This window comes from Actinophytocola sp., from assembly GCF_049647105.1.
Classification (GTDB): domain Bacteria; phylum Actinomycetota; class Actinomycetes; order Mycobacteriales; family Pseudonocardiaceae; genus Actinophytocola.
Map to the genome: position 1 here is coordinate 1 of NZ_JBARWZ010000231.1, position 45,339 is coordinate 45,339.

The following is a 45,339-nucleotide window of genomic DNA, read 5'->3' on the forward strand; positions in this document are numbered from 1 at the left end:
CGTCCAGGCGGATACGGCACGATTCTCGACGGCCCCGCCGCCCGCTGGCCGCGTTGCCGAAAGGCCCAAGTACAACCCGGTACGAGGACCTTTCGGCGCCTTGCCAGCGAACACCGGGATCCGCCGACAACCACACCAATCCACCTGGACGAGGCACTAGCAGAACCGATGGACGCGGCGGATGAGCCTCCGGTTCCCCACACCCTGGCACGACAGGAACCGTCCGGCGACCGAAACGCTCAGGCGGGCGTCGTGGCCGCCGTCGCCGGGCGTCTGATCGCCCGGTACAGGTCGCGCATGAGCACGACCTCCGCACCGTAGTGGATGATCTCGCGGTTCATGTGGAGGATGAGGGTGGTGAAGGCGTCCTCGTCCTCGGGCTGGTGGGTACGGACGCCGCGGCGCCAGTGTTCGTAGTGGGTGGCCAGGGCGCGGAGTGCCTCGGCGGCGGTGCGGGGCCAGCGGACCGTCTCGACGGTCAGCGAACCGTCACCGAACAGGGCACTGGCCCTGATACCCAGGGTCTGTACGCCCATGTGCGCCAACCGCCACGCGATCGTCGTGACCGGGGGCGGCGTCGGGGACGGCCACTCCCAGTCCATCGACCACGTGTCGTCCTCACGCTTGCGCACGGACCAGCAACCTGGGACGGGCTCCCAGAAGTACTCCTCGTCCGTGAGCCCGCGCAGGCGCGGCCACAGGTTGTGATCCCAGTAGAACTCCAGCTGCGCCAACAGCTCATCACGGCAAGTCACGGCGCAGACGGTAGTGCCACGACGAGCTCAGCTCCACCCTCGGGCCGGTTCACGAGTGTGAGTTCGGCCGACAGGACGCGTGCCGGTGCCAACGCGATGGTCGATCCGGGGCCGCGTCCGCGCCAGGTAGGTGGCGCGGCGGCCGCCGCGGAACGCGTCACGCGGCGCCGGTGAGCAACGCCATGAGCCGGTTCAGCGGGGCGGAACCACTCGGTTCCTGACCAGAAATGGCCGTGACCAGCTGCACCACGCCATCGTCGAAGTCGAGGCAGGTGCGCAGGATCGAGGTGACGTGTGCCCTGCGGTTGGCAAAGTATCGGACCGAGCCCGCGAACGGCAGCTGTTCGACGACAAGAGATCGCGTGTGCTCGCCCCGCATGCAGGGAACGGCCTCGATCGCGTCGACCACCTCGTAGAACTCCGGCGACGCGGGCCGCACCACCGGGGTGAGGACCACCGGTTCCTCACGCGCGGGTGCCGGGACCGGGGGCCGCCGCTCGATGTCGCCCGGCACGGCGCGGCCGCCGTCGGGCAGCCGGATCCAGCCGTACCCGTTGGTCTCCTTGACATCCACCGTGACCTGCTCGTACTCCTCCGGCACGTATTCGGGGTGGTGCCGGATGACCTCGTCGTAGAACCAGGTCGAGGCGACGATGGCGAGCACGCCGGTCGAGTCGCGCAGCGCGTCCTTGAGCTGTGGCGAGTCGAGCAGCCGGAAGGCGTGAATGATGGCCTGCCCGGTCACGCCCCGCTCGTCGCGGGTGATCTCCCCCGCGTGCAGCACCAACCGCAGACGAATCCGTTCTTCCGGTCGATGCGTGGCATTGTGGCTTTGAAGTGCGGAAACCAGTGCCACCGGCAGTTTCTCCGCGAACGCGCTCTTGCCGACCGACGCAGGAGCGAGCGCCAGGATGCCGTCCCCTGCGCCTTCCTGATAACAGTCCGCCCACGGAATACCGGACTGGAGAAATGCCTGTTCAACGGACGAGTACATGCCCTCACGAAGGGCCACATGGTTCGCGCGGGTACGGGACATCCCACCGAAACCGGCGATGTCCACGGCACAGATCGTCTTGTGCTCGTCGACCATGCTCTCACCCCCACGACTCATCTCCGCTCAGGATGCCTAGACCATTTCACCCGGGCAAGCCACGATGAGGCCGGGACCACCGCGGATGTGTCCATGTTTTGTCCAGCGCGCACCGGGTTCAGCGGGCGCCGTGGGAGAAGGACGCGGCTTCCTTGCCCCGCAACGGCTTCTCCTGCCGCTCGAGCTGCGCCACGACGCCGCGCAGGTCGTCGATGAACAGGTCGGCCAGGTCGTGGGTCATGCCGTTGCGGACCACGACCCGCAGCACCGACAGATCGGTGCGGTTCTCCGGGAAGGTGTACGCGGGCACCAGCCAGCCCGCCTCGCGCAGGTGCGCCGACACGTCGAACACCGAGTAGCCGGTGACGTCGCCGGTCACGGTGAACGCGAAGACGGGCAGTTCGTCGCCGCGGGTCAGCAGGCGGAACGGGCCGATGTCCGCGATGCGGTCCGCCAGGCCGGTGGCGACGTCGCGGCAGTACTGCTGCACGCGCCGGAAACCGTCGAAGCCGAGTCGCAGGAAGTTGTAGTACTGCGCGACCACCTGCGCGCCGGGCCGCGAGAAGTTCAACGCGAAGGTCGGCATCTCGCCGCCGAGGTAGTTCACGCGGAAGACCAGGTCGGCGGGCAGCGCATCGGCGTCCCGCCACACGATCCAGCCGACGCCAGGGTAGACGAGGCCGTACTTGTGGCCGGAGGTGTTGATCGACGCGACGCGGGACAGGCGGAAGTCCCACCTCAGGTCCGGGTCGCAGAACGGCGCGACCATCGCGCCGGACGCGCCGTCCACGTGCACCGGGACGTCCGGATGGTGCTCGTCTAGCGCCGCGCAGATGTCCGCGACCGGTTCGTAGCTGCCGTCGAACGTCGAGCCGAGCACGGCGACCACGCCGATGGTGTTCTCGTCGCAGTGCGCGACCGTGGTGGCCGCGTCCAGGTGGAACCGGTCGCCGTCCATCGGCACGACGCGGGGCTCGACGTCCCAGTAGTTCGCGAACTTCTCCCAGCAGATCTGCACGTTCGCGCCCATGACGATGTTCGGCCGGTCCTCGGGCGCGCCCGCCGCGCGTCTGCGGTGCTGCCAGCGGCGTTTCATGGCGAGCCCCGCGAGCATGCACGCCTCGCTCGAACCCGTGGTGCTGCAGCCGATCACGGTGAGCGGGTCTGGCGCGTGCCACAGTTCGGCGAGCATGCGCACGCACCGCTCCTCCAGCGCGGCGGTGCGCGGGTACTCGTCCTTGTCGATCATGTTCTTGTCGAAGCACTCTGCCATCAGCCGCGAGGCCACCGGCTCCATCCAGGTGGTGACGAACGTGGCCAGGTTCAGGCGCGCGTTCCCGTCGAGCATGAGCTCGTCGTGCACGATCTGGTACGCCACGTCGGGCGCCAGCGACCCGGCGGGCATCGAGTCGCGGGGTATCAGATCCGGCTCGGCCACGAAGACGGGGTTCACCGCGAGGAAGTCGCGGGCCGAGTCGCGGTTCGCGCCGGAGTTCGCCAAGGTCATGCCATCACGGTAGGTCCGGGGCGGTCCCGGCGCACCCGGTCGGCCCGGGACAGTGCCAGGAAGGGGTGCGCCGGGGCACCCCCAGGGCCCCGGCGCACCGGGGACGATGATCGAGCACGCGGCTAAGTTGTGACTACATTCTGGTCAGACTTCTGGTCAGGACCCATCCACGCGCGGGCGCGCCTGCCGGGAATTCCGGCCCGACCCACGACCGCGGCGCTTGCGTCATGCCCACGGGCGTGCCTTCCTCAACCGCCGCCAGTACGCCGGGTACACCTCCCGCACCCGTGCGCACCGGGCCCGCTCCTGCTCCAGCAGCAGCCCGTAGGTGAACCCGTTCTCGCTCGCCAGGTGGGCCTGCATGCCCAGGTCACGCAGTACGGGCTGGGTGACCACCCCGTCCTGGTGCTCGCCGAGCAGCTTCGTCAGTGCCTTCGCCCGCTTCCGCGCCTCCTTCGCCGCCTTGCCGACGGCGGGTTCGGCGGTCTCGAGCGAGTACCGGTACTGCTTGGCCGCCTTCCGCGCCCGGTGCAGGGTGTCGTCCGACAGGCGGCGCTTCGTCTTCCGGTACGCCCGCCGCAGGTGTTTCGGCAGCTCCTTCGCCGAGGGCCGGGACGCACGCGGCCCCAGGTCGGGGTCCGCCAGCAGCCGGGCCAGGTCGTCGAGCACCCGGCGGTACCGCTTGTCGGCCAGCGTGGCGGTCACGGTCTCGCGGGCCGCGGCGGCGGCGGGTGAGTAGTGCCGGGTCAGCCGCGCGGACACCGGCCCGACGACCAGCTCCGACGGCAGCGCCGCCACGGCCGTGACCAGGTGCTTCTCCTGCACCTCCAGGTCCCGGGCGTCGGCCAGCCGCCGGCCCAGCCACCGCAGGTCGGCACGCAGGCGCTCGGTCCCGGGCAGCAGCCGCCGGTACACCAGCAGCGCGGCCCGGAGCCGCCGTGCCGCCACCCGCAGCTGGTGCACGGCGTCCGGCGCGTCCCTGCGCACCAGCAGGTCCTGCGTCACGAGCGCGTCGAACCGCGTCTGGACGTACGCGAGCAGGGCCGCTCCCGCGGTGCCCGTGGCATCCGGCACCGGCGCGGCGGGCGGCGGCACGACCCGCGCCAGCTTGGAGCTGTGGCCCGCCCGCCGGATGCCTGCCTTGCGCAGCACCTTCTCCGCGCCGGCCAGCACCCCGTTCGCGCCCCTCCCGGCCAGCTCGACCTCCAGCTCCCGCCACTCGTCCACATTGGACGACCCGTCGAGCCGGGTCGCGGTCACCTGGTCGTCGGTCACCTCGGCGACCGGTGCCCCGTCGGCCCCCAGCAGGTCCCACACCCGGCGGGACGTCTTGAGCTGGGCGATCGGCCGGAGCGCGGCGCCGCGAGTCATGGCGAACGTCAGGTCGGCCAGCTCGTCCGGCGGCGCGTTGGTCGCGTCCTCGGGGCGTGCGTCGAGCGGCAGCCGCAGCTCGGTGCGCGAGTCCTCGCCTGCTGGCACCTTGAGGTGCCAGCCTGCGTCGTCACCACCCGTCCGCCTGCGCAACGTCGCGCCGTACCTGCCGAGCCGCTGGTCGGCGGTGTCGTAGTACACGGCAGACAGCTGCTCCGTGCGTGGCCCGTGCACCGTCGTGACGCCCGGGATGTCCGACCACGCGGGCAGCTTGGTGTCCGCGGCGGCCTCGTACTTGCGTTCGGTCTCGACATGGGAGGTGACAGCCATGCCTCCATGATTACCCAATCAGGACACGAACACTCGGTCCCAGGTGCGGAGGTACACTTCCGCGCCCCGGCTCATGTCCGCGACGATCGCCTGCCCGTCCGGCCCGGCGACGATGCGGAGGTCCTCCAGCCAGTCCGGCACCAGGCCGTAGTGGGCGAGCCCGTCGGTGTTCACGTCGAACACCCGTTCCCCCGTCCGCTGCCGGTCCACAGTGGATCCACCGTCGAACGTGGTGAACGGGTACTGGACCGCCGACCCCGGCCTCGGCGGCGGCTGGTGGCCGAACCCGCCGGTGTCGAAGCCCGCGCCGAAGCCGAAGTCGCTGCCCGCACCCGCCGCGGCCTTCATCGACCGCCACTCGCCGACGAACCGCTCGGTGCCCCAGCCGTACGGGACCGCCATGCCGCCCAGCGCGTAGATCCGCGGGTAGTAGCTCGGGTCCACCCACGAGTGGCTCGACACGGCGCCCGAGTAGTCCCGCGACTCCAGCACGTCCAGCGCCTGGCCGGTCGCCTTCGCGCTCATGTGGTCGAGGTCGATGAGCATCCCCCGGTCCATCATGCCCTGCATCGCGTACGCGCCGAGGTCGGTGAGCCCGTTGACGTTGCAGTGCGGCGCGCTCGGGTACACCGGCAGCGTCACACCGGGCGGCAGCAGCGCGTCCAGCGGCCCGGAGAGCAGGTCGCTCTGGAACTGGATGGTGTTGTCGTGTGCCGAGGTCGGGCACGGCTCGACCTCCCAGAACCGGCCGGTCGAGGCGAAGTTCGCGGCGTTGATGATCGTGCCCGCGACGCCTTCGTCGAACCGCACGCCGCACAGCGCGTTGTCGAACTTGTGGCACACGAACATCCGGCGCACGCCGAGGTCGTACAGCTCGTCGAGCCCCGCGTCGATGTCGGCGCGGTCGCAGAGCGGCGTCCCGTTGCTTACCCCGCACCCGAACGGCTGAGACACCTCCACGCCCAGCACCACCGCGAGCTTGCCCTGTTCGATCACTGCCCGCGCCTGCGCGGGATCCCGCACGATCCGGAACCAGCCCTGGCCGGGTCCGCCGTGCTGGGTGTCGATGAAGTCCTCCAGCTCGTGGATCCGTTGTGCCTGCAGGCGGATCGACGCCATGTCGTCACACGGGTTGGACTTGATCGGGTAGATCTGGCACAGCGCCTCGTTGTTCACGAACAGGTTCGTGTAGACGCGCAGCCCGCCGCGCCACGCGCGCTCCAGCCAGCGGTAGTACATGGCCTCGTGCGTCCACGAGTTGTGCTTGGGCCAGTCGGCGAACGTCGGCCAGCCCTTGGTGTCGTGTGTGAAGGACGGGTAGCCGCCGCCTGCCAGGTTCTCCCACCACGCACCGAGGCCGTTCGGTTCGTGGTCGGGGCAGTCGACGAGCGCCGAGGTGATGCCGTACTGACTGAACGGCGCGCCGCAGTGGATGTCGCCGCCGATGAACTCGTACGCGGTCAGGTGGCTGTGCAGGTCGGCGAGCCCTCGGACCTCGCCGTCGACGGTGCCGGTGAACGGCTCGCCGGTGACGTTCAGCTCCGCCTCTGGCGCGGTCGCGCAGCCGGTCGCGGTCACGAGCGTGAACGGGGTCGCGGTGGCCCGCAGCGCGAGCGTCTTCAGCAGCGGCTCCACGGCGAGCTGCCGGTTCGCGGCGACGGCCGTGACCGTGACCTGGTCACCGGACGCGGTCAGCCGCCAGTTCGTGTCGGCGCTCGCGGCCCGTGCGGACAGCACGCCGAGCGTGCCGAGCCCCTGGCCGAGGAAGTCGTTCGCGGTGCCGTACATCAGGTAGGTCGCGGCGCCGGTCTCCTGCAGGCGGAACGGCTGCGACGCGGCACCGCCGGTGGCCTGGTAGCCACCCAGCGCGTTGCGCACCACGAACTTCCCGCTCGGCGCCTTGAGCGCGACGCACGCGCCGTCGAGCGCGGCGACGTCCGGTGGCGCGGCCTGCGCGGCTGGCACCGGCATCCCGAGCGTGGCGGCGGTGAGCACGGCGGCAAGTGATCCGAACAGGCGGCGACGGCGCATGGCGACCTCCGTTGGTACGGCCGCCTCAAGAACTACCCGCGAGTAAGGTACAGGTCAATCCGCCGAACGACGGGCAGTCGCTACACCCGCCACGATCGTCCTGCGGTTCACGAAGTCCTCCGGCGCCAGCTCCGCGAGCCGGGCACGGACGCTCGTCACGAACTCCGCACGCGCCGTCGGCGCGAGTCCTGCGAGGCGGCGCGCGGTGTGCCCGAGCGCGACGTGGTGCTCCACGAACCGTTCCCCGGTCGGCCGGTACTCCCACTCGACCGGCCCCATCGACACGTCCGTGAACCCGGCGCCGGTGACCAGATCCGTGAGCTTCTCCGGGGTGTCGGCCACGTCGTGGTTGCTGACCAGCGGCAGGTCCGGCGGCGCGCCGTACCGGTCAAGCTCGTCGTGCCACACGTCGATGGCCTTCACCGGGTAGTCCGGGCCCCAGGTCGCGAGGCCGAGCACGCCGCCATCCGCGAGCACCCGCCGCGCCTCCCGCAGCCCGGCGAGCGGGTCGGGCAGGTGGAACAGCATGAACGCGGCCACGGCGACGTCGAACGTGCCGTCCAGGAACGGGAGACGGGCCGCGTCCATCAGCACGCGGGGGAACTCGGCGGACGCCTTCGCGATCATGCCGGGCGCCCGGTCGGCACCGACCACGAGCGCGTCCGGCGCCGCGTCACGCAGTGCGGGCAGGAGCGTGCCGACGCCGGTGCCGACGTCCAGGACGCGGCGCGCGGGCGCGAGCGGCAGCCGGGCCAGCAGCCCGCGGCTGACCGGGTGGAGGACACCGGCCCAGATGCGCTCGTAGGCGTCGGCGGCGCTGGAGTAGTGCGTGGCGAGGGTGCGGACGGCGTCGGTCACCCGACCCACGGTAGCCACCGCTCGCCCGCGTTTCAGGACATCCTGTCGCGTCCGTCGTAGTCCGCGAGCATGCCGGATCTCGACAGGGGTCAGCGGGCTTTCCGCGCGGCCGGGTTCGCGACGACGACGCTGTCCTCGCCGATCTGCCGCACGTCCGGGTGCTCGGTCTCGTTGCACCAGTGGCCGCCCTCACCGAGGTAGCGGAAGCGCACCTGGGCACCGTCCGGCACGGTGACGGACACGGAGCGGGTGCCGTTGCTGCGCGGTCGCAGCTCGTGCGCACCGGGCCGCCACTCGTTGAAGTCGCCGACGACACTCACCCGGCCGTGCGGCATGTGCTGCCGCAGGACGAAGGTGACACGCACATTTCCCGCACGGTCACGGTCGATCTTCAGCATGACTCTCCACAGTCGGTCGCGCGGATGCGGGGACAGCATGGCCCGGTTCCGCGATGTTCGCCCAAAGGACAACGCTTCCGGGTGACGACACGGATCGACGGGCTGCCTAGCTTGGCCACATGGCTCGTTCTGGTCTCGCACTGGTGGCCGCCCTCGTCCTGGCCGGACTGTCCCCTGTGGCCGGCGCGGCCACCGGCGACGAGGAGTGGGCCGTGTGCGACCGGATCGTCTCGGCCCACCCGAACCCGCCGGAGGGCGCGGTCGTGGTGGCGCCGGTCGACAACGCGGTGCGGCGTGCCACCGCGGAACACCAGGGCGGCACGACGTTCTGGCTCGCCCCCGGCACGCACACGCTTGGCGAGCACGAGTTCGGCCAGGTGATACCGAAGGACGGCAACGTCTACCTCGGCGCGCCTGGCGCGATCCTCGACGGCCGCGAGCGCAACCGGTACGCGTTCACCGGCGACGCCCACGACGTCGTACTCCTCGGCCTCACCGTGCGGAACTTCGTGGCGCCACGCGACGAGGGCGTGGTCAACCACGACTCCGGCGACGCCTGGGTCATCGAGCACAACACGATCGAGAACAACGGCGGCGCGGCGCTCATGGCGGGAACCGGCCAGGTCGTGCGCGGAAACTGCCTGCGGGACAACGGCCAGTACGGCATCAACGCCTACAAGCGCGGCGGACTGGCCGACCTCCTGGTGGAGGGCAACGAGATCACGGGCAACAACACCGAGAACTGGGAGGCGCAGACCCCTGGCTGCGGCTGCACGGGCGGCGTGAAGTTCTGGGCGGTCGACGGCGCCGACATCCGGGACAACTGGGTGCACGACAACCGCGGCGCCGGCCTGTGGGCGGACACGAACAACAACGACTTCCTCATCGAGCACAACCTGATCGAGAACAACGACGGGGAGGCGCTGCTCTACGAGACGAGCTACAACGCGGTGATCCGCGACAACGTCTTCCTCGGCAACACGATCGTGCAAGGCCGGACCTTCGCCGACCGCGGCGACGACTTCCCGGTTGGCACGGTCTACGTCTCCGAGTCAGGCGGCGAGCCACGGGTGCCCGCCAGGACGGACAGGATCGAGATCCACGACAACACGTTCGAACACAACTGGTCCGGCATCACGTTGTGGGAGAACGCCGACCGCTTCTGCAACAGCCCGGCGAACACGTCCACTGGGCACTGCACCCTCCTCGTCGCCGAGGTGGAAACGTGTACCCAGCCCGCGATAGCGCAGCAGCCGCTTCGCGACGACTGCCGGTGGAAGACGCAACGCGTCGACATCCACCACAACCGTTTCCTCTTCGACCCGGCCACCCTCGGCTGCGACAAGCTGTGCGGCCGCATGGCGATCCTGTCGAACTGGGGCACCTACCCGTGGTGGTCCCCGTACATGGGCCCGGTCGTACAGCAGGCGATCACGTTCGAACAGCACAACACGTGGCGCGACAACGTCTACGTCGGCCCGTGGACGTTCACCCCGTTCGACCGGCCGCGGGCGCTGCCGCCTGCGGAGTGGCAGGGCGCACCATACGGGCAGGACGTGTGCAGCGCCTTCACCCTGCTGCCCACCACGTGCTGACCTGACCTCTGTTCACCTGGCGACCACCCGCACGGACTTCAGTTCGGCGTCCACCGGGTCCGGGAGCTGCATCCCAGCCGTGAGCCCGCTCCGCGCGTAGTCCAGCACCTCCCTGGTGAGGACCTCCCCCGGCAGCACCGCTGGCGCGCCGGGCGGATACGGCGTGATCATCTCCGCGCTGATCCGCCCCGGCGCGACCTCGACCCCGACCTGCTCGGTCGCACCGAAGAACGCGTCGCGCGGCAGCATCGCCGTCTCCAGCTCCAGCTCCGCCGGGGACGGCAGGTCGACGGGGGACGACGCGGGCAGGTCGGCGTGGCGCAGCGCGCTCACCGCCCGCACCAGCACCTCGGCGGTGTCCGCGTCGTCGGCGACGGTCAGCTGCGCCACCACCCGGCGGTGGTCGGACCACCCGACGGTCACGAGCTCGTGCGCACGGAGCCAGTCGGCCGCCTGGTAGCCGCTGATCCCCAGCCCGGACACGTCGAGCACGACCTTCAGCGGGTCGATCGACCTGGCGAGTCCCGGCCCGGTGAACTCCGACCCCATCACGGCCACACCGTCCACAGCGGACAACGCGGCCCTGGTGGAGTGCGCGAGCGTCAACGTGTCCCCCAGCAGCCGCTCGCCGTACTCCACCATCTGCCGCCGCCACCCGTCGAGCGTCGCGTAGACCAGTGAGGTGGGGCTGGTGGTGCCGAGCAGGTCCTCCCTCGCCTTCAGGACGGCCGGGTCGACCCGGTCCCCCCGCAGGTGGAACACCGAGCTCTGCTCGACCGCCGACCCGGACTTGTGCACGCTCGTGACACACAGGTCGGCCGACGCGTCCATGGCCCACGGCGGCAGCACGGGGTGGAACGGCAGGTGCGCACCCCACGCCTCGTCGACGATCAGCGGCTTGCCGAACTCGTGGCACACCCGCGCGATGGCCTCGATGTCCCCGCAGGTGCCGTAGTCGGTCGGGGTGACGAGCAGCATGCCCTTCGCGTCCGGCTCGTCGGCGAACCGCCGGGCCACCTCGTCCGCCGACGGCGGGTGCGACAGGTGCAGGTCCGGGTCCCAGCTGGGACGGACCCACACCGGCGCCACGCCGGAGATGATCAGCCCGGAGATCACCGACTTGTGCGACTGCCGTGCGACCAGCAGCTTCTCGCCCGGCCCCGCGACCGACAGCATCGCGCTCTTGATCGACAGCGAGCTGCCGCAGGTCGAGAAGAACGTGTGGTCGGCGTGTACCGCGTCGGCCATCAGCTCCTGGGCGTGTGCCAGCACCCCCTGCGACACGGTCCTGTCGTCGAGCCCGTTGATCGAGATGACGTCGCTTTCGAACACGTCCCGCCCGACGACGTCGAGCACGCGTGGGTCGACGCCACGGCCCTGCCGGTGGCCCGGCGGATTGAACGGGGTGTAGCCACGATCACGGAAGGCCTGGAGTGCCTCCAGGACAGGCGCACGACTGTGATCCATGATCCTGGTGTGCCCAGGCGGTGAAGGCGCGAAACGGCGAAGCGTCCACGCCGGCCCACTCGTTCTCGTACGCGAACGGTTCGGAGTCGATGTCCAGGCGCCACGCCTCGAAAAGGGCGATGAGCTGGGATTCTGTCGGCTCCACGAACCCGTACGTCGCCTTTTCGAGCATTACTGTTACCACCATTCACGTCACCCGGCCAGGATCCAGGTCGGCCACCACTCCGAAATGGTCGCTTGGCCGTACCCCGTCGACGGGGTCGTCAAACGTGCGCACACAATTCGTCACCCGCATGGCCGGTCCCGCGCGGCCACTGCGGACGAAGACGTAGTCGATCCGGCGGTCGAGATCGGTCCGGCACTGCTCGGCGATGACCGGGGCCGGCGGCTGGCGATCGAGCTGCCGGAGCCGTCCGGCTCACGCAGCGTGTGGTGGGTGACGTGGCAGGAGTCCCCGAGCACCTCGGTAACCTGGTCGTAGTCGCCGGTCGCGACCGCTTCCTGCAGCGTCACCACGTCCGGGTCGAGGCGCCGGAACCAGCTCGCGGCCGCCGGCAGGCGGCGTGGCCAGTCCAGGTGCTGGCCGAGCAGGTTCTGTGTGACGCGCGCATGTTTCGAGTCTGGCCGGGAGCCTCCCCGCTCGCGTGACGGTCGCATGGGACGGGCGCTGCCGGGTATGTCGTGTCTGTCGGGAAGGTGACGTTTGATGCGGGAGACGTTCCACAGCGAGCTCTCTGAGCTGCGCGGGCTGCTGGCCAGGATGTGCGAACGGGCGGCGACGGCGATGCGGCTCGCGACCGAGGCGATGCTCGATGCCGACCTCGACGTGGCCAAGCAGGTCCTGGCAGCGGACACCGAGCTCGACGACATGCGCGACCAGTGCGAGGAGATGGCGCAGCAGATGCTGGCGCTGCAGGCCCCGGTGGCGACTGACCTGCGGCTCGTGCTGTCCTCGATCTACTGCGCGGAGAAGATCGAGCGCATGGGCGACCTGGCGGAACACATCGCGAACGCCGCCTGCCGGGTCCACCCCGACCACGTGGTGCCTGCTCCGCTGCGAGAGGCGTTCGACCGCCTGGGCACCATCACCTCGGAGATGGCCACGCAGCTGGTCGCGCACGTGACGTCGCCGCGTGTCGGCGCGTTCGCCGAACTCGACGCCACCGACCACGAGGTGGATGACCTGCACGCGGAGGTACTCCGCACGATCACGACGAAGACGTGGTCCCACGGCATCCCGACGGCGACGACGCTGGCGCTGGTGGCCCGCTTCTACGAACGCTATGCGGACCAGGCAGTGTCGGTCGCGAAACGCATCGAGTTCGTGTGCACCGGCGAAACCCCGACCCTGTCGGCCCCGAACTGACCCGCACACTCGCGCGAGGTCACGGTGACCGGCCCGGCCGCCCCTCGGTGTTCAACCTGCGCGTGGCGTAGCCACCAGCGACACTCGACGGCAACCCGCATGACACGACACGCCGACACAACATATGGGTGCCGAATTCGACATCGGCCCTATGTATAGTGATCGCGAGCTGGTTCGACCACCGCGCCATGGTGGTCGTCGCAAGAGGGAACCCGGTGGGAGTCCGGGACTGCCCCGCAGCGGTGAACGGGAACGAACGCCGTCACGAAGCACTGGACGCGAGTCTGGGAAGCGACGGTCAGTAGGCGTCTGCCCGTGAGTCCGAAGACCTGCCCGCTCCCTGGCCGCGCCGCGGCCGGGTACATCCGCTTGCCCCGAGGGAGGGCGCGCGGGGACAACCCCACCGGTCGGGGTTCTTCTCGCGAGCCCGAAGAGCGAGGAGAACAGTTGACCACGATCCAGGACACCATGCGCGTCCGGAAACGCAGTGGGGAAACCGAACCCGTCGACGTCGACAAGATCATCCGTGCGGTCGCCCGTCGCGCCACCGGACTCCCGGCGGTGGAGCCGCGGCGGGTCGCCACCAAGACGATCAACGGGCTCTACGACGGCGCCACCACCGAAGAACTCGATCGCCTCTCCATACAGACCGCCGCCGAACTGGTCTCCGAGGAGCCGGAGTACTCCAAGCTCGCGGCCCGCCTGCTCGCCACCTACGTCGACAAGGAAGTCCGCGGCCACGGCATCCACTCGTTCAGCCAGTCGATCAGCACCGCCCACGCCCTTGGCCTGATCGGCGACCACACCGCCACGTTCGTCGCCACGCACGCGCGCAAGCTCGACGACGCCATCGACCACGACGCCGACCTGCGGTTCGAGTACTTCGGGCTGCGCACCGTCTACGACCGCTACCTGCTCCGCCACCCCAACAGCCGCACCACGCTCGAACGCCCGCAGTACTGGCTACTCCGCGTCGCGTGTGGACTCTCGCACACGCCTGCCGAGGCGATCCGGTTCTACCGGCTGATGTCGTCGCTGGCATACCTGCCCAGCTCACCGACCCTGTTCAACTCCGGCACCCGGCACACGCAGATGTCCTCCTGCTACCTGCTGGACTCGCCGCGCGACGAACTCGAGTCGATCTACGATCGCTACGGACAGGTCGCCCGCCTGTCGAAGTTCGCGGGCGGCATCGGCATCCAGTGGTCCCGCGTCCGGTCCCGGGGCGCGTTGATCCGGGGCACGAACGGCCACTCCAACGGCATCGTCCCGTGGCTGCGCACCCTGGACGCGTCGGTCGCCGCCGTCAACCAGGGCGGGCGGCGCAAGGGCGCGGCGTGTGTCTACCTCGAGACGTGGCACCCGGACATCGAGGAGTTCCTGGAGCTGCGCGACAACACGGGCGAGGACGCGCGCCGCACGCACAACCTCAACATCGCCAACTGGATCCCGGACGAGTTCATGCGCCGGGTCGAGGCCGACGCCGACTGGTCGCTGTTCGACCCTGACGAGCTGCCGGAGCTGCCCGACCTGTGGGGTGCGGCGTTCGACGATGCGTACCGGGCCGCCGAGCAGGCAGGCCGCGCGGTACGCACGGTCAAGGCCCGCGATCTGTACGCGAAGATGATCCGCACGCTCGCCCAGACCGGCAACGGCTGGATGACGTTCAAGGACACCGCGAACCGCACCTGCAACCAGACCGCGGAGCCGGGCAACGTCGTGCACCTGTCCAACCTGTGCACCGAGATCCTCGAGGTCACCTCCGACGAGGAGACCGCCGTCTGCAACCTGGGCTCTGTCAACCTCGGCGCGCACGTGACCAGCGACGACATCGACTGGACGCGGCTGCGGGAGACCGTGCGCACCGCGGTCACGTTCCTGGACCGCGTGATCGACATCAACTACTACCCCACCGAGCAGGCCGGCCGCGGCAACCCGCGCTGGCGCCCCGTCGGTCTCGGCGTGATGGGCCTGCAGGACGTGTTCTTCAAGCTGCGCCTGCCGTTCGACGGCGACGGGGCACGCGAGCTGTCGACGCGGCTCGCCGAGGAGGTCTACCTCACGGCGCTGGAGACGTCCGCCGACCTGGCCGCGTCCTCGGGTGCGCACCCGGCGTACGCGCAGACCCGCGCCGCCCGCGGTGACCTGCAACCCGACCTGTGGGGTGTCACGCCGAAGCAGTCCGACCGGTGGGCGACGCTGCGGGAGAAGGTCGCCGAACACGGTCTGCGTAACTCGCTGTTGATCGCGATCGCGCCGACGGCCACCATCGCCTCGATCGCGGGCTGCTTCGAGTGCATCGAGCCGCAGGTGTCCAACGTGTTCAAACGCGAGACGCTGTCCGGCGAGTTCCTGCAGGTCAACGGCTACCTGGTGGCGGAGCTGAAGAAGCACCGGCTCTGGACCGCGGCCACACGCGACCAGGTCAAGCGTGACGACGGCTCGGTCCAGGGCATCGCCGGACTGCCCTCGGACAGCAAGGAGCTGTTCCGCACGGCGTGGGAACTGCCGCAGCGCGGCCTGATCGACCTCGCCGCCGCACGCGGTCCCTACATCGACCAGAGCCAGTCGCTGAACCTGTTCGTTGCCTCGCCCACGATCGGGAAGCTGTCGTCGATGTACCGCTACGCGTGGACGAGCGGGCTGAAGACCACGTACTACCTGCGGTCGCGCCCCGCGACCCGCATCCAGCAGGCCACGGTGAGCACCGCGATCCGCGCCAGTGCCGACGACACCGCCGAGGCGGTCGCCTGCTCCCTGGAGAACCCCGAGTCATGTGAGGCATGCCAGTGACCACTCTCGAGAACACCGCCCGCAAGCAGGCACTGCTCGACCCGGGCATGGACCTGACCCTCCGCCCCATGCGCTACCCGCTGTTCTACGAACGCTTCCGCGACGCGATCAAGAACACCTGGACGGTCGAGGAAGTCGACCTGCACTCCGACCTCGCCGACCTGAACAAGCTCACCGACGCCGAACGGCACCTGGTCAACCGGCTGGTCGCGTTCTTCGCCACCGGCGACACCATCGTCGCGAACAACCTCGTGCTCAACCTGTACGAGCACGTCAACGCGCCAGAAGCCCGGCTCTACCTGTCGCGGCAGCTGTACGAGGAGGCCGTGCACGTCCAGTTCTACCTCACCCTTCTGGACACCTACCTCCCCGACGACAACGAACGCGTGGCCGCGTTCGCCGCGGTGGAGAACATCCCCTCCATCCGGGACAAGGCCAGGTTCTGCTTCAGGTGGATCGACTCGATCGAGCACCTGAACCGGCTCGAAACCCGGGACGACCGGCGCGCGTTCCTGCTGAACCTGATCTGTTTCGCGGCATGCATCGAAGGCCTGTTCTTCTACGGCGCCTTCGCCTACGTCTACTTCCTCCGATCCCGAGGCCTCCTCAACGGCCTCGCATCCGGCACCAACTGGGTGTTCCGCGACGAGTCCATGCACATGACCTTCGCGTTCGACGTCGTCGACACCGTCCGCCGCGAAGAGCCCGGCCTCTTCGACGACGAACTCCACACCCAGGTACGGCAAATGCTGCGCGAAGCCGTGGACGCGGAGGTCCAGTTCGCCGACGACCTGCTGGTCCAGGGCGTGGCAGGCCTGACGAAGGCCGACATGCGCACCTACCTCGAGCACGTCGCCGACCGGCGCCTCGCCGCGCTCGGCCTCGAACCCGAGTACGGCTCGAAGAACCCGTTCGCGTTCATGGAACTGCAGGACGTCCAGGAGCTGTCGAACTTCTTCGAGCGCCGCGTATCCGCGTATCAGGTGGCGGTGACGGGCACCGTCAACTTCGACGAGGACTTCTAGCACTATGGGCAGATGGCTCTGCTACTGCGTGATGTGACGATCGGGTTCACCGGGCGGCGCGCCGACGTGCGCGTGGAGGGGCGCCGCCTGGTGGCCGTAGAACCCGTCGGCTTACCCGCTGACGGCGCCGAGGTGGTCGATGGCCGGGGCGGCACGCTGCTGCCCGGCCTTGTCGACACGCACGTGCACCTGCTGCAGTGGGCCAGCTCCCGGCAACGGGTGCCGCTCGCCGGCGCCACCTCCGCGGCACACGCGGCCGACCTGATCGCGGCCGCGGGCACGGCACCCGGCGAGTTGCTGCAGGGCGCCGGTTTCCACGCCGCACTCTGGCCCGACCGTCCACACAAGACACTGCTGGACCGCGTGCTCCCTGACCAGCCGGTCGCACTGTTCAGCAACGACCTGCACACGCTGTGGCTCAGCTCCGCCGCCATGCGCATGGCGGACGTCGACCACCCGACGGGCGTGTTCATCGAGGACCAGTGCATGGCGCTCACCGCCACCCTGCCCGCACCATCGACGGACGTCACCGACCGCTGGGTGCTCGCCGCCACCGAGGCGGCCGCCGCACGCGGCATCACCACGATCGCCGACTACGAGTACACCGACACCGTCGCCGACTGGCTGCGCCGGGACACCCCGGCGACACGGATCCGTTGCGTCATCGCCAAGTTCCTGCTCGACGAGACCATCGAACGCGGCCTGAAGACGGGCGACCCGGTCGGCGACCTCCTCACCGTCGGCCCGCTGAAGATCTTCATGGACGGCTCACTCAACACCCGCACCGCCTTATGCCATGACCACTATCCCGACGGCACGTACCACGGCGAACTGCTCGAACCTCTCGACCAACTCCTTCCCGTTCTCCGCAAGGCCACCGGCAACGGCATCGGCCTTGCCCTGCACGCGATCGGCGACCGCGCCAACACCCTCGCGCTCGACGCGTTCGACCACCTCGGCGTCGGTGGCCGCATCGAGCACGCCCAACTCCTCGACCCGGCCGACGTGCCGAGGTTCGCCGCGCTGGGCGTGATCGCCGGTGTCCAGCCCGCACATCAGCCCGACGACCGCGACGCCGCCGACCGCCACTGGCCGGGCCGCACCGACCGCGCCTTCGCCTACGCGTCACTCCACCGCGCAGGTGCCACCCTCGAGTTCGGCTCCGACGCCCCGGTCTCGGCGCTCGACCCGTGGGAGGCCATCGCCGCCGCGGTCACCCGCACCGACGACGACCGGTCCGGCTGGCACCCCGAGCAGTGCCTGCCGATGGAGGTCGCGATCGCGGCGAGCACCGGCGGCCGTGGCACCACGGTCGCCGTTGGCGACCCGGCCGACCTGGTGCTGGCCGGCCGGGACCTCACCGGCCTACCCCCGAGCGAGCTCAGGGACCTCCCGATCCTGGCCACCGTCCTCGACGGCGGGTTCACGCACCGGACGTGACACCAGCACCAGCAGTCCGATAGCGAACAAGCCGACGATCCCCGCGATGGGCGGCAGCGCGCGGATGCCCACCGTGTTGATCACCAGCCCGCCGAACACCCCGGACAACCCGACGCCCAGATAGATCGCCGACGCGTTCAGCGACAGCACCAACCCGCTGTTCGCCGGTGCGAGCCCGATGAGGAAGTTCTGTGCGGGTGGGTTGTACGCCCACGTGACCATGCCCCACACGAACATCACCACCGCGGCCACTGGCACATTCGTCGCGGTGAACGGCAACGTCCCCAGCAGGACGATCGCCGCGCCGAGCGACACGAACAGCGGCACCATGCTGCCGAACCGGTCCGCGAGCCGACCGCCGAGCGAGTTGCCGACACACGCACCGAGGCCGTAACCCAGCAGCAGGAAGCTCACCGCACTGCCGCGCGCACCCGCGTTCGCCGCCAGGAACGGTGCCACGTAGGTGAACGCCGCCATCGCAGACAGCACACCGACCACGGTCACTCCGAGCATGAGCCGCACCCGAGGGTCACGTGCCACCGCGAACCGCTCCCGAAGCCCGACCGCGGATGGCGCCTCGACGGTCGGCACCCCGAGCCAGACGGCGACTGCCCCGATCACCGACACGACCGCGACAAGCGCGAAGACGCCGTGGTAGCCGAGCGGCCCACTCAGCAGGTTGCCCGCGGGCACCCCGATGATCAGCGCGAACGTGAGCCCACCGAACACCATCGCGACCGCGCGCCCCCGACGCTCAGGCGGGTTGAGCACGGTGGCGACCACGGTCGCCGCAGGCGTGTACACCGCCGCACCGAGCGCCGCGATGATGCGCGTGCCCAGCAGCAACTCGTACGTCGGCGCGACCACCGCGAGCGCGTTGCCCACCGCACTGACCACCAACGCGATCACGAGCAGCCTGCGCCGTTCCCACCGACCGGTGAACGCCGCCAGCAGTGGCGACGCTATTGCGTAGGCGATCGCGAACGCGGTGCCGAGCTGGCCCGCGGTCGCCACCGATACCTCCAGTTCATGACTGACCTCCGGTAGTACCCCCGAAACGATGTATCCGCTGGTGCCGACGGCGAAGGCGCCGAGCGCGAGCAGATAGGTACGTGGCGACATGCTTCTCCCCATGGTTCCCTATGTACGATGAACACCGTACTACGATCGTCATCGAACTACGATGGATCTCGTACTATGGAAACCATGATGGAGACGCTCGCCCACCCGCCGCGATCGGACATCCGGATCGAGTCGGTACTGCAAGCGCTCGCCGACCCGATCCGGCTGCGACTCGTGCGCGAACTCGCACGCATCGGCTGCGACGGCGTCGCCTGCGGTGCGATCGAGCTGCCGGTCACCAAGTCGACCCGCACCCACCACCTGCGGATCCTGCGCGAAGCGGGCGTGATCCAGGTGCGCCCGGTCGGCACCTCACGAATCACGACCCTGCGCCGCGACGACCTCGACGCCCTTTACCCCGGCATGCTCGACGGCATCCTCGCCGCGCCGCACTGACCTCAGATGGCGGCCGCGCCGGCCACGCATAACTCGAAGAACTCCGCTCGCCCCGCACCACAGGCGAAGCCGGGGAACCTGTCATCGATCATCGCTTCCACCCGCCTTTCACAGGTCGAACGAATGTTCTAAAACGAGACTACCAGGCCAGCTCACCGGCGCCCGGCGGCCCGCGAAAGCCAGGTCACGCCATCCCTGAGCGCCGGCTGCCGGTCGAGCGGGCGAAAGTCCGCTCGCCTCGGCAGACCACGCTGGCCGTCCCGGCTTTCCGACGAGAACGGCACCCCCGTCGCCATCGCGCGCAGCCCCACCGCGGCCGCCTCCCCCAGCAGGCCGACACCGATCGACAACGTCATCGGGCGCGCGTCGGCATGCACGCCCTCATGCGTGGCCAGGAACCCGAGACCTCCATTGACCACCAGCGACACCACCCACACCAGATACGTCCGCGCCGGATAGCGCTGCCACAGCGCACCGTCCTTGACCATCAGCAGCACGGTCGCGCCGCGCCACACCCCCAGTGCCAGCCCGACGAACGAGGCCCCTGCCAGCCACGCGATGTCGACCCCCGTCACGTCCGGCACCTTGGTCAGGCTGTAGTTGCCGACCACGAGCAAGACGACAGGAGCGCCGAACAGGTCCCGTACGTTCAACGGCTCACCGATCGTGCGTCGCACGATCGTGTACCCCACTGCCGCGACAACGAGCGCGACCACGATCCAGGTGTGCATGTCCCCTCCTATTTAGCACGACTGCGCCAAGTAAATTAGCAAGACTGTGCTATAAAGACAAGGTGCCGAAGATCGTGGACCCGGACGAACGCAGGCAGCTGGTCGCGGAAGCGATCTTCACCGTCGTGGTGCGGGACGGCCTCGCAGCCGCCTCACTGCGCAACATCGCCGGGGAGGCGGGTCTCGCCGTCGGCTCCGTGCGGCACTACTTCACGAACAGCGAAGAAATGATCGTCTTCGCCCTGCGCGCCCTGGTCGACCGGATCGGAGCGCGCATCCTCGCGCACGCGGAACTGGCCATCGCCGAGCCGGATCGCGGCAAACGACGCGCGCTCACCGCCGAACTGCTCGGCGAACTACTCCCCATCGACAAGACGAGGTACACGGAAAGCGCGGTCTGGCTGGCGTTCGCCTCAGAGGCCCGCACCTCCCCGAAGCTGCGGCCGCACGTCCGCGAGATGTACGACGGCACGCGCACGCTCGTCGGCAAGGTGCTCGCCAGGAGCCGGGAACTGGGTGGCCTCGCGGATCAGGTGGACATCGCGGTCGAGACCGAACGTCTCACCGCCCTGATCGACGGGCTGATGACCAACGGTGTCATACAACCCGACCGGATGACACCCGATCTCATGCGCACCGTGCTGGAAGCTCACCTGGACAGCATCGCCAAGATTTGACCTACTGGTCACATGTTGCAGCGATGGCTCGTCGACCACGTGCGGGCCATGGCCGCCGACGGTCCCTACCGTCCGCCGACTCCGGGGGAACGGGCCAAGGCCGTCGCCGTCCTGCGTGCCGTGCTGGCAGACAAGCCACGTGAGCTGGACGGCCTGCCGTTGCGGATATCCACCGGGAGCGATGACGCAGGCCACCCGTTCACCATGCTCACGGAGACCGCGTCCGGCTGGGGCACCGTCCTCGTGCGCAGGGCGGCCGACGTGCTGATCGAGGTCCCGCACCCCGGCTCCGACCGCCTCACCGCGCGTCTCGGCCTCGAACTGTTCCACGCCATCCCGTCGGCCGCGTTGCTGGTCGCGGGCGCGCACCGCAACGCGGCGGACCGCACGGCCGACGTGGCACATCGGGCCGACTCGCTGTTCCACGCGTTCGCGCAAACGCTTGCACTGCCGGAGATCCAGCTCCACGGCTTCGCCGAGGACACGGCGCCGGATACCGACGTGGTCGTCTCCTCGGGCGCTGGTGAACCGGCCGAACTGCACCGGCAGGTCGAGAAGACGTTGCGCGGGCACGGTTTCCGGATCGGTCACCACGAGCGGCTGATGGGCCGCACGAACGTTCAGGGCATCGCGGCGGCGGCAGAGGGCAGGCCGTTCCTACACCTGGAGCTCGCGCCGGTCCTCCGGGCCGACCACCGCGACGCTGTCGTCGGTGCTGTCGTCGGTGCTGTCGTTGACGCCGTCGCCAAGGCGGCCACGGACACGCGGGACCAGGAGCGTGACTAGCACCCCGAGCGCCGCGCCGCCCGCGGCGATCACGAACGCGACGCGGAAACCGGTCAACGACGGCACTGTCAACGGCCCCGCCGTGATCGTCATGTGTGCCAGCAGGGTCGCGATCACCGCGCTCGACACGGACGTGCCGACCGAGCGGGCCAGCGAGTTCAGCCCGTTCGCCGACGCGGTCTCGTGCAGCGGCACCGAACCCATGATCAGTCCTGGCATCGCGGCATACGCGATGCCGACCCCCGCACTGACGATGACGCCTGCGAGCATGACCTCGAAGGCGTTGTGCAGTAACACGGTCGACACGAGGTAGCCGACGGAGATGATCGACGCGCCGACCAGGAGGGAGGTGCGTGGACCGCGTTTACGCGTGATGCGTGCCGAAACCGGCGACAGGGCCATCATCACCAGGCCGCCCGGCGCCATCCACAGGCCCGCGGCCACCATCGACTGGCCGAGACCGTAGCCGGTGAACGCGGGTGCCTGCAGGAGCTGCGGCAGCACCAGCGACATGCTGTACATCGAGAACCCGACCAGCACCGAGGCGAGGTTGGTGAACAGGACCGGCCGCCGCGCGGACACCCGCAGGTCGACCAGCGGATAGCGGGTGCGCAGCTGGTAGAAGCCCCAGAGGACGAGCACGGCGACCGCGGCGGCGAACAGGCTCAGCGTGGTCGGTGAGCCCCAGCCCCACGTGCCGCCCTTCGTGATCGCGAGCAGCAGGCACACGAGCCCGGCAGCGAGTCCCAGCATGCCGAGCACGTCGAACCGGCCGGGCGCGCGTATCGACGAGTCCGGCACGACGGTCCACAACAGGACGAGGCACACGGCACCCAGGCCCGCGGCGAGCCAGAACAGCACCCGCCACGACGACGACTCCGCGATGACCGCCGACAGCGGCAGCCCGATCGCGCCCCCGACCCCGAGCGTCGCGCTCATCATCGCGATGGCCGTGCCGACGCGGTCAGCAGGGAGTATGTCGCGCATGATGCTGATGCCCAGCGGGATGACACCCATCGCGCAGCCCTGCAGACCGCGGCCGATGACCATCGGCACGAGGGAGCTCGCGAACGACGAGACCATCGACCCGGCGATGAGCACCGTGACGCTGACGAGGAGCACACGGCGCTTGCCGTAGAGGTCGCCGAGGCGCCCGCTGACCGGGGTGATCACCGCGGCCGCGAGCAGCGTGACGGTGATGACCCAGGACGCGTCGGACGCGTCCGTACCGAGGATGGCGGGCAGGCTCGGGATGAGCGGGATGACGAGGGTCTGCATGAAAGATGCGACGAGACCGCAGCTTGCCAATACCGTGACCACGGTCCCAGGACGCACATGTGTACGGTACACATCCGACCATCGAGGACCGGATGATGCGTGGTAGAGAACACCTCCTTGACGCGATCGAACGCGAGCTGACGCTGGTCAGCAGGCACCAACTCGCCACGGCGACCACGGGTGTGCTCGAACGTTCCGCGTACCTGATGCTGAGCCGCATCGACGCCACCGGTCCGATGACCGCGCGCGAGCTGGCGACCGGCCTGCAACTCGACATCTCCACCGTGACCCGCCAGGTGGGCGCGATGCTCCGCGAGCGACTGGTGGACCGCGTCCCCGATCCCGGTGGCGGCGCGGCACGCAGGCTCCGCATCGCCCCGACGGGCGCCGCCCGGCTCGCCGCCGACCGCCTGCGCTACCGGACCGGGCTCGGCAAGGTGGTCGACGACTGGCCGGACACCGAGTGCGCCGACCTGTACCGCCTGCTGCGCGCGCTGAACGAACGCATCGAAACCCTGCAGGGCACGCCGTGGCCCCGCGAGGACTGAGAGGGTGCGCGAATAGGGTCGGTGGATGCCCGCCTCGGCGCGGCGGGCGCCGCCATGCCCTATTCGCGCGCCCTCTATGGCTGTGGCAGCGTGACCGCGCGGGCGACGGCTTTCGCCTCCTCGCTCGTCGCGCTCAGCTGGTTGAGCGCCGCGACCAGCTTCTTCTCCTCGTAGACGAGGTGGGTTTCCAGTAGCGCGGCGAGCGTGTCCAGCTCACGTTCGGCCGTCGCGACATCCATCGTGGACACCACTTTCAGCCGATCGAGCACGTCCGCGACCAGACGATGATCATGACTCAGCTCGGTCAGTACCGGCCGCAGCTCCGGGAAGTGCTTTGCCAGCACCGGAAATCCCTCGTCGTCCTCCGCCGAGTGATGGGCCGTGAGAATCGAGCAGAACGTCAGGCAATGAGTCGCCAAGTCGACTCCCGTGTACGTGCCGTCACGGAGCCCGGCCAGCAGTTCCCTCAAACGTATGTGCGAAACAATGAGCTGGTTACCGAAAGCGGTCAGACGCTCGTTCATCGCCGTCATCAGACCACAAAAGCGGCGGACGCTGTCGGAGCGCTCGTGTTTACTCGGCTGCATGTTCCTCAGCGTCACCACCACGCACACCCCGGCGACCGATCTCGGGTACCTGCTGCACAAGCACCCGGACCGCGCGCAGCAGTTCGACGTGTCGACCGGCAAGGCCCACGTCTTCTACCCGGAAGTGACGCCGGAGCGCACCACCGCATCGCTGTTACTGGAGATCGACCCGGTCGGCCTCGCCCGCAAGGGTGGCGACACCCTCGGCCAGTACGTCAACGACCGGCCCTACGCGGCGTCGTCATTACTGGCGGTCGCCATGGGCAAGGTGTTCGGCACCGCGATGCGCGGCCGCTGCGACGCACGTCCCGAACTCGCCGAGACCGCGATCCCGTTGGAGATCCACCTCCCGGCGTGTCCCGGCGCGCTCGCGGAGCGGCTGTTCACGCCGCTGGGCTGGACCGTGGCCGCCACCCGCGTGCCGCTCGACCCCGCGTTCCCCGACTGGGGCGACAGCCCGTACGCGGACCTGCGCCTGACCGGCACGCTCCGCCTCGCCGACGCACTGACCCAGCTGTATGTGTTACTGCCGGTGCTCGACGACGCCAAGCACTACTGGGTCGCGGCCGACGAGGTGGACAAACTGTTGCGTGTTGGCAAGAACTGGCTCGCGGCACACCCGGACCGCGAGCTGATCACCGCCCGCTACCTCGCGCACAGGCGCCGCTTCACCGCCGAGGCACTCGAACGGCTGACCGAGCTGGACGACCGTCCCGCCGAGGACGCCGACGAGCCCGAGCCGCCGGAGCGTGAGCCGTCGCTGGCCCAGCTGCGACGGGAGGCCATCGTGGGTGAGCTGCGCGCACTTGGTGTGCGGCGCATCGTCGACATGGGCTGTGGAGAGGGTCGGTTGTTGCGCGAACTGGTGACCGAGCCGACGTTCACCGAGATCGTCGGTGTCGAGGTCGCCGCGCGGCCGCTGCGCACGGCGGCCCGCCGGGTCGACCGTTTCGCGGAGCGGCAGCGCGAGCGTGTCACCCTGTACCAGGGTTCGGTCACCTACGCGGATCCCCGGGTCGCCGGGTTCGACGCGATCGTGCTGTCCGAAGTGGTCGAGCACGTCGACCCACCACGGCTGCCCGCGCTGGCGGCGACCGTGTTCGGGTCGGCCAAGCCACGGCACGTGCTCGTGACGACGCCCAACGCCGAGTACAACGTGCGCTGGGAGACGTTGCCCGCGGGTGACTTCCGGCACCCGGACCACCGTTTCGAGTGGACACGTGCCGAGATGAGCGCGTGGGCGGACGGCGTGTGCGCCGCGCACGGCTACGACGTCCGGCATGTGCCGGTCGGCCCGGTCGACCCGGAGGCCGGCGCGCCGACGCAGCTCGCGGTGTTCACGAGGAGGGCGGCATGACGCGCACCATCGCCGTGCCCGACCTGAGCCTCGTGGCACTCGTCGGTGTCACCGGCTCCGGCAAGTCGACCTTCGCCCGCGACCACTTCGCGGCAACGCAGGTGCTGTCGTCCGACACGTTCCGCGCCATGGTCGCCGACGACGAGAACGACCAGTCGGCGACCCACGACGCGTTCGACGCACTGCACTACGTGGCAGGCAAACGATTGCGAGCGGAGCGGCTCACCGTGGTCGACGCCACGCACGTGCAGCGCGACGATCGCGCGAAGCTCGTCGCGCTCGCCCGCGAACACGATGTGCTGCCGGTCGCGATCGTGTTCGACCTGCCGCTCGCGACGCTGCGAGAGCGCAACAAGGGCCACCGCGACCTGGCTGACCACGTGATCCGCCGCCAGCACGACGCGTTGCGGCGGTCCGTGCGGCACCTCGCGAAGGAAGGCTTCCGCAAGGTCCACGTGCTGTCCCCGGATGAGCGCGTGTCGGTCGAGTACGAGAAGGCGTACAACGACAAGCGCGAGCTGACGGGACCGTTCGACATCATCGGTGACGTGCACGGCTGCCACGCCGAGCTCGTGACCCTGTTGACCCGCCTGGGATACGTGGTCAGCGCGGACGGTGCGTTCCACCCGGACGGCCGCACCGCGGTGTTCGTCGGCGACCTCGTCGACCGAGGGCCGGACACGCCGGGAGTGCTGCGGCTCGTGATGGGCATGGTCGCGGCAGGCACCGCACTGTGCGTGTCGGGCAACCACGAGAGCAAGCTCGTCCGTGCGCTGGATGGCCGGGACGTCCGAGTGGCCCACGGGCTCGCGGAGTCGCTCGCACAGCTCTCCGAGAAGTCCGATGAGTTCCGCAAGAGCGCACGCGAGTTCATGCACGGGCTCGTGAGCCACTACCGGCTGGACGGCGGCCGGCTGGTGGTCGCGCACGCCGGGCTCAAGGAGGAGTACCAGGGCCGGTCCTCCGGGCGGGTGCGGTCGTTCTGCCTGTACGGCGAGACCACGGGCGAGACCGACGAGTACGGGATGCCGGTGCGTTACCCGTGGGCGGACGACTACCGGGGTGCGGCGACGGTCGTGTACGGGCACACGCCGGTACCGAAGGCGGAGTGGGTCAACAACACCATCTGCCTCGACACCGGCTGCGTGTTCGGCGGTGCGCTCACCGCGCTGCGGTGGCCGTCGAAGGAGCTGGTTGCGGTGCCTGCCGAACGCGTGCACTACCAGCCGACCAAGCCACTCGGCGCGCCGACGCGGGCACCGGACCTGTTGCGGCTGGACGACGTCCTCGGCACCCGGCACGTCGACGCGCGGCTGATGGGCAGGCTCAAGGTGCGCGAGGAGAACGCGGCGGGCGCGCTCGAGGTGATGAGCCGGTTCGCGATCGCGCCGCAGTGGCTGCCGTACCTGCCGCCGACGATGGCACCGTGCGCTACGTCCACTGTGGACGGGACACTGGAACACCCGCTGGAGGCGTTCGAGGCGTACCGAGCCGACGGGGTGCCGGAGGTCGTGTGCGAGGAGAAGCACATGGGTTCGCGGGCGGTCGTCGTGCTGTGCCGGGATGCTTCTGTGGGCGAGCGCCGGTTCGGGGCGCCCGACGGTGCGGCGGGCGTGGTGTACACGCGGACGGGCCGGTCGTTCTTCCCGGACCCGACGGCGTTCCTGGAGCGATTACGCACGGCCGCGAACGAGGCCGGCCTGTGGTCCACGTTGGACAGCGACTGGGTGGTACTCGACGCGGAGTTGCTGCCGTGGTCGGCGAAGGCGGATCAGTTGCTGCGACGGCAGTACGCGCCGGTTGGCGCGGCGGCGACGGCGGCGTTACCCGCGGCGGTCGCCGCGCTGGAGCAGGCGGTGGCGCGCGGCGCGGACGTGGCAGGCCTGCTGGCGCGTCAGCAGGCACGGCTGACGAACGCACGTGGCTACGTCGAGGCCTACGGCCGGTACTGCTGGCCGGTCGACGGTTTGGACGGGGTGTCGCTGGCGCCGTTCACCGTGCTGGCCGCGGAAGGACAGGTCCACGCGACCAAGCCGAGGGCGTGGCACAGCGAGGTGCTCGACCGGCTGGTGGCGGCGGACGCCGAGCTGTTACGCCCGACGCGGCGGCTGGTCGTGGATCTGGCGGACGAGGCGTCGGTCGCGGCCGGGGTCGACTGGTGGACGTCGCTGACCGACGCGGGCGGCGAGGGCATGGTGGTGAAGCCCGCCGATCCGTCCGCGGCCGGGAAGCTGGTGCAGCCGGGCGTGAAGTGCCGGGGCCGGGAGTACTTACGGATCATCTACGGCCCGGACTACACCGAGCCGGAGCACCTGCGGCGGTTGCGGCAACGGACGCTGGGCCGCAAGCGGTCGCTGGCGTTACGCGAGTACGCACTGGGTATCGAGTCGTTGACGAGGTTTGTGGAAAAGGAGCCGCTATGGCGTGTGCATGAGCCGGTGTTCGCGGTGCTGGCGCTGGAGTCGGAGCCGGTGGACCCACGACTGTAAGCCGGTCGGCCTATTGTCCAGCTGCAGGACAGGGCGAATCATGAAAGTGATTCACCTATCTTGGGAGGGCACATGGTTCGCCGGACAGTCATCACCGCCGCGGTCGCTTTGCTCGCGGCGGCAGGGGTCACCTTCGCCGCGGCTCCCGCGCAGGCCTCTGCCTGCCCGCTGGGCAACGAGTGCGTGACGACGTACTTCAGCGATGCGTCGCACACCACCGTGGTCGGCGGAAAGGTGGAGTACTGCGACGGCGGGTCGGACTCGTGGGGCAGTCGAAGCGGCTACTTCGACTACTCCCGATCAGCCTGCTGACCACGGGAAACGCGGCTGCCCCTCGGAGTGGACGGACCCGGTCACACATGGTGGGTCCCGCGGGTCATGGAAGCAGGCACAGCGGATCTGCCCAGGCCGACCGGAAGGACCGGAGGCCTGGGCAACCGCGGAACCGAAGCCGCCAGGCGGAGATCGCCGACCGAGCCCGGCCGGGAGGCAATCTGCCGGAGCGGTGTTGCTACCGAGCACCCCGCCCCCTGCTCCGCGGTCGTTCGTACCATGCGGGCCGCGTCGCCCGCCGCCGCATCGGGGCGTGACCTCCAATGTGCGCGCCTGCAGTGACAGCACCGAACGTGAGGCCGCCGCGATCGCCGCGGCGAAGCTCGGTCCGGTGAGGACGGTCGCGTTCAGCGAACGTGGCTCGGGGTCGCCGAACACATAGAAGCTGCTCCCACGCTGACCGCCACCGCGATCGGTGATCACCACGCCGAGCACGCGCCGTGCCATGCACAGAGCGTACGGACTACACGGGCGTGTCCTCATCAACCACTCGATCAGGGAGATTACGACAAAAGCCGTAACGGGTGTCAGCCTGCGGACGACGCGGTTTACAGGGCCTTCATTGCTTGCATTCTCAGCAGCACTTTCCTGAAAGGACCCTTCCGTGACCCATTACGCCCCGAATCCGCCGCAGCAGTCCGCTGTGAAGCCCAGCAATGGCCTCGGAACCGCCGGCTTCGTGCTCGGCATCATCGGGCTCGTGCTCTCCTTCATTCCCCTGATCGGGGTGGTGGCCTGGCCGCTGGTGATTCTCGGAATCATCTTCTCCGCCATCGGCATCAGCAAGGCGGTCAAGGGCCGCGCCACCAACAAGGGCCTCGCCATCGCCGGGCTCGTCGTGTCCGTCGTCGGGCTCGTGGTCTGCATCCTGTGGACGGCCGTGTGGAACAAGGCGGTCGACGACATCAACGAGGAGGCGAACCGCGAAGCCGTGATCGTCTACGAGGTCACCGGCGACGCGCCCACCGCCGACATCACGTACACGACGTTCGGCAGTGAGATGACCACCAACAACGAAACCGTCACGACACTGCCGTGGAGCAAGGAAGTCAGGACCACCGGCATCGTGAAGGACGGTCAGCTGATCGTCACGACCGGCGCCGACGGCGGCAGCGTGACCTGCAAGCTCACCGTCGACGGCGAGGTCGTCAAGACCGCGACCGCGTCCGGCACGTTCGCGATGGCCACCTGCGACAGCATCTAGTCGCCCGAGGGGGCCTGCGGAGCGCCGGGCCCCTCGAAGACCGTCTCCAGCACGACGATCGTCTGCGTGCCGCTCACCCCGTCGATCGTGAAGAGCCTGCGCAGCACGTCCTGCAACTGCTCCGTGGTCCCCGTGCGGATCTTCACCAGCAGGGACGCGGACCCCGCGACGACGTGCGCCTCCTCCAGCTCCGGGATCGCCAGCAGGGCCGCACGCACCGGCTCCTCCCCCATCCACGCGTTCGCCTCGACGAGCACGAACGCCAGCACCGGCCTGCCGACCGCGACCGGGTCGACATCGATGGTGGTGCGGCGGATGACCCCGCGTTCCCGCAGCTTGCGCACCCGCTCGTGGGCCGCCCCCGCGGAGAGGCCCGCCAGCTTGCCGAGGGCGGCGTACGACTGGGTGGCGTCCTCCCGGAGCGCCGCCAGCAGAATCCGATCCAGCTCATCCACCAGATCACCATATCCCATTCGGTACGATGGCCGACATGCTGAACACCATTCCGTCCGAGTTCACGCTCATCGACCAGCGGTTCGCCCGCCTCGACGGCGACTACGTGGTCCGGCGGCTGCACACCGGCGCCCGCAAGTCCGAGGGCCCGGTGTACTTCCCCGCCGGCCGCTACCTGCTGTGGAGCGACATCCCGAACGAGCGGCTGCTGCGATGGGACGAGACGACGGGTGCCGTCGGCGTGTTCCGCGAGAACACCGGCCACGCCAACGGGAACACGATCGACGGGCAAGGCCGGTTGATCACCTGTGAGCAGGGCGCCCGGCGCGTGACCCGCACCGAACACGACGGCACGGTCACGGTCCTCGCCACTCACTGGGACGGGAAAAGGCTCAACAGCCCCAACGACGTCGTCGTCCGAGGAGACGGCACGATCTGGTTCACCGACCCCGCGTACGGCATCGACGACGACTACGAGGGCCACCGCGCGGAGAGCGAGATCGGCGCGTGCCACGTGTACCGCCTGGACCCCGACGGCACGGTCACCGCCGTGGCGACGGACTTCTGCCGCCCCAACGGTCTCGCGTTCTCCCCCGACGAGCAGCGTCTGTACATCGTGGACACTCGCCAGGAACCCAGTCACATCAGGGTGTTCGACGTGCTCGCGGACGGCACGCTGAAGGGCGGCGAGATCTTCGCCGAATGCGACTTCGGCCGCTTCGACGGCATGCGCCTCGACGACACGGGCCGCGTGTGGGCCGCCGCGTGGGACGGCGTGCACTGCTTCCACCCGGACGGCACACTGCTCGGCAAACTGCTGCTCCCCGACCCGGTGTCGAACCTCGCGTTCGGCGGGCCGCGGCGCAACGACCTGTTCATCACCGCCGGTGGTTCGTTGTACAACCTGAAGGTCACGTTCACCGGCGCGCGTTACTGATCCCGGGCACCCGGCCACGGGCCGGGCGCCACCGACGGCACCGCTTCGTCCGTGGTCTCCGTCCGGTACAGGGTCAGGCCCCGCGCCTGGTAGTTCGCCAGCGCGGCCGGGCCGTCGAGCGAGCAGGTGTGCACCCACACCCGTTCGCTGGTCAGCTCCCAGGCTCGCCGCAGTCCCACCGTCAGCAGATGGCCGCCGATGCCCTGTCCCACGAAGGCCGGGAGCAGTCCGAAGTAGGCGATCTCGACCTCACCGGGATGTGTGGCGGCATCCAGTTCGACGTACCCGGCGGGTGTGCCGCGCTGATACGCCACCCACGTCTCCACGCCGGGTCGCGCCAGCCAGTCCTGCCACTGCCGCCATGTCCACACGAGACGGTCGTGCCAGTGCCAGTCACCGCCGACCGAGGTGTAGAGGAACCGGTTGAACTCGGGGCTCACCACCTCGGCCCGCGTCACGGTGACCGACGCGGGCCGAGCTGGTGACAACTCATCGGGAGTCCTCTGTTCGAGGTACCAGGTGGTGATGTCCATCCCCCGATGATGCAGGGTCAGGGCACGACCTCGACGACGTCACCCGGCTGGAGGTTGTTGTAGTACGTCTGCGCCGCCGCGTTCGAGAGGTGGATGCAGCCGTGCGACTGGTCGCCCAGACTGCCCTCGTGGAACGCGATGCCACTCGTCGTGAAGAACACCGAGTACGGCATCGGCGCGTCGTACGCCTGACTCCAGTGGTCGATGTCCTTGTAGGTCACCGTGAACGTGCCCGGCGGTGTCTCGAAACCAGGCTTGCCCGAGGTGATCGGCACGCCGCCGTAGGTCACGACGCCGTTGGCCATCAACCAGGATGTGTTGGCACTCAGGTCGATGCACGCGGCTGCCCGTGCACTGCACGGAGCCGCCGACGCGGCCTGAGCGGTCGCCGGCAGTGCGAGCACCGCCGCCGTTCCCAATGCTGCCGATCCCGCTGCCATCGCAAGGGTCTTCCGCAGCTTCCCCATGACTCAGTCCTCCCATCCGTCCCTTCAGGACTCGTGTTCGGTACCGCACTCACCGGGTACCAATGCGGAGAGTCACACAAACATCACAGTTTGGCCAAGTCCACCGCCGCGGCCATCGCGCGGTAGCCGGCGTCGTTGGGGTGCAGGTGGTCGCCGCTGTCGTAGGCGGGCAGCATGCGCAGCGGGTCGGCGGGGTCCTGTGTGGCCTTGTCGAAGTCGATGACCGCGTCGAACTCGTGGCTCTCGCGGATGAAGTCGTTGACCGCCTGCCGGGTCGCCTCCAGGGTCTCGTCCCAGACCCGCCAGCCCTTGAACGGCACGATCGTGGCGCCGATGACGCGAACCCCCCGGGCCTTCGCCTGCGCGATCACCTGCCGGTACGCGGAAATGATCATCGCGGGGTCGGTCTGGTGCGGGTCCTGCTGGATGTCGTTGATGCCCTCGAGGACGATCAGCGTGCGGACGTCGCCCTGGCTGAGCACGTCGTCGGCGAGGCGGGCGAGCGCGTTGCGGCCGAAGGGGTGACCGGGGATGTCGAGCAGGAGCCGGTTGCCGCCGATGCCCGCGTTGAGCACGCCGAGCCTGCCGCGCAGGCGGTCGGAGAGCAGGTCGGGCCAGCGGTTGTTGGCATTGGTCGTGGAGCCGGCGCCGTCGGTGATCGAGTCGCCGAGGACCGCGACCGAGCCGCGGGCGGTCGAGTGCACGTCGACGCCGCTGACGTAGTGCCACGCGCCGGTCTGCTCGGTGAACGCGGCGCCGGACTCCTGGTCGGCGAAGTCGCCGTCGCGCGTGAAGAACGATGTCTGCGCGGCGAACGAGTGGTAGGTGACGGGGCCGGACGGCGTCGGCGTGTAGGTGGTGACGAGCAGGTCGGCGTCGCGCGGCACGGCGAGGTCGACGGGGTCACTGAGCACCTCGGCGGCGGCGGGCACGACGGCCGAGCGCTGTCCGCCGATGGTGACCGTGCGCATGGTGCCGGGTTTCGCCGCAGGCGAGGTGCCGGACCGCGCGACGGCGACCGTGACGTGGCCGAGCGTCAGCGGGGTTCTGCCGAAGGTGTTGGCGAGCCGCACCCGCACCCGGTCGCCGCCGACGCTGGTGTGGATCACGTTGCGGATCGAGTAGTTCGGGTAGCCGTTCTCCGTGCCCGCGACCCCGGCGCCCGGGGACGCGGCCCACGTGCCGACCCAGCCGCCGGGTGCGTGTCCCGCTGTGGGGCTGGAGGTGGCCGCGCTGGACGTGACGAGCGCCGCCGTGAGCACCGTGGCTCCGAAAACCAGTATCCGCCTCATGACGATGACCGTCGCTCGCCCGCACCGCGGCGACAACCGCTGTCCGGGTGACGAGCCGATTACGAAACGTGTCCGCCGGGTAGGCGACGGTGAGCCGGGTTAGGTTGGCCGCATGACCACTGTCGCACTGCTCGGCACCGGGATCATGGGCGCGGGAATGGCCCGCAGCCTGGCACGCGCCGGGCTCGACGTCACCGTCTGGAACCGCTCCGCCGGCAAGGCCCGCGCGCTCGGCCTGCCCGTCGCCGACGACGCGGCGGATGCCGTGCGCGACAAGGACGTCGTGGTCACGATGTTGTTCGACGCCGAGTCCGTCGCCGCCGTGATGCGGGACGCGCTGCCCGCGATGAAGCCCGGCGCGGTGTGGGTGCAGACCAGCACCGTCGGGCTCGACGGCACCGAGGAACTCAGCCGGCTCGCCGCCGGGCACGGGATCGCGTACGTGGACGCGCCCGTGCTCGGCACCCGGCAGCCCGCCGAGAACGGGCAGCTCACCGTGCTGGCCGCCGGGCCGGACAACGTCCGGCAGACGATCGCACCGGTGCTCGACGCCATCAGCGCGAAGGTCGTGTGGGTCGGCGCGGAACCCGGCGGCGGGCACCGGCTGAAGCTGGTCGCGAACGCGTGGGTGCTGTCGCTCGTGGCCGGCACCGCGCAGAGCGTGGCGCTCGCAGAAGGGCTCGGGGTCGATCCCCGGCAGTTCCTCGCGCTGATCGAAGGCGGCCCGCTCGACGCCGGGTACGCACAGCTCAAGGGCAACGCCATGCTGGCAGGCGACTTCACGCCCGCGTTCGCGCTGAGCGGCGCGACCAAGGACGCGGGCCTGATCCGGGCGGCCGCGGCCGACGCGGGGGTGGCGACCGATCTGGTCGCGGCCATGGAGAAGCTGTTCGCGGCGGCCGGTGACCAGGGCGACGACATGGCGGCGGTGATCCGAGCGGCCCGCGCGACTTGAGTCGCTGTGCGATCCTCTATCCGGGATGAGCGAACTTCCCCACTCAGTCGGTACCCGGACCGCGACGTCTCTGGTGGCGGACGTGTTGTCGCGTGTTCCGGAGCTCACCGACGCCCTCGTCGCGAGGATCGAGGAACAGAGCGCCGGGTACCGCAGGGCGGGCGTGATCGCGCCGCACGACCTGTGGCGGTCCTGCCACGACAACCTCACCCGCCTGCTGAAACTGGTCGCGCGCGCGGCCGGTGACGACCAGGACGGCACCGACCTCTACGACGCGGCCCGTTCGACCGGGCGGCAGCGGGCCCAGCAGCGGATGCCGCTCGACGACGTGCTGCGGTCGTTCCGGCTCGGCGGGCGGCTGGTGTGGGAGGCGCTGATCGACCGGGCCCGCGCCGGTGAGCCTGCCGGCCCTGACGAACTGCTCGACCTCGCGTCCTGGGTGTGGTCGGTCGTCGACGACACCTCGGCGCAGCTCGCGATCGCCTACCACGCAACGGAACGCGAGCTGGTGCGGGTCGACGAGCAGCGCCGCGCCACGCTGTGGGAGGGCCTGCTGCACGGGCGCGCGAAGGACCCGGCGTTCGCGGCGCAGGCCGCGCTCAACCTCGGGGTGGCCCTCGACGGGCCGTACGCGGTGGTGGTCCTCGACGTGGACGCCGGCGACGACCGCACCGGCACGACACTGGAGGTCAGGCTCGCCGACGTTGGCATCGTGTCGGTGTGGCAGGCGCGGCCGACCACGCTCGTCGGGCTGCTCGCGGTCGGGGACTCCTTCGCCGCGCTGAAGGTGCTGCGGGAGAACGCTTTCGTGCCGGCCGGCCTGTCGATGACGGTGCCGACCCTGGCGGAGGTGGACGTCGCGTACCGGCAGGCCGTACTGGCCCGCGACACGGTGCCTCCTGGCCGGGTGGAGGTCGCCGCGCTGGCCGACCGGCTGCCGGAGGCGCTGCTGCTCAACTCGCCGTCGCTGGCCGAGGCGCTGATCGAGCGACGGCTGGGCCCGCTGCTGAAGGTGCCGATGACCGAGCGGCGGCTGCTGCTCGACACGCTCAGCTCGTGGCTGCGGACCGCCGGGTCGATCAACCAGACCGCGAACGCCGTGCACTGCCACCGCAACACGGTGATCAACCGGCTGCGGCGGATCGAGACCATCACCGGGCTGGACCTCACGGACACCGCGGCACACCTTGAGCTGTCGCTGGCGCTGCGTGCGTCGTGGCTGCTGCCGCCAGGGCCGCTGGCCTAGGAACTGCCCTATGATCACGTCGTGACCACGGTTTCACGGCGGGAAGGCATCCTGCTCGTCGCGATTGTCGTCGTCGCGCTCGGGTGGTCGGCGATCGGGGCGAAGAGCCTCGGCACGTGGGCACTCGAAGTGGTCTGGATCCTCATCGGGGCGCCGCTGGTGCTGGTGTTCCGGCGCCGCTTCCCGTTGTCCCGCCTGGTGTGCTGGCTGCTGGTGTGCCACGCGGTCGTGCTCTGCTACGGCGGCCACTACACCTACGCGGAGACCCCGCTCGGCGACTGGTTCCGCGACCGGTTCGACCTTGACCGCAACCACTACGACCGCTTCGCCCACTTCGTGCAGGGGTTCGTGCCCGCCATCCTGGTGCGAGAGCTGTTGCTGCGCCTCACCCCGCTGCGGCGCGGCGGGTGGACGTTCACGCTCACGACCGCGGTGTGCCTGTCGATCTCGGCGTGCTTCGAGTTCGTCGAGTGGGTGTCGGCGTTGATCCTCGGCGCGGGCACGGACGACTTCCTTGCCACACAAGGGGATGTGTGGGACACGCAGTGGGACATGTTCCTTGCGCTGTGCGGTGCGATGCTGGCGCAGCTGCTGCTCCGCCGCGTGCACGACCGCCAGCTCGCCGGAGTCCGCTGAGCGCTTCCGTGCCGTGCCGCACGAGACCCGTGCGCCTGCTCTTGACCGGTCCATCCCGGGTGTTCACGCAGCGCGACTACTTGACTGCGCGCCAGATATGGTCTAAACCATATATGTGGTCTAGACCACATCTCCGGAAACCCCCTGCGTCCCGGGAGATTGGTATGAGCCTGAAAAGAAAAATGGTCATGTTCGCGTCCGCCGCCACCATCGCGCCGTTGGGGCTCGTGGTGCTGCCGGCGGCAACCGCGAACGCACACGGTTACATCTCCACCCCACCGAGCAGGCAGGCACAGTGCGCTCAGGGCACCGTGTCCTGCGGTGACATCAAGTGGGAACCGCAGTCCGTCGAAGGCCCGAAGGGTCTGCGGAGCTGCAACGGCGGCGTCGGCCGGTTCGCCGAGTTGAACGACGACAGCAAGCCGTGGCGGGCGACATCGGTCGGGCGGACGGTCACGTTCACGTGGACCTTCACGGCCCGGCACGCGACGGACAACTTCGAGTACTACGTCGGAAACACGAAGGTCGCGGAGTTCGACCTCAACAACCAGCAGCCACCGGCCACCCTTTCGCACACCGTGAACCTCGGTAGCGCGAGCGGCAGGCAGAAGCTGCTGGCGGTGTGGAACATCGGGGACACGTCCAACGCGTTCTACTCGTGCGTCGACCTGCAGATCAGCGGCCGGGCCGCGGAAGCACCCGCACCGGAGGTCCCCGCCGTGGAGCAGCCCGCGAGCGGCACCTGGGCGAGCGGCGCGTCCTACCCGGCCGGGTCGGAGGTGACCTACAACGGCACGACCTACCGGTCCAAGCAGAGCCACACGGCGCTGCCGGGCTGGGAGCCTGCGAGTACCCCTGCGCTCTGGCAGGCCGAGTAACCCGGTAGCCGAACCGGCCGGCCCGCCGCCCCGGGCCGGCCGGTGCTTCTGGAGGCATTCATCATGAAACACTGGCTCTTCGTCGTCCTGTTGCTCGCACTCGCCGGTTGCGGCGTTGGCGTCACGGAGACGACCGGGGCGTCGCTCTCCGCCCCGCCGCCGGACGGCTCGTACAACGACACCGACGTGATGTTCCTGCAGATGGCCGTGCCGCAGCACGAGCAGGGCATCGAGATGGCAAGGCTCGCGACCGAACGCGCGACCCGGCGCGAGATCCGGGACCTGGCCGCCGCGATCGCGGCCACGCAGAAGGACGAGCTGGCCGAGATGAAGGTCTGGCTGGAGAAGTGGAACCAGCCCGTCGCCTACGACCCCGAACCGAACGCGCACGCGGGTCACGGCGGCATGCACGGCTCCGACCCCGTGGTGCTGACGGTGCTGCGCGACACCCCGGCGGGCCCCGACTTCGACTCGCGGTTCCTGAACCTCCTCACCGGGCACCAGCACGGCGCCGTCGAACTGGCGCGGATGGAGGAGAAGGACGGCCGCCACCCGGACGCGAGGTCCCTCGCCGGTCGCATCATCAAGTCGCGGGCGGCGCAGATCCGGCAGATGGGCACCTACCTGGGATCCTGACCGGATACGGGCCGATCAAGCCCTGCCGGGCCGGGTGGTCACTCGTCGAAGTCGCGGGCGGCCAGGTCCTGGAAGGTCCGTAGCGCCTCGTCGGCCTGCGAGCCGGTCGCGGAGACGTGCACCTCGTCGCCGCCCCGGGCGCCGAGCGCCATCAACGCGAGCACGCTGCGGCCGTCGGCGATGGCGTCGCCGAAGCGGACCGTCACCCGCGCGTCGAGCCCGGTCATGGCGCGGGCGACCATCGCGGCGGGGCGCGCGTGGAGGCCGATCTCGTTGGTGAGCGGCACGATCACCTCGACCGTTGCCATGGGCCTGGCGGTGGCGATGCTCTGGCTGCCCATGATGTCGACGCCGCCGGGCAGCCCATCGACCTCTCCCGTGACGACCGGGCCGCCTGGCATGCCGATCGCCTCCTCCGCGGCGTGGGCAACGTCGTCGAGGTCCGCGCCGCCCTGCGCGGCGACCGCGGCCGCGACCGTGCCCTCCACCAGCGGCGCGTCCACGAGCCGGGCGTCATCGGCCATCTCGACGGCCATCTCGGCGACCATGCGTGCGCTGCCGAGGTCGTAGAGCAGCACCACGCCCGCGCCGTCGTCGGCCCGTTCCAGTGCGCTGGTCACGGCCTCGAAGTCGGTGCCGATGCCGCCGTCCGCGGTGCCACCCGCCGGCACGACGGTGACCTCCGGCGCCATCTGCGCCGCCACCTCCACCACTCCGGCCGCGAGCCCGGCACTGTGCGAGACCACCACGAGCCCGACCCTGCTCACCTCGCGGCCACCTCCGCGAACGCACGCAGCAGCAGCGACGTCGACCGCGCGCCGGGGTCCATGTGCCCGGCGCTGCGTTCACCCAGGTAGGACGCGCGGCCCTTGCGTGCGACCAGCGGGACGGTGGCGTCCGCGCCGGTCTCGGCCGCGTCCGCCGCCGCGGCCAGCAGCGCCGCCGCCGTGTCGCCCTTCGCCGCCTTCACGGCCGGGTCGAGCGCGTCGACCATCGTCTTGTCGCCAAGCTCCGCCTTGCCGCGTGCGACGACACCGCCGAGCGCGGCGGTCAGTGCCTCGGAGAGGTCGGCGGGTTCGAGCTCCGCACGGTCCTTCACGGCGGTCGACGCACGCAGGAACGCCGTGCCGTACAGCGGGCCCGCGGCGCCGCCGACCTTGGAGATCAGCGTCGTGGCGACCAGCTTCAGCACGGCGCCCGGGGTGTCCGGGGTGTTCGCCTCCAGCGCGGCGAGCACCGCCGTGAAACCGCGGTCCAGGTTCTCACCGTGGTCGCCGTCGCCGATGGCGCGGTCGAGCTGGATCAGCTCGACGCGGTGCTCGGCGACCGTCGCCGCGGCGGCCTTCAGGGCGGCGACCAGGTCGTTCGCCGTGCAGCCCACGTCAGTAACCCCACCGCAGCGCGGCCGTGTGCACCGGCGCGTCCCACAGCTCGAGCAGCTCGTCGTCCAGTTTCAGCAGCGTGAGGCTCATGCCCTGCATCTCCAGGCTCGTGACGTACGGCCCGACGAGCCGTCGTTCCACCACGATGCCCCGGTCGGCGAGCAGCCGCTCGGCGATGCCGTGCGCCAGATACAGCTCCAGCAGCGGGGTGGCACCCATCGAGTTGGTGAACAGCAGCACCCGGTCGCCCTCGGCGAACGGCAGGTCCTCGAGGATCGGTTCGAGGAGGCGGGCGACGATCCCGTCGGCGTTCTCGACCGGCATGCGGGCGCGGCCGGGCTCGCCGTGGATGCCGATGCCGACCTCCATCTCGTCGTCGGCCAGGTCGAAGCTGGGCTCGCCGACGTGCGGGACGGTGGGCGCGGTGAGCGCCAGGCCCATGGAGCGCACGTTCGCCACCACGCGTTCGGCGATGGCGTGCACGGCGGCCAGGTCGTCCCCTCTGGCCGCGGCCGCGCCGGTGATCTTCTCCAGCGGCACGGTCCCGCCGACGCCGCGGCGCCCCGCGGTCCAGGTGGAGTCCTTCACGGCGACGTCGTCGTCGATGACGATCGTGCGGACCTCGGTCTCGGCCAGCTCGGCGGCGGTCTCGAAGTTGAGCACGTCGCCGGTGTAGTTCTTGACGATCAGCAGCGCGCCTGCGCCGCCGTCGGTCCTCTCGACCGCGGCGGTGACCTGGTCGGGCGTCGGCGAGGTGAACACGGCGCCGGGGCAGGCGGCGTCGAGCATGCCGGGGCCGACGAGACCGCCGTGCATGGGCTCGTGCCCGGAGCCACCGCCGGAGATGATCGCGACCTTGCCGGACACCGGCGCGTCGGCCCGCACGATGACAGCGGGATCATGGACGACGGTGAGAAGGTCGCCGTGTGCCAGCGCGAGCCCCGTGAGCGACTCGGCGACGACGGTGGACGGATCGTTGATGATCTTCTTCATTGAAACCACCATCCTGACCTGCGGTAATGCCGTTGGTGATCTTGCCGGGCCACCCTCATGCCGTCAAAACGCAGCTTGCCATGATCTACGCCGCATTGGCCAGCGGTCGGACCTTGAACGCGGCTGCCCACTGGTGGTGGGCGAGCAGCAAATCGGGTGATGACTCGGGTCAGGTCCTGCGACAATGCGGAAGTGCGGCTTGTCTGGACACTGAGTCATCACGGATGGGCCTTCTGCTCTGTCATGGACGACCACGCCAGCGCCGACGCGGTCGCCTCTTTCGTCACCGACGGTCCCGAGCAACTGCTGCAGGCCGTAGCCAGAGTTCTCCTGTACGAGACCGACACACAGGCCGAGTTCGAGGCCGAACCCACCGTCTATCGATGGTTCTTCCATCGCGACGGCACCGCGGTCGCCATTCGCCTTGTCGAAGCAGTCAACTCGAACGCACCGGAGCAGGCGGGAACAGTGATCTGGCGCAGCCAACAGCCGACGACCACGCTCGCCAGGGCCGTGATCCGGGCATTCGACAACGTCGCCCACGCCCTCGGCGAGGATGGCTACGAGACCCAGTGGGGCCGCCCCTTCCCCCGGCATGAACTCGAAGCCCTCAGATCTGCCTGGCGCACCTCCACCGCGCGCCCAGCGCGACCTTCCGACAGCTGACCCGACGATGAGTCGCGCGCGGGCCCGGTCGCCCGTCGCGGCGGGTCGGTCGGAGTAGTTTTGCGAATATGACTCAGACTCGGCAGCGGCCACAGGTCGCGCAGCGCGGGATCTTCGCGGGCGTGGTGGTCGTCGCGCTGCTGCTGCTGTTCGGGGTGCCGTGGGCGACGCTGGTGCTGCCGTGGCCGGCGCCGGGCGTCGTGGCGGGCACGGTCGTGTTCGCGGTGGCGGCGGCCGGGTTCCCGTTCCTCATGTTCCTCGGGCACGCGCGCGGCCGGGACTGGGCGGCACGCATCGGCGACACGCTGCTCGGGGTCGTGTGGGTGCTGTTCGCGTGGTCGTTGCTCGGCCTGGTGGCCCGCCTCGCGCAGGTCCCGTCCCGGACCGTGGCCGTGGCGGTCCTCGCGGTGAGCGCGGTGCTGGTGGCGTGGGGCGTCCGCGAGGCGATGCGGGTGCCGAGGGTGCGTCGCACGGAGGTCACGCTGCCCCGTCTCGGCCCCGGCCTCGACGGCACGACCGTCGTGGTGCTGGCCGACACCCACTTCGGTCCGATCAACCGCACCCGCTGGTCGGAACGCACGGCGGCGGCCGTCAACGCGCTGGCGCCGGACATCGTGTGCCACGCGGGCGACATCGCCGACGGCACGGTCACGCGGCGGCTGTCGCAGGCGGCGCCGCTCGGCACGATCACCGCGCGGTTCGCCCGCGGGTATGTGACGGGCAACCACGAGTACTTCGGCGAGGCACAGGAGTGGCTCGACCACATGGCATCGCTCGGGTGGGAGGCGCTGCACAACCGCCACGTGGTCGTCGAACGCGGCGGCGACCGGCTCGTGCTGGCCGGCATCGACGACGCCACCGCGAAGTCGTCCGGCCTCGACGGACACGGCGCGCAGTTGGAGGCCGCGCTGGCCGGTGCCCCGGCCGAGGCACCGGTACTGCTGGTCGCCCACCAGCCTCGTCAGGTGACGCAGACGGCCGGGAAGGTCGACCTGCAGGTCTCCGGCCACACGCACGGCGGCCAGATCTGGCCGTTCCACTACCTCGTACACGTCGACCAGCCGTCGGTGCAGGGGCTCTCCCAGCACGGGACGACGCAGCTGTACACGTCCAGGGGCGCCGGGTTCTGGGGGCCACCGATGCGGGTCTTCGCACCGAGCGAGATCACGCTGCTGACGCTGCGCTCGCCGCGTCAGTAAATCAACCACAAGAGTCAACGAATCAATGTGGGCGAACGGTCACCCACCCTGTTAATCTCTCGCCAGCATTCCTTCCATCAGTCTGCGGAGAAACGGGGATCTCTGCCATGAATTCCATTCCGGGCGCTTTCCCGGACGCGGACGGGAGCTTCGCCGGAAGCTGGCTCCGCCGTCGGCGCACCCAGGCTTTGCTGACACACGAACGACTTGCGACCCTCACCGGGGTGGAAGCACGCGTCATCCGGGACATCGAGTCCGGCCGCATTTCCAGACCGCCCGCCGCCGTCATCCGCCTTCTCCTCGACACCCTGGAAACGACGGACCAGACGGTGATCACGACAATGCGCCGGTAAATTCAGGCGTCGCGCAGGCGCAGGGCCAGCACGCCCACGACCAGGGCGCCTGCCGCCCACAGCGCCAGCACACCGAGTCCGGGGCCACGGGGCGATCGGCTCCGCGTCGATGTCCACAGTGGCCTGAATGGCGAGTCCGGCCATGGTGGCCGCGTACGAGTCCGGTCTGGTGGTACCGCACAGAAACGTGACCACACGGCCCGTTCACGGCATGGGCAACAAACCACCGTCGACCGGAATCATGGCGCCCGTCAGGTAGGAGGCGGCCGGGGACAGTACGAAGGCGGCCGCCCGCCCGAACTCGGCCGGATCACCGTGCCGCCCCAACGGAATCGCCGCCAGGGAAGCGGCCCGCTGGTCCGGAGTGGACCGATCGTCAAGCTGCGTCAACCGATCAGTGGCGATGCGCCCAGGCAGCAAGCCGTTGACCCGCACACCCCGCGGCCCCAACTCGTTGGCCATGGACTTGGCGACCATCGCAAGCCCGGGCCGCAACCCGTTGGAGATACCGAGCGCCGCGATCGGCGCCCGCACCGACGACGACAGCACGAACGCGATCGACCCGCCATCACCCAGCGAGGCCGCGACCTCCCGTGCCAGCCGGACCGCGCCGAGGAACACCGACTCGAACGCGTCGCGCCACTGCTCGTCGGTCGCCGCGGTGACCGAGCCAGACGGCGGGCCGCCGACGCTCACCAGCAGCCCGTCGACGCGCCCGTACGCCTCGCGCGCCGCCGCGAGCAGGCGGGCCGGTGTCTTCGGGTCGGCGTTGTCGCACGCGACACCGACCGCGCCCAGCTTGGCCGCCGACGACGCCACCGTCTCCTCGGTGCGTCCCGTGATCACGACCCGCGCACCCTCGGCGACCAGCGCCGACGCGGTCGCGTAGCCGAGTCCCTTGCTTCCGCCGGTCACCAGGTACACGCGGTCGGTCAGCCCAAGATCCATGTCGACACACTAAGCGGTGAAACCGGCCGAGGTCGGACGACACCGCCGTGAAACCCCGCTGATCCGGCTCCGCCACAAGCCGCTTGGAGAGCGCTTTCCGGGCCGGGCCACAGACCATCGACCGGCCGAGCCGTACCGCAACCGGTACGCGACACGCAAACTCAGCTCGGTCGTCACGTGTAAGGGGCCAGTCGTCCCGGCATGATGGGCTGATGACGCGACGCGCTCTCGTGCTCGGTGGTGGCGGTATCACCGGAATCGCTTGGGAATGGGGAATCCTCGCTGGTCTGGCGGAGGCCGGGATCGCGCTCTCCGACGCTGACCTGGTGGTCGGCACGTCCGCGGGCTCGGTGGTCGGCGCCCAGGTGGCGAACGGTCTCGACCCGGCCGTGCGGTACGAGGCGCAGCTGGCGCCGCCGGACGGCGAGCTGGGTGGGACGTTCGACACGGGCACGATCGTCCGGTACGGCCTGGCGATGCTCGTGGGTTCCCGTGCTCCGCGCAAGGTCCGGCAGCGGATCGGCCGCCTTGCGCTGCGCTCGGATGGCGACGAGTCCGCGCGTGTCGCGGTGATCGACTCACGGCTGCCGGTGAAGGAGTGGCCCTCGGAAACCGCTCTCCGGATCACCGCGGTGGACGCGGAGTCGGGCGAGTTCCGCGTGTTCGACCGCGACTCGGGAGTGCCGCTGGTGCGGGCGGTCGCGGCGAGCTGCGCGGTGCCCGGGGTGTGGCCGCCGGTGGCGGTCGACGGCAGGCGGTACATGGATGGCGGTGTCCGGTCGGGCACGAACGCGGACCTCGCCGCCGGGTACGACAAGGTGGTCCTGCTGGCCCCGCTGACCCGCGGCTTCGGCCCGATGCCGGGCGCGGCGGTGCACGTAGAGCGGCTGCGGCGGGAGTCGGCGGTGGCGCTGGTGAGCCCGGACCCCGAGGCGCTGCGGGCGTTCGGCCGCAACGTGCTCGATCCGGCGAAACGCGCGGACGCGGCCCGCGCGGGCCTGCGGCAGGCACAGTCCGTGGTGTCGGCGGTACGCGCGATCTGGCACGAATAGCCGCGGTCCCCTGGTTCGGCGGCGGTCACCCTCCGCGTGGTTGGACCGGCGCCGACTAGGTGTTCAGCAGCCAGACATGCCCGTCCGGGTCCGCGACCGCGGCGGTGTAGGCCCACGGCTTCTGCTCGGGCGCGGCGACGACCTCGGCCCCCGCGGCGATGGCCCGGTCGAAGGCCGCGTCGACGTCCCCGACGGTGATCGACAACGCGACCTCGCTGGTACCCCGCTCGGCGACCGGCCTGCCGACCGTCCAGCCGAACCCGCCGGTCGGGATGAGCATGAGGGTGAGGTCGTCCCCGAGCAGGAACTGGAGCGGCTCTGGCACGCCGTCGTCGGCCGGCTTCCCGAACGCCTCGAACCCGAACGCGTCCCGGTAGAAGGCGTGCGCGGCGACCCGGTCGGCAGTCGGCAACGCGATGATCATGATCGTGCTCCATTCGTTTCCTGCCGGCCAACCTCGCCGACATATACTTACTTGGTGGAAGTAAACAGTTCGGTGTTGCTGCAGTTGATGGCCGCGCTCCGGGAGTGTGCCAAGTACGTCCATCGCGGTGTCGCGGACCAGCCACTGGACGAGGTGGACGTCGGCCTGCTGGCACTGGCGGGCGCGGAGAAGGGCAGGCTGAAACCGTCCCATGCGGCGGCGATGCTGGAGGTGTCGTTCCCGTCGATCACCCGGCACGTCCGCGCACTGCAGGACAAGAGCCTGATCACGATCGCACCCGACACCGACGACGGCCGCAGCTACGCGATCACCCTGTCGTCGGCCGGCGAACAGGCGTTGCGCGCGTACCGGGACAACCTGGTGGCCCGGTTCACGCCCGCGGTCACGGACTGGTCCGCCACCGAACTCGCCACGCTGGCTACACAGGTGACCCGCCTGGCGGAGTCGATGTCATCGGCCCAGTCATCCGCCGACACCCGCCGAACCCCCACCTCAGCCATCTGGTGGCGCGAGAACTGAGTTATCCACAGGTAGACCGGTTATCCACAGGCAAGATCCACAACACCCGTCCCCGTCGGTGGGTACCGGTAGACTGGCAAGGCGGGACGCCCCCGGGAACGGGCAGGGTTCCGTCAAAGTCGTTTGTGCTGGTCATGTGGTGATTCCGAGTAGCTGTAGTGGTCGGGTGGGGTCGCGGGTCATGCGGCGGAGTCCTGCCGCGATGTTGGTGTATC

Annotated in this window: 45 protein-coding genes and 1 riboswitch; of the genes, 23 read left to right on the forward strand and 22 right to left on the reverse strand. The window is 69.9% G+C overall.

Features of this window, described 5'->3' with window-relative positions; genetic code table 11:
* Positions 1-239: 239 nt before the first annotated feature.
* The 7 genes from WBA97_RS27550 to WBA97_RS27580 all read right to left on the reverse strand — a co-directional run bounded on the left by WBA97_RS27550 (position 240) and on the right by WBA97_RS27580 (position 8,340).
* Entirely contained in the window at positions 240-755 is a 516-nt protein-coding gene (locus WBA97_RS27550) for a DinB family protein (RefSeq protein ID WP_424233843.1), read from the reverse strand.
* A 157-nt stretch (positions 756-912) separates the two neighbouring features.
* Complete coding sequence (locus tag WBA97_RS27555) at positions 913-1,866, reverse strand: effector-associated domain 2-containing protein (protein ID WP_424233844.1); 954 nt, start codon at positions 1,864-1,866, stop codon at positions 913-915.
* 97 nt (positions 1,867-1,963) lie between these two features.
* Complete coding sequence (locus tag WBA97_RS27560; protein ID WP_424233845.1) at positions 1,964-3,352, reverse strand: glutamate decarboxylase; 1,389 nt, start codon at positions 3,350-3,352, stop codon at positions 1,964-1,966.
* Between the two features lie 225 nt (positions 3,353-3,577).
* On the reverse strand, positions 3,578-5,053 hold the full coding sequence (locus tag WBA97_RS27565; protein WP_424233846.1) for a CHAD domain-containing protein: 1,476 nt from the start codon (positions 5,051-5,053) through the stop codon (positions 3,578-3,580).
* Positions 5,054-5,071: 18 nt separating this feature from the next.
* Positions 5,072-7,084 carry a hypothetical protein gene (locus WBA97_RS27570; protein ID WP_424233847.1) on the reverse strand — a complete coding sequence of 671 codons (2,013 nt, stop codon included), beginning with the start codon at positions 7,082-7,084 and terminating at the stop codon, positions 5,072-5,074.
* 54 nt (positions 7,085-7,138) lie between these two features.
* Positions 7,139-7,942 carry a class I SAM-dependent methyltransferase gene (locus tag WBA97_RS27575; RefSeq protein ID WP_424233848.1) on the reverse strand — a complete coding sequence of 268 codons (804 nt, stop codon included), beginning with the start codon at positions 7,940-7,942 and terminating at the stop codon, positions 7,139-7,141.
* 89 nt (positions 7,943-8,031) lie between these two features.
* Positions 8,032-8,340, reverse strand: coding sequence for an isoamylase early set domain-containing protein (locus WBA97_RS27580; RefSeq protein ID WP_424233849.1), 309 nt, complete (start codon positions 8,338-8,340; stop codon positions 8,032-8,034).
* Positions 8,341-8,459: 119 nt separating this feature from the next.
* Here WBA97_RS27580 and WBA97_RS27585 point away from each other — a divergent pair, with 119 nt between their 5' ends.
* Positions 8,460-9,935 (forward strand): right-handed parallel beta-helix repeat-containing protein, encoded by a 1,476-nt coding sequence (locus WBA97_RS27585; protein ID WP_424233850.1) that lies wholly within the window; start codon positions 8,460-8,462, stop codon positions 9,933-9,935.
* A 12-nt stretch (positions 9,936-9,947) separates the two neighbouring features.
* On the opposite strand, the gene WBA97_RS27590 is transcribed toward WBA97_RS27585, so the two are convergent.
* Together WBA97_RS27590 and WBA97_RS27595 are read right to left on the reverse strand one after the other, a co-directional pair.
* A complete protein-coding gene (locus WBA97_RS27590) occupies positions 9,948-11,402 on the reverse strand; it encodes an aminotransferase class I/II-fold pyridoxal phosphate-dependent enzyme (RefSeq protein WP_424233851.1) in 1,455 nt (484 codons plus the stop codon).
* A gap of 285 nt (positions 11,403-11,687) precedes the next feature.
* Complete coding sequence (locus WBA97_RS27595; protein ID WP_424233852.1) at positions 11,688-12,059, reverse strand: endonuclease/exonuclease/phosphatase family protein; 372 nt, start codon at positions 12,057-12,059, stop codon at positions 11,688-11,690.
* A gap of 49 nt (positions 12,060-12,108) precedes the next feature.
* On the opposite strand from WBA97_RS27595, the gene phoU reads away from it, so the two are divergent.
* The 4 genes from phoU to WBA97_RS27615 all read left to right on the forward strand — a co-directional run bounded on the left by phoU (position 12,109) and on the right by WBA97_RS27615 (position 18,026).
* Entirely contained in the window at positions 12,109-12,768 is a 660-nt protein-coding gene (gene phoU / locus WBA97_RS27600) for a phosphate signaling complex protein PhoU (protein ID WP_424233853.1), read from the forward strand.
* Positions 12,769-12,921: 153 nt separating this feature from the next.
* A riboswitch (cobalamin riboswitch) is annotated at positions 12,922-13,119 on the forward strand.
* 96 nt (positions 13,120-13,215) lie between these two features.
* Complete coding sequence (locus WBA97_RS27605) at positions 13,216-15,561, forward strand: ribonucleoside-diphosphate reductase subunit alpha (protein WP_424233854.1); 2,346 nt, start codon at positions 13,216-13,218, stop codon at positions 15,559-15,561.
* Positions 15,558-16,586 carry a ribonucleotide-diphosphate reductase subunit beta gene (locus WBA97_RS27610; RefSeq protein ID WP_424233855.1) on the forward strand — a complete coding sequence of 343 codons (1,029 nt, stop codon included), beginning with the start codon at positions 15,558-15,560 and terminating at the stop codon, positions 16,584-16,586. The genes WBA97_RS27605 and WBA97_RS27610 overlap by 4 nt, the downstream gene beginning before the upstream one ends.
* A gap of 12 nt (positions 16,587-16,598) precedes the next feature.
* A complete protein-coding gene (locus WBA97_RS27615; RefSeq protein WP_424233856.1) occupies positions 16,599-18,026 on the forward strand; it encodes an amidohydrolase in 1,428 nt (475 codons plus the stop codon).
* On the opposite strand, the gene WBA97_RS27620 is transcribed toward WBA97_RS27615, so the two are convergent.
* A complete protein-coding gene (locus WBA97_RS27620; protein WP_424233857.1) occupies positions 17,952-19,148 on the reverse strand; it encodes an MFS transporter in 1,197 nt (398 codons plus the stop codon). The genes WBA97_RS27615 and WBA97_RS27620 overlap by 75 nt on opposite strands.
* A gap of 84 nt (positions 19,149-19,232) precedes the next feature.
* Between WBA97_RS27620 and WBA97_RS27625 the strand changes: the two genes are divergently transcribed.
* The gene (locus WBA97_RS27625; RefSeq protein WP_424233858.1) at positions 19,233-19,544 is read left to right on the forward strand and encodes an ArsR/SmtB family transcription factor; all 312 of its coding nucleotides are present in this window, start codon (positions 19,233-19,235) and stop codon (positions 19,542-19,544) included.
* A 152-nt stretch (positions 19,545-19,696) separates the two neighbouring features.
* On the opposite strand, the gene WBA97_RS27630 is transcribed toward WBA97_RS27625, so the two are convergent.
* Complete coding sequence (locus tag WBA97_RS27630; RefSeq protein WP_424233859.1) at positions 19,697-20,275, reverse strand: DUF1453 domain-containing protein; 579 nt, start codon at positions 20,273-20,275, stop codon at positions 19,697-19,699.
* A 62-nt stretch (positions 20,276-20,337) separates the two neighbouring features.
* Between WBA97_RS27630 and WBA97_RS27635 the strand changes: the two genes are divergently transcribed.
* Entirely contained in the window at positions 20,338-20,952 is a 615-nt protein-coding gene (locus tag WBA97_RS27635; RefSeq protein ID WP_424233860.1) for a TetR/AcrR family transcriptional regulator, read from the forward strand.
* A gap of 657 nt (positions 20,953-21,609) precedes the next feature.
* Here WBA97_RS27635 and WBA97_RS27640 read toward each other — a convergent pair.
* Positions 21,610-23,088, reverse strand: coding sequence for an MFS transporter (locus tag WBA97_RS27640; protein ID WP_424233861.1), 1,479 nt, complete (start codon positions 23,086-23,088; stop codon positions 21,610-21,612).
* Here WBA97_RS27640 and WBA97_RS27645 point away from each other — a divergent pair.
* Positions 23,076-23,564 carry a MarR family winged helix-turn-helix transcriptional regulator gene (locus WBA97_RS27645; RefSeq protein ID WP_424233862.1) on the forward strand — a complete coding sequence of 163 codons (489 nt, stop codon included), beginning with the start codon at positions 23,076-23,078 and terminating at the stop codon, positions 23,562-23,564. The two genes, WBA97_RS27640 and WBA97_RS27645, sit on opposite strands and share 13 nt — an antisense overlap.
* A 74-nt stretch (positions 23,565-23,638) precedes the next feature.
* Here WBA97_RS27645 and WBA97_RS27650 read toward each other — a convergent pair whose 3' ends face one another.
* On the reverse strand, positions 23,639-24,172 hold the full coding sequence (locus WBA97_RS27650; RefSeq protein WP_424233863.1) for a hemerythrin domain-containing protein: 534 nt from the start codon (positions 24,170-24,172) through the stop codon (positions 23,639-23,641).
* Between WBA97_RS27650 and WBA97_RS27655 the strand changes: the two genes are divergently transcribed.
* The 4 genes from WBA97_RS27655 to WBA97_RS27670 all read left to right on the forward strand — a co-directional run bounded on the left by WBA97_RS27655 (position 24,150) and on the right by WBA97_RS27670 (position 29,534).
* The gene (locus WBA97_RS27655) at positions 24,150-25,508 is read left to right on the forward strand and encodes a 3' terminal RNA ribose 2'-O-methyltransferase Hen1 (protein WP_424233864.1); all 1,359 of its coding nucleotides are present in this window, start codon (positions 24,150-24,152) and stop codon (positions 25,506-25,508) included. The two genes, WBA97_RS27650 and WBA97_RS27655, sit on opposite strands and share 23 nt — an antisense overlap.
* Positions 25,505-27,997, forward strand: a complete 2,493-nt coding sequence (locus WBA97_RS27660) for a polynucleotide kinase-phosphatase (protein ID WP_424233865.1) — start codon at positions 25,505-25,507, stop codon at positions 27,995-27,997. Before WBA97_RS27655 ends, WBA97_RS27660 begins: the two co-directional genes overlap by 4 nt.
* A gap of 72 nt (positions 27,998-28,069) precedes the next feature.
* On the forward strand, positions 28,070-28,309 hold the full coding sequence (locus tag WBA97_RS27665) for a DUF6289 family protein (RefSeq protein WP_424233866.1): 240 nt from the start codon (positions 28,070-28,072) through the stop codon (positions 28,307-28,309).
* A 625-nt stretch (positions 28,310-28,934) separates the two neighbouring features.
* Positions 28,935-29,534, forward strand: coding sequence for an MmpS family transport accessory protein (locus tag WBA97_RS27670; protein WP_424233867.1), 600 nt, complete (start codon positions 28,935-28,937; stop codon positions 29,532-29,534).
* On the opposite strand, the gene WBA97_RS27675 is transcribed toward WBA97_RS27670, so the two are convergent.
* Positions 29,531-29,989 (reverse strand): Lrp/AsnC family transcriptional regulator, encoded by a 459-nt coding sequence (locus WBA97_RS27675; protein ID WP_424233868.1) that lies wholly within the window; start codon positions 29,987-29,989, stop codon positions 29,531-29,533. The two genes, WBA97_RS27670 and WBA97_RS27675, sit on opposite strands and share 4 nt — an antisense overlap.
* Positions 29,990-30,024: 35 nt before the next feature.
* Between WBA97_RS27675 and WBA97_RS27680 the strand changes: the two genes are divergently transcribed.
* Positions 30,025-30,924, forward strand: a complete 900-nt coding sequence (locus WBA97_RS27680) for an SMP-30/gluconolactonase/LRE family protein (RefSeq protein WP_424233869.1) — start codon at positions 30,025-30,027, stop codon at positions 30,922-30,924.
* On the opposite strand, the gene WBA97_RS27685 is transcribed toward WBA97_RS27680, so the two are convergent.
* The 3 genes from WBA97_RS27685 to WBA97_RS27695 all read right to left on the reverse strand — a co-directional run bounded on the left by WBA97_RS27685 (position 30,918) and on the right by WBA97_RS27695 (position 33,216).
* Positions 30,918-31,457, reverse strand: a complete 540-nt coding sequence (locus tag WBA97_RS27685) for a GNAT family N-acetyltransferase (RefSeq protein WP_424233870.1) — start codon at positions 31,455-31,457, stop codon at positions 30,918-30,920. The two genes, WBA97_RS27680 and WBA97_RS27685, sit on opposite strands and share 7 nt — an antisense overlap.
* A 17-nt stretch (positions 31,458-31,474) precedes the next feature.
* Complete coding sequence (locus tag WBA97_RS27690) at positions 31,475-31,924, reverse strand: L,D-transpeptidase (protein ID WP_424233871.1); 450 nt, start codon at positions 31,922-31,924, stop codon at positions 31,475-31,477.
* 83 nt (positions 31,925-32,007) lie between these two features.
* On the reverse strand, positions 32,008-33,216 hold the full coding sequence (locus WBA97_RS27695) for an SGNH/GDSL hydrolase family protein (RefSeq protein ID WP_424233872.1): 1,209 nt from the start codon (positions 33,214-33,216) through the stop codon (positions 32,008-32,010).
* A gap of 112 nt (positions 33,217-33,328) precedes the next feature.
* Between WBA97_RS27695 and WBA97_RS27700 the strand changes: the two genes are divergently transcribed.
* The 5 genes from WBA97_RS27700 (at position 33,329) to WBA97_RS27720 (ending at position 37,567) form a co-directional block, all read left to right on the forward strand.
* The gene (locus WBA97_RS27700; protein WP_424233873.1) at positions 33,329-34,171 is read left to right on the forward strand and encodes an NAD(P)-dependent oxidoreductase; all 843 of its coding nucleotides are present in this window, start codon (positions 33,329-33,331) and stop codon (positions 34,169-34,171) included.
* A gap of 82 nt (positions 34,172-34,253) precedes the next feature.
* Positions 34,254-35,417, forward strand: coding sequence for a PucR family transcriptional regulator (locus WBA97_RS27705; RefSeq protein ID WP_424233874.1), 1,164 nt, complete (start codon positions 34,254-34,256; stop codon positions 35,415-35,417).
* A gap of 21 nt (positions 35,418-35,438) precedes the next feature.
* On the forward strand, positions 35,439-36,053 hold the full coding sequence (locus WBA97_RS27710) for a DUF2238 domain-containing protein (RefSeq protein ID WP_424233875.1): 615 nt from the start codon (positions 35,439-35,441) through the stop codon (positions 36,051-36,053).
* 164 nt (positions 36,054-36,217) lie between these two features.
* The gene (locus tag WBA97_RS27715) at positions 36,218-36,931 is read left to right on the forward strand and encodes a lytic polysaccharide monooxygenase (RefSeq protein ID WP_424233876.1); all 714 of its coding nucleotides are present in this window, start codon (positions 36,218-36,220) and stop codon (positions 36,929-36,931) included.
* 63 nt (positions 36,932-36,994) lie between these two features.
* On the forward strand, positions 36,995-37,567 hold the full coding sequence (locus WBA97_RS27720) for a DUF305 domain-containing protein (protein WP_424233877.1): 573 nt from the start codon (positions 36,995-36,997) through the stop codon (positions 37,565-37,567).
* Positions 37,568-37,605: 38 nt separating this feature from the next.
* On the opposite strand, the gene dhaM is transcribed toward WBA97_RS27720, so the two are convergent.
* The 3 genes from dhaM to dhaK are packed head-to-tail and all read right to left on the reverse strand — an operon-like array spanning position 37,606 to position 39,942.
* Positions 37,606-38,334 carry a dihydroxyacetone kinase phosphoryl donor subunit DhaM gene (gene dhaM / locus WBA97_RS27725; protein WP_424233878.1) on the reverse strand — a complete coding sequence of 243 codons (729 nt, stop codon included), beginning with the start codon at positions 38,332-38,334 and terminating at the stop codon, positions 37,606-37,608.
* Positions 38,331-38,948: a dihydroxyacetone kinase subunit DhaL gene (gene dhaL, locus WBA97_RS27730; protein WP_424233879.1), complete on the reverse strand. Its 618-nt coding sequence runs from the start codon at positions 38,946-38,948 to the stop codon at positions 38,331-38,333. The genes dhaM and dhaL overlap by 4 nt, the downstream gene beginning before the upstream one ends.
* A 1-nt stretch (position 38,949) precedes the next feature.
* Entirely contained in the window at positions 38,950-39,942 is a 993-nt protein-coding gene (gene dhaK / locus WBA97_RS27735; protein WP_424233880.1) for a dihydroxyacetone kinase subunit DhaK, read from the reverse strand.
* A 243-nt stretch (positions 39,943-40,185) separates the two neighbouring features.
* On the opposite strand from dhaK, the gene WBA97_RS27740 reads away from it, so the two are divergent.
* From WBA97_RS27740 to WBA97_RS27750, 3 genes are all read left to right on the forward strand, one after another.
* A complete protein-coding gene (locus tag WBA97_RS27740) occupies positions 40,186-40,608 on the forward strand; it encodes a hypothetical protein (RefSeq protein ID WP_424233881.1) in 423 nt (140 codons plus the stop codon).
* Between the two features lie 68 nt (positions 40,609-40,676).
* Positions 40,677-41,807 (forward strand): metallophosphoesterase, encoded by a 1,131-nt coding sequence (locus WBA97_RS27745; RefSeq protein ID WP_424233882.1) that lies wholly within the window; start codon positions 40,677-40,679, stop codon positions 41,805-41,807.
* 107 nt (positions 41,808-41,914) lie between these two features.
* Positions 41,915-42,160 carry a helix-turn-helix domain-containing protein gene (locus tag WBA97_RS27750; RefSeq protein WP_424233883.1) on the forward strand — a complete coding sequence of 82 codons (246 nt, stop codon included), beginning with the start codon at positions 41,915-41,917 and terminating at the stop codon, positions 42,158-42,160.
* 204 nt (positions 42,161-42,364) lie between these two features.
* On the opposite strand, the gene WBA97_RS27755 is transcribed toward WBA97_RS27750, so the two are convergent.
* A complete protein-coding gene (locus tag WBA97_RS27755) occupies positions 42,365-43,108 on the reverse strand; it encodes an SDR family oxidoreductase (RefSeq protein WP_424233884.1) in 744 nt (247 codons plus the stop codon).
* Positions 43,109-43,320: 212 nt separating this feature from the next.
* On the opposite strand from WBA97_RS27755, the gene WBA97_RS27760 reads away from it, so the two are divergent.
* Positions 43,321-44,160: a patatin-like phospholipase family protein gene (locus WBA97_RS27760; RefSeq protein ID WP_424233885.1), complete on the forward strand. Its 840-nt coding sequence runs from the start codon at positions 43,321-43,323 to the stop codon at positions 44,158-44,160.
* Positions 44,161-44,215: 55 nt separating this feature from the next.
* On the opposite strand, the gene WBA97_RS27765 is transcribed toward WBA97_RS27760, so the two are convergent.
* Complete coding sequence (locus WBA97_RS27765) at positions 44,216-44,584, reverse strand: VOC family protein (RefSeq protein WP_424233886.1); 369 nt, start codon at positions 44,582-44,584, stop codon at positions 44,216-44,218.
* A gap of 54 nt (positions 44,585-44,638) precedes the next feature.
* Between WBA97_RS27765 and WBA97_RS27770 the strand changes: the two genes are divergently transcribed.
* Positions 44,639-45,124, forward strand: a complete 486-nt coding sequence (locus WBA97_RS27770) for a MarR family winged helix-turn-helix transcriptional regulator (RefSeq protein ID WP_424233887.1) — start codon at positions 44,639-44,641, stop codon at positions 45,122-45,124.
* The last annotated feature ends 215 nt before the right edge of the window (positions 45,125-45,339 follow it).

What these genes read in the sequence shown, in the direction of transcription:
- phoU (WP_424233853.1), top strand. Translation starts at nt 12,109, where the DNA reads ATGCGGGAGACGTTCCACAGCGAGCTCTCTGAGCTGCGCGGGCTGCTG.
- WBA97_RS27570 (WP_424233847.1), bottom strand. Translation starts at nt 7,084, where the DNA reads ATGCGCCGTCGCCGCCTGTTCGGATCACTTGCCGCCGTGCTCACCGCC.
- WBA97_RS27680 (WP_424233869.1), top strand. Translation starts at nt 30,025, where the DNA reads ATGCTGAACACCATTCCGTCCGAGTTCACGCTCATCGACCAGCGGTTC.
- WBA97_RS27560 (WP_424233845.1), bottom strand. Translation starts at nt 3,352, where the DNA reads ATGACCTTGGCGAACTCCGGCGCGAACCGCGACTCGGCCCGCGACTTC.
- WBA97_RS27660 (WP_424233865.1), top strand. Translation starts at nt 25,505, where the DNA reads ATGACGCGCACCATCGCCGTGCCCGACCTGAGCCTCGTGGCACTCGTC.
- WBA97_RS27655 (WP_424233864.1), top strand. Translation starts at nt 24,150, where the DNA reads ATGTTCCTCAGCGTCACCACCACGCACACCCCGGCGACCGATCTCGGG.
- WBA97_RS27695 (WP_424233872.1), bottom strand. Translation starts at nt 33,216, where the DNA reads ATGAGGCGGATACTGGTTTTCGGAGCCACGGTGCTCACGGCGGCGCTC.
- WBA97_RS27700 (WP_424233873.1), top strand. Translation starts at nt 33,329, where the DNA reads ATGACCACTGTCGCACTGCTCGGCACCGGGATCATGGGCGCGGGAATG.
- WBA97_RS27590 (WP_424233851.1), bottom strand. Translation starts at nt 11,402, where the DNA reads ATGGATCACAGTCGTGCGCCTGTCCTGGAGGCACTCCAGGCCTTCCGT.
- WBA97_RS27630 (WP_424233859.1), bottom strand. Translation starts at nt 20,275, where the DNA reads ATGCACACCTGGATCGTGGTCGCGCTCGTTGTCGCGGCAGTGGGGTAC.
- WBA97_RS27620 (WP_424233857.1), bottom strand. Translation starts at nt 19,148, where the DNA reads ATGTCGCCACGTACCTATCTGCTCGCGCTCGGCGCCTTCGCCGTCGGC.
- dhaK (WP_424233880.1), bottom strand. Translation starts at nt 39,942, where the DNA reads ATGAAGAAGATCATCAACGATCCGTCCACCGTCGTCGCCGAGTCGCTC.
- WBA97_RS27715 (WP_424233876.1), top strand. Translation starts at nt 36,218, where the DNA reads ATGAGCCTGAAAAGAAAAATGGTCATGTTCGCGTCCGCCGCCACCATC.
- WBA97_RS27625 (WP_424233858.1), top strand. Translation starts at nt 19,233, where the DNA reads ATGATGGAGACGCTCGCCCACCCGCCGCGATCGGACATCCGGATCGAG.
- WBA97_RS27720 (WP_424233877.1), top strand. Translation starts at nt 36,995, where the DNA reads ATGAAACACTGGCTCTTCGTCGTCCTGTTGCTCGCACTCGCCGGTTGC.
- WBA97_RS27690 (WP_424233871.1), bottom strand. Translation starts at nt 31,924, where the DNA reads ATGGGGAAGCTGCGGAAGACCCTTGCGATGGCAGCGGGATCGGCAGCA.
- WBA97_RS27580 (WP_424233849.1), bottom strand. Translation starts at nt 8,340, where the DNA reads ATGCTGAAGATCGACCGTGACCGTGCGGGAAATGTGCGTGTCACCTTC.
- WBA97_RS27615 (WP_424233856.1), top strand. Translation starts at nt 16,599, where the DNA reads ATGGCTCTGCTACTGCGTGATGTGACGATCGGGTTCACCGGGCGGCGC.
- WBA97_RS27740 (WP_424233881.1), top strand. Translation starts at nt 40,186, where the DNA reads ATGGACGACCACGCCAGCGCCGACGCGGTCGCCTCTTTCGTCACCGAC.
- WBA97_RS27595 (WP_424233852.1), bottom strand. Translation starts at nt 12,059, where the DNA reads ATGCGACCGTCACGCGAGCGGGGAGGCTCCCGGCCAGACTCGAAACAT.
- WBA97_RS27765 (WP_424233886.1), bottom strand. Translation starts at nt 44,584, where the DNA reads ATGATCATCGCGTTGCCGACTGCCGACCGGGTCGCCGCGCACGCCTTC.
- WBA97_RS27745 (WP_424233882.1), top strand. Translation starts at nt 40,677, where the DNA reads ATGACTCAGACTCGGCAGCGGCCACAGGTCGCGCAGCGCGGGATCTTC.
- WBA97_RS27755 (WP_424233884.1), bottom strand. Translation starts at nt 43,108, where the DNA reads ATGGATCTTGGGCTGACCGACCGCGTGTACCTGGTGACCGGCGGAAGC.
- WBA97_RS27555 (WP_424233844.1), bottom strand. Translation starts at nt 1,866, where the DNA reads ATGAGTCGTGGGGGTGAGAGCATGGTCGACGAGCACAAGACGATCTGT.
- WBA97_RS27585 (WP_424233850.1), top strand. Translation starts at nt 8,460, where the DNA reads ATGGCTCGTTCTGGTCTCGCACTGGTGGCCGCCCTCGTCCTGGCCGGA.
- WBA97_RS27565 (WP_424233846.1), bottom strand. Translation starts at nt 5,053, where the DNA reads ATGGCTGTCACCTCCCATGTCGAGACCGAACGCAAGTACGAGGCCGCC.
- WBA97_RS27750 (WP_424233883.1), top strand. Translation starts at nt 41,915, where the DNA reads ATGAATTCCATTCCGGGCGCTTTCCCGGACGCGGACGGGAGCTTCGCC.
- WBA97_RS27760 (WP_424233885.1), top strand. Translation starts at nt 43,321, where the DNA reads ATGACGCGACGCGCTCTCGTGCTCGGTGGTGGCGGTATCACCGGAATC.
- WBA97_RS27665 (WP_424233866.1), top strand. Translation starts at nt 28,070, where the DNA reads ATGGTTCGCCGGACAGTCATCACCGCCGCGGTCGCTTTGCTCGCGGCG.
- WBA97_RS27685 (WP_424233870.1), bottom strand. Translation starts at nt 31,457, where the DNA reads ATGGACATCACCACCTGGTACCTCGAACAGAGGACTCCCGATGAGTTG.